The 57,671-nt window shown below is 46.0% G+C and carries 51 protein-coding genes; 38 read left to right on the top strand and 13 right to left on the bottom strand.

Going from position 1 to position 57,671, the window contains the following annotated elements; genetic code table 11:
- Positions 1–474 precede the first annotated feature (474 nt).
- Positions 475–1,446 carry a DUF2860 domain-containing protein gene (locus RH86_RS11595; RefSeq protein ID WP_009386316.1) on the top strand — a complete coding sequence of 324 codons (972 nt, stop codon included), beginning with the start codon at positions 475–477 and terminating at the stop codon, positions 1,444–1,446.
- 77 nt (positions 1,447–1,523) lie between these two features.
- Here the strand turns inward: RH86_RS11595 and RH86_RS11590 are convergent, their stop codons facing one another.
- Entirely contained in the window at positions 1,524–3,047 is a 1,524-nt protein-coding gene (locus tag RH86_RS11590; protein WP_009386315.1) for a YifB family Mg chelatase-like AAA ATPase, read from the bottom strand.
- Positions 3,048–3,548: 501 nt separating this feature from the next.
- Here RH86_RS11590 and ilvG point away from each other — a divergent pair.
- The 6 genes from ilvG (at position 3,549) to RH86_RS11560 (ending at position 11,056) form a co-directional block, all read left to right on the top strand.
- Positions 3,549–5,195: an acetolactate synthase 2 catalytic subunit gene (gene ilvG, locus RH86_RS11585; protein ID WP_009386314.1), complete on the top strand. Its 1,647-nt coding sequence runs from the start codon at positions 3,549–3,551 to the stop codon at positions 5,193–5,195.
- 1 nt (position 5,196) lies between these two features.
- The gene (gene ilvM / locus RH86_RS11580) at positions 5,197–5,481 is read left to right on the top strand and encodes an acetolactate synthase 2 small subunit (protein WP_005597332.1); all 285 of its coding nucleotides are present in this window, start codon (positions 5,197–5,199) and stop codon (positions 5,479–5,481) included.
- A gap of 13 nt (positions 5,482–5,494) precedes the next feature.
- Positions 5,495–6,439 carry a branched-chain amino acid transaminase gene (locus tag RH86_RS11575; RefSeq protein ID WP_009386313.1) on the top strand — a complete coding sequence of 315 codons (945 nt, stop codon included), beginning with the start codon at positions 5,495–5,497 and terminating at the stop codon, positions 6,437–6,439.
- Between the two features lie 15 nt (positions 6,440–6,454).
- Positions 6,455–8,296 carry a dihydroxy-acid dehydratase gene (gene ilvD, locus RH86_RS11570; protein WP_009386312.1) on the top strand — a complete coding sequence of 614 codons (1,842 nt, stop codon included), beginning with the start codon at positions 6,455–6,457 and terminating at the stop codon, positions 8,294–8,296.
- Between the two features lie 3 nt (positions 8,297–8,299).
- A complete protein-coding gene (ilvA, locus tag RH86_RS11565) occupies positions 8,300–9,862 on the top strand; it encodes a threonine ammonia-lyase, biosynthetic (RefSeq protein ID WP_009386311.1) in 1,563 nt (520 codons plus the stop codon).
- 213 nt (positions 9,863–10,075) lie between these two features.
- On the top strand, positions 10,076–11,056 hold the full coding sequence (locus tag RH86_RS11560) for an MDR family oxidoreductase (RefSeq protein ID WP_005597328.1): 981 nt from the start codon (positions 10,076–10,078) through the stop codon (positions 11,054–11,056).
- A 105-nt stretch (positions 11,057–11,161) separates the two neighbouring features.
- On the opposite strand, the gene RH86_RS11555 is transcribed toward RH86_RS11560, so the two are convergent.
- Positions 11,162–12,103: a LysR family transcriptional regulator gene (locus tag RH86_RS11555; RefSeq protein WP_009386310.1), complete on the bottom strand. Its 942-nt coding sequence runs from the start codon at positions 12,101–12,103 to the stop codon at positions 11,162–11,164.
- Positions 12,104–12,588: 485 nt separating this feature from the next.
- On the opposite strand from RH86_RS11555, the gene tusA reads away from it, so the two are divergent.
- Positions 12,589–12,837, top strand: coding sequence for a sulfurtransferase TusA (gene tusA / locus RH86_RS11550; protein ID WP_005597326.1), 249 nt, complete (start codon positions 12,589–12,591; stop codon positions 12,835–12,837).
- 59 nt (positions 12,838–12,896) lie between these two features.
- Here the strand turns inward: tusA and RH86_RS11545 are convergent, their stop codons facing one another.
- From RH86_RS11545 to RH86_RS11535, 3 genes are all read right to left on the bottom strand, one after another.
- The gene (locus RH86_RS11545; protein WP_009386309.1) at positions 12,897–13,157 is read right to left on the bottom strand and encodes a hypothetical protein; all 261 of its coding nucleotides are present in this window, start codon (positions 13,155–13,157) and stop codon (positions 12,897–12,899) included.
- Between the two features lie 214 nt (positions 13,158–13,371).
- Positions 13,372–15,045 carry an ABC transporter substrate-binding protein gene (locus RH86_RS11540; protein WP_009386308.1) on the bottom strand — a complete coding sequence of 558 codons (1,674 nt, stop codon included), beginning with the start codon at positions 15,043–15,045 and terminating at the stop codon, positions 13,372–13,374.
- A gap of 312 nt (positions 15,046–15,357) precedes the next feature.
- A complete protein-coding gene (locus RH86_RS11535) occupies positions 15,358–15,915 on the bottom strand; it encodes a TMEM165/GDT1 family protein (protein ID WP_009386307.1) in 558 nt (185 codons plus the stop codon).
- A gap of 438 nt (positions 15,916–16,353) precedes the next feature.
- Between RH86_RS11535 and glyQ the strand changes: the two genes are divergently transcribed.
- The 3 genes from glyQ to RH86_RS11520 all read left to right on the top strand — a co-directional run bounded on the left by glyQ (position 16,354) and on the right by RH86_RS11520 (position 20,816).
- On the top strand, positions 16,354–17,292 hold the full coding sequence (gene glyQ / locus RH86_RS11530) for a glycine--tRNA ligase subunit alpha (RefSeq protein WP_005597320.1): 939 nt from the start codon (positions 16,354–16,356) through the stop codon (positions 17,290–17,292).
- A 3-nt stretch (positions 17,293–17,295) separates the two neighbouring features.
- Complete coding sequence (gene glyS / locus RH86_RS11525; protein WP_005597318.1) at positions 17,296–19,362, top strand: glycine--tRNA ligase subunit beta; 2,067 nt, start codon at positions 17,296–17,298, stop codon at positions 19,360–19,362.
- A gap of 206 nt (positions 19,363–19,568) precedes the next feature.
- Entirely contained in the window at positions 19,569–20,816 is a 1,248-nt protein-coding gene (locus RH86_RS11520) for a valine--pyruvate transaminase (protein WP_009386306.1), read from the top strand.
- A 113-nt stretch (positions 20,817–20,929) separates the two neighbouring features.
- Here RH86_RS11520 and RH86_RS11515 read toward each other — a convergent pair whose 3' ends face one another.
- The 5 genes from RH86_RS11515 to dnaA form a co-directional block, all read right to left on the bottom strand.
- Positions 20,930–21,367: an Hsp20 family protein gene (locus RH86_RS11515; protein WP_009386305.1), complete on the bottom strand. Its 438-nt coding sequence runs from the start codon at positions 21,365–21,367 to the stop codon at positions 20,930–20,932.
- A gap of 671 nt (positions 21,368–22,038) precedes the next feature.
- On the bottom strand, positions 22,039–24,459 hold the full coding sequence (gyrB, locus tag RH86_RS11510) for a DNA topoisomerase (ATP-hydrolyzing) subunit B (protein ID WP_009386304.1): 2,421 nt from the start codon (positions 24,457–24,459) through the stop codon (positions 22,039–22,041).
- Positions 24,460–24,476: 17 nt separating this feature from the next.
- Positions 24,477–25,556, bottom strand: a complete 1,080-nt coding sequence (recF, locus tag RH86_RS11505; protein WP_005597303.1) for a DNA replication/repair protein RecF — start codon at positions 25,554–25,556, stop codon at positions 24,477–24,479.
- A 1-nt stretch (position 25,557) separates the two neighbouring features.
- A complete protein-coding gene (dnaN, locus tag RH86_RS11500) occupies positions 25,558–26,658 on the bottom strand; it encodes a DNA polymerase III subunit beta (protein ID WP_009386303.1) in 1,101 nt (366 codons plus the stop codon).
- 86 nt (positions 26,659–26,744) lie between these two features.
- Complete coding sequence (gene dnaA, locus RH86_RS11495) at positions 26,745–28,151, bottom strand: chromosomal replication initiator protein DnaA (RefSeq protein ID WP_005597299.1); 1,407 nt, start codon at positions 28,149–28,151, stop codon at positions 26,745–26,747.
- Positions 28,152–28,575: 424 nt separating this feature from the next.
- Here dnaA and RH86_RS11490 point away from each other — a divergent pair, with 424 nt between their 5' ends.
- From RH86_RS11490 to glmU, 23 genes are all read left to right on the top strand, one after another.
- Positions 28,576–29,334: an amino acid ABC transporter substrate-binding protein gene (locus RH86_RS11490; RefSeq protein ID WP_009386302.1), complete on the top strand. Its 759-nt coding sequence runs from the start codon at positions 28,576–28,578 to the stop codon at positions 29,332–29,334.
- An 85-nt stretch (positions 29,335–29,419) separates the two neighbouring features.
- On the top strand, positions 29,420–30,091 hold the full coding sequence (locus RH86_RS11485) for an amino acid ABC transporter permease (RefSeq protein ID WP_009386301.1): 672 nt from the start codon (positions 29,420–29,422) through the stop codon (positions 30,089–30,091).
- Positions 30,088–30,825, top strand: a complete 738-nt coding sequence (locus tag RH86_RS11480) for an amino acid ABC transporter ATP-binding protein (RefSeq protein ID WP_009386300.1) — start codon at positions 30,088–30,090, stop codon at positions 30,823–30,825. Before RH86_RS11485 ends, RH86_RS11480 begins: the two co-directional genes overlap by 4 nt.
- 227 nt (positions 30,826–31,052) lie before the next feature.
- Positions 31,053–31,187: a 50S ribosomal protein L34 gene (rpmH, locus tag RH86_RS11475; RefSeq protein ID WP_005378825.1), complete on the top strand. Its 135-nt coding sequence runs from the start codon at positions 31,053–31,055 to the stop codon at positions 31,185–31,187.
- Positions 31,188–31,233: 46 nt separating this feature from the next.
- Positions 31,234–31,557 (top strand): ribonuclease P protein component, encoded by a 324-nt coding sequence (rnpA, locus tag RH86_RS11470; protein ID WP_231893138.1) that lies wholly within the window; start codon positions 31,234–31,236, stop codon positions 31,555–31,557.
- Entirely contained in the window at positions 31,524–31,781 is a 258-nt protein-coding gene (gene yidD, locus RH86_RS20150) for a membrane protein insertion efficiency factor YidD (protein ID WP_005597289.1), read from the top strand. The genes rnpA and yidD overlap by 34 nt, the downstream gene beginning before the upstream one ends.
- Positions 31,782–31,783: 2 nt before the next feature.
- The gene (gene yidC, locus RH86_RS11465; protein WP_009386299.1) at positions 31,784–33,403 is read left to right on the top strand and encodes a membrane protein insertase YidC; all 1,620 of its coding nucleotides are present in this window, start codon (positions 31,784–31,786) and stop codon (positions 33,401–33,403) included.
- Between the two features lie 118 nt (positions 33,404–33,521).
- Positions 33,522–34,883: a tRNA uridine-5-carboxymethylaminomethyl(34) synthesis GTPase MnmE gene (mnmE, locus tag RH86_RS11460; RefSeq protein WP_005597286.1), complete on the top strand. Its 1,362-nt coding sequence runs from the start codon at positions 33,522–33,524 to the stop codon at positions 34,881–34,883.
- A gap of 85 nt (positions 34,884–34,968) precedes the next feature.
- A complete protein-coding gene (gene mioC / locus RH86_RS11455) occupies positions 34,969–35,403 on the top strand; it encodes an FMN-binding protein MioC (RefSeq protein ID WP_005597284.1) in 435 nt (144 codons plus the stop codon).
- A gap of 471 nt (positions 35,404–35,874) precedes the next feature.
- Positions 35,875–37,770 (top strand): tRNA uridine-5-carboxymethylaminomethyl(34) synthesis enzyme MnmG, encoded by a 1,896-nt coding sequence (mnmG, locus tag RH86_RS11450; protein WP_005597282.1) that lies wholly within the window; start codon positions 35,875–35,877, stop codon positions 37,768–37,770.
- Positions 37,770–38,402 carry a 16S rRNA (guanine(527)-N(7))-methyltransferase RsmG gene (gene rsmG / locus RH86_RS11445; protein ID WP_009386298.1) on the top strand — a complete coding sequence of 211 codons (633 nt, stop codon included), beginning with the start codon at positions 37,770–37,772 and terminating at the stop codon, positions 38,400–38,402. The genes mnmG and rsmG overlap by 1 nt, the downstream gene beginning before the upstream one ends.
- Before the next feature lie 14 nt (positions 38,403–38,416).
- A complete protein-coding gene (locus tag RH86_RS11440; RefSeq protein ID WP_005597269.1) occupies positions 38,417–39,190 on the top strand; it encodes a ParA family protein in 774 nt (257 codons plus the stop codon).
- A gap of 28 nt (positions 39,191–39,218) precedes the next feature.
- Entirely contained in the window at positions 39,219–40,100 is an 882-nt protein-coding gene (locus RH86_RS11435; RefSeq protein ID WP_009386297.1) for a ParB/RepB/Spo0J family partition protein, read from the top strand.
- Between the two features lie 189 nt (positions 40,101–40,289).
- Complete coding sequence (locus tag RH86_RS11430) at positions 40,290–40,679, top strand: F0F1 ATP synthase subunit I (protein ID WP_005597265.1); 390 nt, start codon at positions 40,290–40,292, stop codon at positions 40,677–40,679.
- Positions 40,680–40,687: 8 nt separating this feature from the next.
- Entirely contained in the window at positions 40,688–41,503 is an 816-nt protein-coding gene (gene atpB / locus RH86_RS11425) for a F0F1 ATP synthase subunit A (protein WP_006713799.1), read from the top strand.
- A 57-nt stretch (positions 41,504–41,560) separates the two neighbouring features.
- Complete coding sequence (atpE, locus tag RH86_RS11420; protein WP_005372317.1) at positions 41,561–41,818, top strand: F0F1 ATP synthase subunit C; 258 nt, start codon at positions 41,561–41,563, stop codon at positions 41,816–41,818.
- Positions 41,819–41,874: 56 nt separating this feature from the next.
- On the top strand, positions 41,875–42,345 hold the full coding sequence (atpF, locus tag RH86_RS11415; RefSeq protein ID WP_005597251.1) for a F0F1 ATP synthase subunit B: 471 nt from the start codon (positions 41,875–41,877) through the stop codon (positions 42,343–42,345).
- A 14-nt stretch (positions 42,346–42,359) separates the two neighbouring features.
- The gene (atpH, locus tag RH86_RS11410; protein WP_005597250.1) at positions 42,360–42,893 is read left to right on the top strand and encodes a F0F1 ATP synthase subunit delta; all 534 of its coding nucleotides are present in this window, start codon (positions 42,360–42,362) and stop codon (positions 42,891–42,893) included.
- Positions 42,894–42,906: 13 nt separating this feature from the next.
- The gene (gene atpA / locus RH86_RS11405) at positions 42,907–44,448 is read left to right on the top strand and encodes a F0F1 ATP synthase subunit alpha (protein WP_005597249.1); all 1,542 of its coding nucleotides are present in this window, start codon (positions 42,907–42,909) and stop codon (positions 44,446–44,448) included.
- A gap of 42 nt (positions 44,449–44,490) precedes the next feature.
- On the top strand, positions 44,491–45,357 hold the full coding sequence (atpG, locus tag RH86_RS11400) for a F0F1 ATP synthase subunit gamma (RefSeq protein WP_005597248.1): 867 nt from the start codon (positions 44,491–44,493) through the stop codon (positions 45,355–45,357).
- 35 nt (positions 45,358–45,392) lie between these two features.
- Positions 45,393–46,796 carry a F0F1 ATP synthase subunit beta gene (atpD, locus tag RH86_RS11395; protein ID WP_005597247.1) on the top strand — a complete coding sequence of 468 codons (1,404 nt, stop codon included), beginning with the start codon at positions 45,393–45,395 and terminating at the stop codon, positions 46,794–46,796.
- A gap of 18 nt (positions 46,797–46,814) precedes the next feature.
- On the top strand, positions 46,815–47,237 hold the full coding sequence (locus RH86_RS11390) for a F0F1 ATP synthase subunit epsilon (protein ID WP_005597246.1): 423 nt from the start codon (positions 46,815–46,817) through the stop codon (positions 47,235–47,237).
- A gap of 153 nt (positions 47,238–47,390) precedes the next feature.
- Positions 47,391–48,749: a bifunctional UDP-N-acetylglucosamine diphosphorylase/glucosamine-1-phosphate N-acetyltransferase GlmU gene (glmU, locus tag RH86_RS11385; RefSeq protein WP_009386296.1), complete on the top strand. Its 1,359-nt coding sequence runs from the start codon at positions 47,391–47,393 to the stop codon at positions 48,747–48,749.
- Positions 48,750–48,826: 77 nt separating this feature from the next.
- Here glmU and punC read toward each other — a convergent pair whose 3' ends face one another.
- On the bottom strand, positions 48,827–50,032 hold the full coding sequence (punC, locus tag RH86_RS11380) for a purine nucleoside transporter PunC (protein WP_009386295.1): 1,206 nt from the start codon (positions 50,030–50,032) through the stop codon (positions 48,827–48,829).
- A 189-nt stretch (positions 50,033–50,221) separates the two neighbouring features.
- Between punC and punR the strand changes: the two genes are divergently transcribed.
- Positions 50,222–51,127 carry a DNA-binding transcriptional activator PunR gene (punR, locus tag RH86_RS11375; RefSeq protein ID WP_009386294.1) on the top strand — a complete coding sequence of 302 codons (906 nt, stop codon included), beginning with the start codon at positions 50,222–50,224 and terminating at the stop codon, positions 51,125–51,127.
- A 46-nt stretch (positions 51,128–51,173) separates the two neighbouring features.
- Here the strand turns inward: punR and fadA are convergent, their stop codons facing one another.
- Positions 51,174–52,349, bottom strand: a complete 1,176-nt coding sequence (gene fadA / locus RH86_RS11370) for an acetyl-CoA C-acyltransferase FadA (RefSeq protein ID WP_009386293.1) — start codon at positions 52,347–52,349, stop codon at positions 51,174–51,176.
- Positions 52,350–52,361: 12 nt separating this feature from the next.
- Positions 52,362–54,533, bottom strand: coding sequence for a fatty acid oxidation complex subunit alpha FadB (gene fadB, locus RH86_RS11365; RefSeq protein WP_009386292.1), 2,172 nt, complete (start codon positions 54,531–54,533; stop codon positions 52,362–52,364).
- A 201-nt stretch (positions 54,534–54,734) separates the two neighbouring features.
- On the opposite strand from fadB, the gene RH86_RS11360 reads away from it, so the two are divergent.
- The 3 genes from RH86_RS11360 to hemG are packed head-to-tail and all read left to right on the top strand — an operon-like array spanning position 54,735 to position 57,391.
- Entirely contained in the window at positions 54,735–55,358 is a 624-nt protein-coding gene (locus RH86_RS11360; RefSeq protein ID WP_005597237.1) for a YigZ family protein, read from the top strand.
- A gap of 38 nt (positions 55,359–55,396) precedes the next feature.
- Positions 55,397–56,854 carry a TrkH family potassium uptake protein gene (locus RH86_RS11355; protein WP_009386291.1) on the top strand — a complete coding sequence of 486 codons (1,458 nt, stop codon included), beginning with the start codon at positions 55,397–55,399 and terminating at the stop codon, positions 56,852–56,854.
- A 9-nt stretch (positions 56,855–56,863) separates the two neighbouring features.
- Positions 56,864–57,391, top strand: a complete 528-nt coding sequence (hemG, locus tag RH86_RS11350; protein WP_009386290.1) for a menaquinone-dependent protoporphyrinogen IX dehydrogenase — start codon at positions 56,864–56,866, stop codon at positions 57,389–57,391.
- Positions 57,392–57,671 lie beyond the last annotated feature (280 nt).

Below are 57,671 nucleotides of genomic sequence, written 5' to 3'. Positions count from 1 at the left end.
CTACCTATCCGACTCGAAATTATTGCCAGCCCACTCGATCCATTAATACTCGATAAAAAAGCATTACGACAACCAATGAATGCCCTTAACTAAAATAAACCACGAAAACTTCTATTCGGCTACGATTACGACAACCACCTATGCTTTTGTTGCATTTCAGTGCAAAAAGGCAACAAAAACGGTCGGCAGAATAAACAATGTAAAAAAACAGAGTCATACAGGTGATCAATCAATAGCAACAGAAATAAATAGCTACTCATAATACATTTTTAGAAAATAATAGATTCGCCCAGCGAATAAAAAAGAGTAAAATCCGCGCCGAATAAAATAATCATATGCAATTGTACAAACCCACTCGCAGTTTGGAATATCGAGCAGATTGATCAGATTTGTTGCACTACACTCTTTTTTTGATCACTTTTTTATCCAAGCGAAGCCATGCTGGTTAGGTAAGTTGCGCGGAGATATAGATAAATGAAATTACAATACAGCTTACTAGCACTTGCCATCGTAAGTGGCTCAAGCTTTGCTCAACTGTCTGATACAGCAGGTTTTAGTGGTGAAGTGTCAATCAGCACTGGTTTCTACTCAACTGAGTCAAACCTGAACACTCATGACGACAACAAAAATATCGACGACCTAGGCGCGCCAAATGATGCGATTTCTGGTGCGCTAATTCTGCCACTAGGTAACGTGGCTTACACATTTGGTAACGGCTTAAATCAACAGTTCTACGCGGGTACGTCTCGTGAAGATATCGCCACTGGTACGCTAGCCTTTGAACTGGGCTACAAATACCAACTAGCGTCAGGCATGATCATTAATGCATCTATGCTACCAACCATCATGTCTGGCGAAGTTTGGGCAAACCCATACCAAACAACTGATCGTCAAACCACCGATGAAGATGGCAATGCCTACCGCCTAAAAGTGGAAAATATTGCAGGCTCTAAATTCTCAGTTGATATGGCGTACGCGACAAAAGACATCGAAAATGATGTAGCGGGTGAACTAGATCCTAGCCTTCGTCGTGATTCAAAAGGCTTTATCTTTAAAACTGATTACAAATTGGCATTGGATCAACACACCATCCTAACGCCACGCCTGTCTTACACCAATATCGATGCAGACGGCGACGCGAACTCATTCACGGGTTACGGTGTTGAGCTAAGCTACTTCAAGTTGATGGAGCGTCACCAACTAGCCCTAACTGGTGGTTTTAAAACGCGCGATTACGATGCAGTTCACCCTGGTGGCGCTGGCTTCAATAAAACTCGTCAAGATGATGAATTTAGCCTATTCGCTGCTTATGAATACGCAAACATCATGGATTGGCAAGATTGGTCTCTGATTTCACTTGTTGGTTTCACTAACAGCGATTCAAACATCGACTTCTACGACCGCACCGATTACATCATGTCAGTAGGTATGAACTACCACTTCTAATCTGACTGATTATCAATTTAAGCCCACCGAACTTGGTGGGCTTTTTTTATATCGTTATTTACCCCTCAGATGTCAGCTTATACCGCTTGTGCGTGTAAATGGCGCATCAATCGATCCATCGCGCGATAACCTAACGCTTCGGATAAGTGCGCTCGTGAAATCTGCGCCTCACCAGCTAAGTCAGCGATGGTGCGCGCCACTTTAATGATGCGATGATAGGCGCGAACCGATAAGCCTAAACGATGCAACGCTTGCTCTAAAAATTGCGCGTCACTTCTATCAAGGTGGCAGTATTGCTCGATCTCTCGACTGCCCAACAGAGCATTAGCTTTACCACTCCGAGCAAGCATCTCCTTCCGAGCTTTTTCCACGCGGGCTTTCACCACCTCAGTCGCTTCTCCTCGCTCACCCCCTTCGGCCAATGTTCCTTGTGGCAAGGCTGGGATTTCTAACGACATATCAAAACGATCCAACAACGGCCCTGACAAACGACTTAAATAGCGCAGTGCCGCTTGGGAGTTGCCATGACTTTGCTTAGCATCATAGTGACCACTTGGGCTAGGATTAAGCGCTCCGACTAACTGAAAGCGCGCAGGAAAACGAGTTTTGCCCTGCGCACGGGAAATAATAATCTCGCCAGATTCCAGCGGCTCACGTAACGCATCCAGCACTTTACGTTCAAACTCAGGCATCTCATCGAGAAATAACAGCCCATTATGCGCCAAAGAAATCTCCCCCGGCCTAGGAACCGAGCCGCCACCGACCAGTGCTGCCATTGAACTGGAGTGGTGCGGCGAGCGAAATGGCCGACATTTCCAGTTAAATTGATTGATTTCCTGCTGGGTCAGCGAAGCCACCGAGGCCGACTCTAACGCTTCATCATCCGACATTTCCGGCAGCAAATCGCGCAGGCGTGAAGCGAGCATGGTTTTACCGGTGCCCGGAGGGCCAAGAAACAACAAGTTATGATGACCCGCGGCAGCGATTTCCAGCGCACGCTTACCCTGCTGCTGACCAATGATGTCACGCAGATCTCGCGCATGAGTGGCGATATGTGGCTGCATATCGGTTTGGTGCAGATCCAATGCTTGTTGACCGCACAGGTCGGCGCACACCTCAAGCAAGCTTTGTGCAGATTTATGTTTTTCTTTACCCACCAATGCGGCTTGGTCACCATTGCAATGCGGTACCACCAAACGGCGTCCTTGTTGCTGCGCGATCAGTGCCGCGGGCAATACGCCTTTCACCGCTCGCAATTCCCCAGATAATGCCAGTTCACCAATAAACTCACTTTGAGTGAGTGGATTAAGAGGGATTTGCTGTGAAGCCGCTAAGATGCCTAACGCAATTGGCAAATCAAAACGGCCACCTTCTTTAGGTAAATCGGCGGGCGCTAAATTGACCGTAATCCGCTTGGCCGGAAACTCAAAACGCGAGTTAATGATCGCGCTGCGCACGCGATCACGAGACTCCTTCACCGTTGTCTCAGGCAAACCCACCAGCGCAAAACCCGGCATGCCATTACTAATGTGCACCTCAACCGTCACCAACGGCGCTTCCACGCCCACCGATGCACGGCTGTATACCACAGCTAAACCCATACATTCCCTTATTATGTTCACTTTTAAGGCGGCTATTTCTATAGCGCCTTTGTTATATAGCGTGGCGACTTGCTGAGATAATGTGAAAAAAGAATGAGTTTTTGCTTGTCATTTAACGGATATGTGTGATACCACTAGAGACGCAAACAATTACGTACCATATTACGCACACGCAACCATTAGATATTAATAATGACATTAAACGCCCGCTTACATGCACTGATTGCCCTGATTATCGTGGTCATTATTAGATTGCGCGGGGTCTAGTGGGCTAAAGAAAGCCAAGAATTAGATAAACCCCCGCACTGAAAAGTTCGGGGGTTTTTTTCAATCAATTAAGATAGAAATCAGGCAGGCAAGACCAGCAAATTATAATCAACTCTCCGCACATCGCTCATGAACGAGCAGGATTACTTGGCGAGAGAGTACAGGAAGAATGGGAGCGCACATGAAGTGCAAACAACACAAGGACAGCTACCAAGGTAGCGCAGGAGGTGGTCAATGACCGGTGCAGAATTAGTTGTAGCCGCACTGGCACAACAAGGAATTAAAACCGTATTTGGTTACCCTGGCGGTGCCATCATGCCAATCTACGATGCGCTCTATGATGGTGGCGTGGAGCACATCCTCTGCCGCCACGAACAAGGCGCGGCTATGGCAGCAATTGGTATGGCGCGCGCAACGCAAGATGTCGCCGTGTGCATGGCAACCTCAGGCCCTGGCGCGACCAATCTGGTCACTGGCCTTGCTGATGCTTTCATGGACTCCATTCCTCTGGTTGCAATCACTGGTCAGGTCGCTAGCTCTCATATCGGTACCGATGCCTTCCAAGAAATGGATGTGATCGGCATGTCGCTTTCTTGTACCAAACACAGCTATCTCGTCACCGACATCCAAGAGTTAGCACCAACACTTGCTGAGGCGTTTGAGGTAGCAAAAACCGGTCGTCCAGGCCCTGTCATCGTTGATATCGCCAAAGATGTCCAACTCGCACAAGCACCCACGTCTGTGCTGCCGCCTTGCACCCCACCTGATCACCCGGTTGTGAGCAAGGATGCACTGAGCAGGGCCCAGCAGATTCTTAGCGATAGCTCTCGCCCAGTCCTATACGTCGGCGGCGGAGTACAACTGAGTAATGCCACCGACACTGTTCGCGAGTTTTTGCGCCTCAACCCTATGCCATCAGTAAGTACCCTCAAAGGTTTGGGCACTATCGAGCGCCATGATTCACATTACCTTGGCATGCTCGGTATGCACGGCACCAAAGCCGCCAACCTCATCGTCCAAGAAGCGGATCTCCTGATAGCTGTCGGCGCGCGCTTTGATGACCGAGTAACAGGTAAACTCGATACCTTTGCTCCTAATGCCAAGGTGATTCATATCGATGTGGATGCGGCTGAAATCAATAAGCTTAGAACCGCCAACGCACCTCTGCGTGGGGATGTGAAAGCGGTATTGCCTCTACTAGAACTGACCCACGACATTACGCCATGGCTAAGCCATAGCGAGAGCCTGCGTACGGGCTTTACTTGGCGTTATGACCACCCTGGTGAGCTCATTTTCGCGCCAGCATTGCTCAAACAACTGTCCGACATGATGCCAGATAGTTCGATTGTCTCGACCGATGTCGGTCAACATCAGATGTGGGCAGCACAACACATCCAGCCACGTGAGCCTCAAAACTTCATCACCTCAGCCGGGCTAGGCACCATGGGTTTTGGCCTACCTGCCGCAATGGGCGCTTCGGTTGGTCGCCCTGAAGATCAATCCATCCTTATCACTGGTGATGGCTCATTCATGATGAATGTACAGGAACTTGGCACGCTCAAACGTCGCCAGATTCCAGTCAAGATCGTACTGCTCAACAACCAACGTTTAGGCATGGTGCGTCAATGGCAATCGCTGTTCTTTGATGGTCGCCATAGCGAAACCATTTTGGACGACAACCCTGACTTTGTGATGCTGGCAAAAGCATTTGATATTCCGGGCAAAACCATCACCAAGAAAGAAGAAGTTGAACCCGCTCTAAAAGAGATGCTTGCAAGTAAAACCGCTTACTTACTTCATGTATTAATTGATGAAGAAGAAAACGTATGGCCACTCGTTCCACCGGGTGCGTCGAACAGTGAAATGCTGGAGAACACTTAACATGGAAAGATACTTACTCGATATCAAAGCGGACGATAAGCCCGTACTACTTGAGCGTGTTCTTCGCGTTATTCGCCATCGCGGCTTCATCATTAAACAAGTGGCGGCAACCCAAAACCATGAAAGCCATGTCGCCAGTGTCGAGATCATTGTCGACAGTGATCGCCCGATCACCTTTATTACCAATCAAATTGAAAAACTGTGGGATGTTCGCACTGTCGATGTAACCAAAATCGCTCGTGACCAACTACCAAATAACAACTTACAACAAAAAGTTTGTGCATAAGGAAGGCAATACAATGGCGACAAATACAGCAGATTATATTTGGTTTAACGGCGAAATGGTGCCTTGGGCTGAAGCGAACGTTCACGTACTCACGCATGCAATGCATTACGGCACATCCGTATTTGAAGGGGTACGTTGTTACAACACGCCTAAAGGCCCGATTGTTTTTCGTCACCGTGAGCACGCACAACGCCTGAAAGATTCAGCAAAAATCTACCGCTTCCCAATCCCTTATACGGTCGATGAAATCATGGAAGCCACTCGTGAAACCTTGCGTCAAAACAAACTCGAAAGCGCCTACATTCGCCCACTCGGCTTTGTTGGCAACGTCGGTTTAGGTGTTTGCCCACCGGCAGATACCGCAATGGAATTAATCATCGCCGCCTTCCCATGGGGTTCATACCTTGGTGAGGAAGCGTTAGAAAAAGGGGTCGATGCGATGATTTCCAGTTGGAACCGCGCCGCACCCAATACCATCCCAACAGCCGCCAAAGCGGGTGGTAACTATCTTTCATCGCTGCTAGTTGGCGGTGAAGCACGTCGTCATGGCTATGACGAAGGGATTGCACTGAGCGTTGATGGCTACCTGTCAGAAGGTGCCGGTGAGAACATCTTTGTCATTAAAGATGGCGTCATTTTGACCCCACCAACCACCAGCGCGATCCTACCGGGTATCACCCGTGATTCGATCATGACACTGGCACGCGATATGGGTTACGAAGTTCGCGAAGCCAATATTGCTCGTGAAGCACTGTACCTTGCTGATGAAGTATTCATGACCGGAACCGCTGCAGAAGTGGTTCCAGTAAGCACTGTCGATAAAATTGAAGTTGGTTGTGGTAAACGAGGCCCAATAACCAAAGCGCTGCAAGCGGCGTATTTTGGTCTATTCAATGGCACCACTGAAGATAAGTGGGGTTGGTTAGATTACGTTTACTCACAAGAAGCCGCAAAGTAGTAGAGGAATAAGGATATGCCTAAATATAGATCTGCCACCACCACCCACGGTCGTAACATGGCAGGCGCACGCGCATTATGGCGTGCCACCGGCGTCAAAGAAGAAGATTTTGGTAAGCCGATTATCGCGGTAGTGAACTCTTTCACCCAGTTTGTTCCCGGCCACGTCCATCTTAAAGATATGGGCCAACTGGTCGCAGGGGAAATTGAAAAAGCTGGCGGCATCGCTAAAGAATTTAATACCATCGCCGTTGATGATGGTATCGCGATGGGTCATGGCGGCATGCTGTACTCGCTGCCTTCACGTGAACTGATCGCCGATTCAGTTGAATACATGGTGAATGCCCACTGCGCCGATGCGATGGTGTGTATCTCTAACTGTGACAAAATCACTCCGGGGATGATGATGGCCGCGATGCGCCTAAATATCCCCGTAATCTTTGTATCTGGCGGCCCAATGGAAGCGGGCAAAACCAAACTGTCCGATCAAATCATCAAGCTAGATCTAGTTGATGCGATGATCCAAGGTGCCGATCCAACCATTTCCGATGAACAAAGTGAGCAAGTGGAACGCTCTGCCTGCCCTACTTGTGGTTCATGTTCAGGCATGTTTACCGCCAACTCGATGAACTGTTTGACCGAAGCGCTGGGTTTATCTCAGCCAGGCAACGGCTCAATGCTGGCAACGCACGCCGATCGTGAGCAACTGTTTATCAATGCCGGTAAACGTATTGTCGAATTGACTCGTCGTTACTACGAGCAAGATGACGCCTCTGCACTGCCACGCAATATCGCGGATCGCGCTGCATTTGAGAATGCGATGGCGCTGGATATCGCGATGGGCGGCTCAAGCAACACCGTTCTGCACCTGCTCGCCTCCGCGCAAGAAGGTGAGATCGACTTTGATATGAATGACATCGACCAGATGTCTCGCCGCGTGCCGCACTTATGTAAAGTGGCACCATCAACGCCAAAGTATCACATGGAAGATGTTCACCGTGCGGGTGGCGTAATGGCGATTCTCGGCGAACTTGATCGTGCTGGATTACTCAATAACCAAACTCGTACTGTGCTTGGTCTCACCATGCAAGAGCAGCTCGCTCAATACGACATCATGCAAACCGAAGATGAAGCGGTGTTGAAGTTCTTCCGCGCAGGCCCTGCGGGCATTCGTACCACCAAGGCGTTCTCGCAAGATTGTCGTTGGGATCGTCTTGATGATGACCGCGTAGAGGGTTGTATTCGCACCAAAGAAAACGCCTTTAGCCAAGAAGGCGGCCTAGCGGTGCTTTCGGGCAATATCGCGCTAGATGGTTGTATCGTTAAAACAGCCGGAGTTGATGAAGGTAGCCTTGTATTCCAAGGCCCTGCGGTGGTATTTGAAAGCCAAGATACCGCGGTTGACGGCATTTTAGGTGGCAAAGTCAAAGCAGGCGATGTGGTCGTGATCCGCTATGAAGGCCCGAAAGGTGGCCCAGGTATGCAAGAAATGCTGTACCCAACCACTTACCTAAAATCAATGGGGCTAGGCAAATCTTGTGCGCTATTAACTGATGGCCGCTTCTCTGGCGGTACCTCAGGTTTATCAATCGGTCACGTTTCACCAGAAGCGGCGAGTGGTGGCACCATTGGTTTGGTGAACGATGGCGATATTATTGCCATTGATATTCCAAGCCGCTCAATCTCACTGCAAGTAAGTGAGTCAGAATTGGCCGAGCGCCGCGCTAAGCAAGATGCTTTCGGCTGGAAACCAGTCGATCGCCAACGTACCGTGTCATTAGCGCTAAAAGCTTATGCCAGTCTAGCCACCAGCGCTGATAAAGGTGCGGTACGTGATAAAAGCAAACTCGAGGGCTAATCAATGGTCATGAAAGGATTGGTAGAGACTCTATCGCCCGACCAAGCCCTACCATCTGGCGCAGATTATCTGCGTCAGGTGCTGCGCGCGCCGGTATATGAAGTGGCGACCGTCACACCTCTACAAGCGATGCCTCGCTTGTCTGCACGATTAAATAATCAAGTGCAGCTCAAACGCGAAGATCGCCAACCTGTCCATTCTTTTAAACTGCGCGGTGCCTACAATATGGTCGCGAGCTTAACTGAAGAACAAAAAATTGCTGGCGTAATTGCAGCGTCAGCGGGTAATCACGCCCAAGGAATGGCGTTATCTGGTACGAAACTTGGCATTAAAACCACCATCGTGATGCCAAAAACCACGCCAGATATCAAAGTAGACGCAGTACGCAGTTTTGGCGGCAAAGTGGTTCTACACGGCAACAACTTCGATGAAGCCAAAGCCGAAGCGGAGCGCTTATCAGCCAAGCATGGCTACACCTTCGTGCCCCCATTTGATCATCCTCTGGTGATTGCAGGCCAAGGCACAATTGGTATGGAAATGCTGCAACAAAATGGGCACTTGGATTACATCTTCGTACCGGTCGGTGGTGGTGGTTTAGCCGCAGGGGTTGCCGTATTAGTCAAACAACTGATGCCTGAAATTAAAGTCATCGCCGTTGAACCGGAAGATTCGGCCTGCTTAAAGGCCGCACTGGATGCGGGTGAGCCGGTGGTTCTTGATCAAGTCAGCATGTTTGCCGATGGCGTAGCGGTAAAACGCATTGGTGACGAAACTTTCCGTTTATGCCAAAAATACATCGATGGTCACGTTACGGTATCAAGCGACGAAATTTGCTCGGCAGTGAAAGATATCTTTGAAGATACTCGCGCCATTGCGGAGCCCTCTGGTGCTCTCGCACTCGCGGGCTTGAAGAAATATGTCGATAAACAGCAACTGACGGGGAAGCGTTTAGGCACGATTTTGTCGGGCGCCAACACTAACTTCCACGGTTTACGCTACGTATCAGAACGTTGTGAGTTGGGAGAGAAGCGTGAAGGTTTATTAGCCGTCACGATTCCTGAACGCCAAGGCGCTTTCTTTGAATTTTGTAATTTGATTGGTGGCCGTGCCGTGACGGAGTTTAACTACCGTTATAACGACGATTCCTTAGCCAACATTTTTGTTGGTGTTCGCCTCAATGACGGCCAAAGTGAGTTAGACAACATCATCCAAGATCTGCGTGCCGGTGGCTATCCGGTTGTCGATCTCTCCGATGATGAAATGGCCAAACTGCACGTACGTTACATGATTGGAGGCAAACCATCGAAACAACTAAAAGAGCGGTTATACAGCTTTGAGTTTCCAGAATATCCCGGCGCACTGCTGAAATTTCTTAGCACTCTGGGTACCCATTGGAATATCAGCCTGTTCAACTACCGCAACCATGGCGCGGATTATGGACGAGTATTGTGTGGTTTTGAATTAGATGAGCAAGATTTAGCACGCTTCTCACTGCATTTAAGGGAATTAGGCTATCAATGCAAAGACGAAACTAACAACCCGTCTTATCAATTCTTCTTGTCGTAATACGTCAATCGTCAGCCGCTTTCTGCGGTCTGATAGAAACCACTCAACAAAGTCAGCCCTCTCGGCTGACTTTGTTCTATTCTAATGGAGTAAACGCACCCTATTTATGCGCAAAGCGCATAGACTCAATGCTAAAGTTTCATTTTCGTCATACCACATTCCAGACTACACTATCGTTAGTTAATTTATTGCTGTCCCTAAGTGGAGAAACCTATGTTTAACGCTCTGATTTTAAACCAAGAAGAAAAACGTACCATTGCTGCTATCGAGCAGATCGATGAATCACAACTGCCTGAAGGCGATGTATTGATCGAGGTGGATTACTCCTCTTTAAACTTTAAAGACGGCCTAGCAATCACCGGTAAAGGTAAGATCATTCGTAACTTCCCAATGGTACCGGGTATTGACCTTGCGGGTACGGTGATTAGCTCAGAAGACAACCGTTACCAAGCGGGTGACCATGTTGTACTGACTGGTTGGGGCGTAGGTGAAAATCATTGGGGCGGAATGGCGCAACGTGCTCGCCTAAAAGCAGATTGGTTAGTACCACTACCACAAGGCTTAGACAGCAAAAAAGCGATGATGGTGGGTACAGCTGGCTTTACCGCAATGCTTTGTGTACAAGCACTGCTGGATGCCGGTGTAAAACCTGAAGCGGGTGAAGTTCTCGTTACAGGCGCAAGTGGTGGCGTGGGCTCTGTCGCAGTAACACTGCTTGCTCAGCTAGGCTACAAAGTGGCAGCCGTGACGGGTCGTGTTGAACAAAATGGTCCACTACTAGAAAAACTAGGTGCTAGTCGTATTATCGATCGCAGCGAATTTGCTGAGCCAGCTCGCCCACTAGAAAAGCAAATCTGGGCAGGTGCGGTAGACACCGTTGGTAGCAGCGTACTGGCAAAAGTACTGGCACAAATGGATTACAACAGCGCAGTAGCCGCTTGTGGCCTTGCGGGCGGCTTTGACCTTCCGACGACGGTTATGCCGTTTATCTTACGTAACGTACGCCTACAAGGGGTAGATTCAGTTTCATGCCCATTTGAAAAACGTATCGCAGCATGGGAAAAACTGGTTGAGCTACTACCAGACAGCTACTTTGAACAAGCATGTACTGAAGTAGAATTGGCTGAAGCACCAAAATACGCTGAAGACATCACCAATGGTCAAGTGACTGGTCGTGTTGTGATCAAGCTCTAAGCGCTTCTGAGTCATCCCTTAGAGTGAGGAACGATCGAGTAAGGAGTCTCTATACGCTAGAGATTCCTAACATGCCGTTCCTCTATTCCGGAATGACATTTCTAATCAATCTAAACCCATATCTTCAATACGTTTGGCAATCAGACGACTGCACTCTTCTTTAACAATCGCTCGTAACCACTCTTGGGCTGGTGAATGCTCACAGCGCGGATGCCAAATCAATGAATAGTCAAAGGGCGTGAATTGAAACGGCAACGGTTTCACCACCAAGTCATAACGCTCAGCAACCAAATAAGCCAAATCAGCGGGAACCGTAATGATCAACGGCATGGTATCCACAATCGCCAATGCTGCTTCCAAATGATAAGCCCGCAACACCATACGACGCTGTGGGTGACCAACCAAGGCTTGTTCTATTAGTGCTTTCACCCCATCACTCACTGCAATCATCGCGTGAGGATAGCTAAGATAATCGTCTAGACTCATCTCTTGCTCCGCCAGCGGATGCTGTTTAGAGAGCAAGCAAAATACGCCAACGCGGCCAATGACTTCACTACATAAAGGGTCAACGGTCCCAATCGGACGACAAATCGCTAAATCTGCCCCTTCGTAGGTCAACTGATCGGCCAATCGGTCATGCTGTAATGGCAAGAAATTAAGCGATACCAGCGGCGCTTCTTGATAGATGCGGGGGAGCGCAAACGGCAAAATCGTTTGTAATGCATAATCGGTCGTCGCGATGGTAAAGGTTTGCTCGCAACGCTGTGGATCAAACTCACGAGGTGACAGCAGTTGACGTAACGACTCCAGCGGGTCCCCTAAACGCGCATTAATCTCTAACGCTTTTTCGGTTGGGATCAGTTGCTGTCCTTGACGAGTAAACAGTGGATCATTGAGTAAGGTGCGTAAGCGACCTAGCACTCGGCTCATCGCCGACTGACTGAGGTTGAGTCGCGTCGCCGCTTTGCTGACACTGCTTTCTTCAATTAACACTCGCAGTGCGACCAATAAATTCAAATCACGACGATAGATATCTTCTAGTTCCACTTCACTCATCCAAGCTCGATTGATGCTCTAAGTGTACTATTAACAAGTGGAATTTATCGAGTCATCATCGCGATAACTGTCGGTCGCTCTCGATAAATGACTGGAAAAAAAATCCCGCCTTTCGGCGGGGAAGCCCAAGAAAACTGGGGATAGTGTCGGAATGTAGTCGTGTGGAAACAATACCGTGTGCTGATATACGATGTGATAAAGCAACCCTTGCCTCTGGACTCTTTAAGCCAAATCCCTACAATTATGGCTTAAATGGCAAGCTACATCAGACGTCGCCTTATACAGATAGAGCCTTAAATCGATGGGTTTATCGCGGCAGACGACAACTCAAGCACGTTTAAAACTCCTTGGTCACAATTAATTGTTACCAACTTGTTAATTAAATTAAAACAAAATGATCACTTTGCCAAGTGATTATTGAATATTTTTTCTCCACGCGTATTATCAGCGCCTCGTAAAGCAAACAAGTGACGACCATGACATTCAATCCAGAACAGGCTACGCATACTCTAGAAGCAGAAGGACTACGCTGCCCAGAGCCAGTGATGATGGTCAGGAAGACAATCCGTAACATGCAAGAAGGGGATGTACTGCTCGTCAAAGCAGATGACCCATCAACCACTCGTGACATTCCGAGTTTTTGCCGCTTTATGGATCATCAATTAGTTGCTGCGCAAACCGAACAACTGCCTTACCTGTATCTCATTAAGAAGGGGTTGAGCTAAACTTCGCTCAGTTCAGTAGAGAGATAAAATGAAAAACGGCTGCCTAGGCAGCCGTTTGATTATTCGTCGTATTCTATGGTTCTAATTTCCGCCTGCAGCTTGTGAATCTGCTTTTGCATCGCTCGCATCTCTTCATGCATCGGAATTATATGGGCGACACGAATCCACGATTCAACCGTTAATCCCGCCAAAATGATCGCACCTGCAACCATCGGCAACCACATGTCGGTCAGCATCATGCCAAGCAATGTCAGCACCAAACCAAAAGTAAATAGATAGCTTTGACTCTTTGGGGACATCCCCATATAACGTGTCAGCATACTGTCGCCCTCCACCACTATTGTTATGGTTAAAGTAGCATGACAATGATGACACTTATATGTCATCGGTCACGCATTTCACCGATTTTACCTTCAAACGATCACCGATCTCTAACAACATATTGAACGCACAGCTCAATGTAACAAGATAGAAAAAGGCCCTAACCAAAGGTTAGAGCCTGAATCGCATGAGGTCACTTTAATCCGCAGATTATTAGCTACGTGGTTTTAGATCCAACACGTGCAGTAGACGCTCTGGTGTTCCTTCCCAAATCATAGGACGACCTTTAGGGTTGTCTTTTGTCCACCAGCCAGTAAAGCGCTTAGTGTTGTATTGGTAGAAGTTAGGACCAGATAATACCGGAACCGTCACTTGATTTTCAGCAATCAACGCTTGGATATTATTCGCAATTTGGCGCTGCTCTTGGCTATCCGCTGTTTTGTAGAAGCTGTCTAGCAACTTATCCAAATCAGCGTTTTTCCAGTGGTGCATCGCAAAGCGAGGCATACCTTCAGAAGCTTGCAGACGCGAGTGGTAACCGCTGTCCCAATAAGTATGCGGCGTTGGACCATGGAAGTAGTTGGTGTAAGCAATATCGTAATCTCCACCAATCATCGTCTGATTATAGATCGAGAAATCAGGTGTACGAGGCTTCACCTTTATACCAACGTCCGTCAGCTGTTCTGCCGCGAGCATTACGGTATTGTTAAAGTCCGTCCAACCTTGCGGCGATTGAATATTCAACTCAAACTTTTCACCTGATGGCGATTCAACAAAGCCATCACCATCAATGTCTTTGTAGCCTGCTTTCGCGAGAGCCGCTTTGGCTTTTTCTGCTGAGTAGGTCATGAACGGCTTATACTTATTATGAATTTTTTCATCCGACCATGTTTCAAACGCATAGCCTAAACCTGAGGCAAAATCATTTAGTACCCCATTACCATAGTTAGCAATATCAATCAGTGTTTGACGATCCAGAGCCATTGAGAAAGCACGGCGGAACTCAACATCGCTCAAAACTTCATGTTTAACCTTATCTTTCGATTCGTAGTTAAACACAAAGGCTTGTGTCCCTGCAGGCGGATACCAGTAGCCATGATCAGGCGATGTCGCAACATAAGTTTGATCGATATCCGGTACGAATGAACCCGCCCAGTCGATGTTGGAATTCATTAATTCACCCAACACCTGATCATTGTGGCTCATTTGCGGTATGCGTAAACAGTCAACCTCTAGGTTAGCATTGTCCCAGTAGTTCGGGTTACGACACTGCAAGAATAGGGTTGTGGTAAATTGTGGCAGCTCAGTAAACGGGCCAGTACCAACAGGGTTCGAGTTAGTGAATACAGCTGGATCTTCAACACTCTTCCATTGATGTTCAGGTACAATCGGTACTTGAACAATCTCATAGCTGATGTTGGTGTTCACTTCATTAAGGTGAAAACGAACTTGGTAAGGTCCCAGCTTTTCTACCGACTTAATTTTGGTGTTAATACCACGATCGTCGATACTTGGGTGTGCTTGCACTAAATTAAACGTGAAAACCACATCGTCAGCATTAAACGTTTCGCCATCAGACCATTTCACCCCTTCGCGTAAATCAAAAGTGATGCTGAGAAGATCATCACTCATCTGATAACCCGTCGCGAGACGGTACTCTGGGATATTACCTTTTAACTCATTAAACACCACCAGCGGCTCATAAATGAAATCACGCGCGGTGTGCAAGCGAGAAACGGCATATGGGTTAAAATTACGAATCAAAGAAGTATAGTGGTGAGGAATAATCGTCACTTTAGACAGACTATCCAGATCAGCAGCAACCACAGATTGCGCAGATAACGTTAATGCAGTACCGATCACTGCAGAGAGTAAGGTCTTTTTCATAGTGATACCTAATGAATGGATACGCACACAAAATAACCACTTTCCCAACAGGCAGCAATCCAACCAAAATCACCAAACAAAACAAAAGGTTGCACGTATGTTACATTCAACCTTCTGTTTGACTCTTGAGCGACATCTTTTTTTCTTGCTTCGCGATAAATTAGCGATTCAATTCAAATTTTATGTTTTAAAATGGTAGAAAATTACAACACTTCGCTTAAAAAGCACGCTTTTATTAATCTAAACAAAATGCGAGCTGATTAAAACTTCACCCATTCATCACTGCTAATTATGCTCATTATTTAAGACATTTTAGTTATAAAACGCCGCACCAATCGCCAAGCAAAGAAACAGCACCGCGCTAATGCGACGAATCAACGCCAATGGCAATTTATCGGCCGACACTTTACCCATCAATACCACAGGCACATTCGCCAACATCATCCCAAGCGTTGTGCCAATAATTACCATCAATAAAGCATTGGTGTATTGAGCACCCAGTATTGAGGTCGCAATCTGGGTTTTATCACCGATCTCAGCAATAAAAAAAGCGATAAAGCTGGTAATAAAAGCACTACGGCCACTGTAAGCCTCCTCTTCATCAAGCTTATCTGGAATTAAAACCCAACCCGCCATCAACAAGAAACTCGCAGCGATCACCCAACGCAAAAGTTCAGGGGACAAATAATCCGCCACCAGCCCTCCAAGCCAAGCGGCCAAAGCGTGATTGATCAGCGTGGCGAATAAGATCGCCAAAATAATAGGAATGGGTTTACGATACCGACTGGCAAGAACCAAGGACAATAATTGGGTTTTGTCACCGATTTCCGCGATCGCAACCGTGGTTAAAGATAGAACGAATACACTCACAACATGCTCATTGCAGGGCGGGGATTATTATAATAAGTACCAAAGACAAACCTCACTCCCCACCCTGGTTCATGATGATTTGTCTAAGGTCTTGCTAAACTTGCCGAGCTTGGCAAGCCTTGGACGCCATGGTGATTTTGCACCAATTATGTTGACGAACAAACTTAACCCATCAGACGATGAATTAAGCAAGCTACTCCCCAAAGACGGCGCAATTCTAATCAGCGCCCCCGCCAACTGCAACCCTCGAGCTGTAACGAAAAATGCCCCTTCAAATTCGATTTAAGCCGTTTAGAGATAAATATGCGGAGAAATAGGCAAACTTAACCTTTCTGGCTATGAAATAAGCAACATTGCCTCTACTCCCATCTACAATATCTGGGTATACTTGATTGTTATTTTTTTTAAATCATTCAGAAGAATCGCGCGAACCTGACTATGCAAAAATACGATATCAAAACCTTCCAGGGAATGATCCTCGCGCTGCAGGATTATTGGGCTCAAAATGGTTGTACGATTGTTCAACCGCTAGATATGGAAGTAGGTGCTGGCACCTCTCACCCAATGACATGTCTACGTGCACTTGGCCCAGAGCCAATGGCAACAGCGTATGTTCAACCTTCACGTCGTCCGACCGATGGTCGCTACGGTGAAAACCCGAACCGTCTGCAGCACTACTATCAATTCCAAGTAGCTCTAAAACCATCTCCAGATAACATTCAGGAGTTGTACCTAGGCTCGCTTGAAGTTCTTGGTGTCGATCCGCTTGTTCACGATATTCGCTTTGTTGAAGACAACTGGGAAAACCCAACATTGGGTGCTTGGGGTCTTGGCTGGGAAGTTTGGCTAAACGGTATGGAAGTAACGCAGTTTACTTACTTCCAACAAGTTGGCGGCCTTGAGTGTAAGCCAGTGACTGGTGAGATCACTTACGGTATTGAACGTCTAGCAATGTACATCCAAGAAGTTGACTCAGTGTACGACTTGGTATGGAACGTCGCACCAGACGGTTCAAACGTCACTTACGGTGATATCTTCCACCAAAATGAAGTTGAGCAATCAACTTACAACTTTGAACACGCAGACGTTGAATTCCTATTCGGCTTCTTTGAGCAGTGTGAGAAAGAGTGTAAAAAGCTACTTGAACTTGAGAAGCCATTACCTCTGCCAGCTTACGAGCGCATCCTAAAAGCAGGCCATGCTTTTAACCTGTTAGACGCACGTAAAGCTATCTCAGTTACTGAGCGTCAACGTTACATCCTTCGTATCCGCGATCTGACTAAGTCTGTCGCAGAAGCGTACTACGCATCGCGTGAAGCACTGGGTTTCCCAATGTGCCGCTCTGCAGAACAAAAAGCGAATAACGAGGAGAAGTAACCCATGGCGCACAATTTTCTAATTGAACTAGGTACCGAAGAGCTGCCACCGAAAGCACTTCGCTCACTAGCAGAAGCGTTTGCCGCAAACTTTGCTGCAGAACTAAACAACGCTGAAATCGCATTTGACGATCTTAAGTGGTACGCGACCCCTCGTCGCCTTGCGCTTAAAGTGGCAAACCTAGCAGCAAGCCAAGCAGACAAAATCGTTGAAAAACGTGGTCCTGCCGTTGCTGCTGCGTTTGATGCAGAAGGCAACGCAACCAAAGCAGCTCAAGGTTGGGCACGTGGTTGTGGCATCACTGTTGACCAAGCAGAGCGCATGGTGACAGACAAAGGTGAATGGCTACTGTTCAAACAAGAAGTGAAAGGTCAGCCAGTTAAAGAGCTTGTGGTCGATTTTGCTGCGAAAGCACTCGCAAACCTACCAATCCCTAAAGCAATGCGTTGGGGTAACTCTGACATTCAATTTATTCGCCCAGTAAAAACGCTAACGATTCTACTTGGTGATGAGCTAATCGAAGGTGAAATCCTTGGCGTGGCTTCTGCACGTACTCTACGTGGTCACCGCTTCATGGGTGAGCGCGAGTTCACGATTGATTCTGCCGATCAATACCCTGCGATTCTTGAAGAGCGCGGCAAGGTAATGGCCGATTATGATGCGCGTAAAGCCATCATTCTGGCTGATGCTCAAAAAGCAGCAGCAGCGGTAGGTGGTGTTGCGGATCTAGAAGATGACTTGGTTGAAGAAGTGACTTCATTGGTTGAATGGCCAGTTGTGCTAACCGCCAAATTTGAAGAAGAGTTCCTAAAAGTCCCTTCTGAAGCCTTGGTTTACACCATGAAAGGTGACCAAAAGTACTTCCCTGTTTACGATGACAACAAGAAGCTACTACCAAACTTCATCTTTGTATCAAACATTGAGTCGAAAGAACCTCGCTACGTTATCGAAGGTAACGAGAAAGTGGTTCGTCCACGTCTAGCGGACGCAGAATTCTTCTTCAATACTGACCGTAAGAGCCCGCTGATTGATCGCCTGCCGCAACTTGAAACGGCGATCTTCCAGAAGCAACTTGGTACGATCAAAGACAAGACAGACCGCATCACTGAACTTGCTGGCTACATTGCTGAGCAAATCGGTGCTGACGTCGAGAAATCTCAGCGTGCTGGCCTGCTAGCGAAATGTGACCTAATGACCTCGATGGTATTCGAATTTACCGATACCCAAGGCGTTATGGGCATGCACTACGCAACGCATGATGGTGAAGATGAGCAAGTTGCTCTAGCACTTTACGAGCAATACATGCCTCGTTTCGCTGGTGATGACCTACCAAGCACAGGTATCTCTTCAGCTGTCGCGATGGCAGACAAGCTAGACACTATCGTAGGTATCTTCGGTATTGGCCAAGCACCAAAAGGTTCAGATCCATTCGCACTACGTCGTGCATCTCTTGGTGTACTACGTATCATCGTTGAAAACGGCTACAACCTAGATCTTGTTGATTTGATCGCGAAAGCGAAATCGCTACTTGGCGACAAGCTAACTAACGCGAACGTTGAAGCTGACGTACTTGAATTCATGCTAGGTCGTTTCCGCGCATGGTACCAAGACGCAGGCTTTAGCATCGATATCATTCAAGCGGTATTGGCACGTCGTCCAACGAAACCAGCTGATTTCGACCAACGTGTTAAAGCGGTATCTCACTTCCGTGAGCTAGACGCAGCAGAAGCACTGGCAGCCGCGAACAAGCGTGTGGGTAACATCCTAGCGAAATTCGATGGCGAACTTGCCTCTGAAATCAATCTAGCACTTCTGCAAGAAGATGCAGAGAAAGCGTTAGCTGAAAGCGTTGAAGTGATGACAGAAGCGCTAGAGCCTGCGTTCGCAACGGGTAACTACCAAGAAGCACTAAGCAAACTGGCAGACCTACGTGAGCCAGTAGATGCATTCTTCGACAACGTAATGGTTATGGCTGATGATGAAGCACTGAAGACAAACCGTCTGACGCTACTGAACAACCTACGTAACCTATTCCTACAGATTGCCGATATTTCTCTACTGCAAAAGTAGTCGGCTAGATAAAACGTTCAATCTGTGCGGATAAACGCTAGTGTAAAAAAGCCCAGCTCATCGAGTTGGGCTTTTTTTATTGAATTGCGATTTTGTGCTTTGCGTCTCTTATCCATTACGGTATGTTCAAGGATTACTCGATTCGTCAGCAATGTACTGGCGCCACGCACATGAAAGCAAACACAATGTATTAGGTTTAACAGCACATGCAGTTCTCTAAATTTGGTGAAAAATTCAATCAATACTCTGGGATAACCCAGTTAATGGACGATTTAAATGATGGCCTACGCACGCCAGGTGCCATCATGCTTGGAGGAGGCAATCCTGCCGCCATTCCTACCATGCTCGATTACTTTCACCAAGCCAGTGACGAGATGCTCGCCAATGGAGAGCTCATAGCTGCGCTTGCCAACTATGATGGACCACAAGGTAAAGATGCTTTTGTAAAAGCATTAGCACAACTGTTCCGCGAAACCTATGGTTGGGATATCAGTGAGAAGAACATCAGCCTAACCAATGGCAGCCAAAGTGGCTTCTTCTACTTATTTAACTTATTGGCAGGTAAACAAGCTGATGGGTCACATAAGAAAGTCTTACTACCACTGGCACCTGAATACATCGGCTATGGTGATGCAGGCATCGATGAAGATATCTTTATCTCCTACCAACCGGACATTGAGCTACTGGATAATGGTTTATTCAAATACCACGTCGATTTTGAACAACTGACGGTGGATGATTCCATTGCTGCGATCTGCGCATCACGCCCAACCAATCCGACTGGTAATGTGCTGACTGACGAAGAAATCCATAAACTGGATAAACTGGCTCGCCAACACAACATCCCACTGATCATTGATAATGCTTACGGCTTGCCGTTCCCAAATATCATCTTTGCTGACGTTCAGCCTTTTTGGAATGACAACACCATCTTGTGTATGAGCCTATCGAAACTCGGCTTACCTGGTGTGCGCTGTGGCATTGTGATTGCCAATGAAGCAATCACTACGGCGATGACGAATATGAATGGCATCATTAGTTTAGCGCCAAGCAGTGTCGGACCAGCCTATGCTAACCATATGATCGAAAAAGGCGATTTACTCAAGCTCAGCACCGAGGTGATTAAACCGTTTTATCAACAAAAGGCTCTGCGTGCTGTTGAGCTATTGCAACAAGCGATCACCGATGAGCGCTTTCGTATCCATAAGCCAGAAGGCGCAATATTCCTTTGGTTATGGTTTGACGAACTGCCTATCACCACCATGGAATTATATGCGCGCTTAAAAGCACGTGGAGTATTGATTGTACCGGGTGAATACTTCTTTATTGGTCAGGAAGAAGGTTGGGATCATGCGCATCAATGCTTGCGTATGAACTATGTTCAAGATGATGAGATGATGCAAAAAGGCATTACTATTATTGCAGAGGAAGTGGCAAAAGCTTACGCCGGTTAAGCAAGTCTATCCAACTCTGCCTATAAATAAAAAGAGCGCCCTTTCCTTGATGGAACGGCGCTCTTTCTCATTCTATAACGTTCGCGGTGAGTTGCGATCGATAGTCACAATAATTAGTTGTTATCAATCAACTGGCTGCCACCAATGGCAATCTTACGTGGTTTCATTGCTTCTGGAACTTCACGAACCAAATCAATATGCAATAAACCATTTTCCATTGAAGCGCCGGCCACCTTAACATAATCCGCTAATTGGAATTTTCGTTCAAAATCACGCTCTGCGATACCTTGATAAACGTAGTTTTTGCCTTCTTCAGCTTTACGTTCACCCTTCACGATCAGCATATTTTCATTCTGAGTCAGATCAAGCTGCTGTTCAGCAAAACCAGCAACCGCCATAGTGATACGGAAGTTATGCTCATCTTTTTGCTCAATGTTATACGGAGGGTAACCGCCAGATGTGTTTTTCGCTGTTTGGTTTTCCATCAAGTTAAACAGACGGTCAAAACCAATTGCATTACGGTATAGTGGTGAGAAATCTACATTACGCATAATCCTATCCTCTTTTTAAGCAATAGTCTCAGCCCGGATGGGGGTCATCCATATGGCGCATTTATGCAAGACAGCGCCGAGCTAAGGGATTCAATCATTCATTCCTCTGACCTACTCTTTAGGTGTGTGGACATGATGTCGAATCGAGAGTTAAGTTGTGGGCTAACACTGAGTATCCTCTCCTGAGCGATCTCGTTTAGCGATTTCAGAGGTGCCAATCTTCTCTTGTTGAGCAAGCCAGCTTTCCCTCTTCATTAATAGATATATGACCTGAACCAGCCACTTTCAAGCGATCTGCTGGAAATTTTTTATTTCTATTCCAAGATCCCCGACTCGCTCGTTCCTCGCTCTCGAGAATGACGCGCTAATATACGGAGAATGAAAAACGCCACTCAGCCACTTTTTGTGTAAACGTCGTGTTCTCAAAACCAAGCGTTACAGCAGCCATATATCGGTTCTCGACGCCTTTATCTCGGTTCTCTCACCCAATAAAAAAGCACCACCCGAAGGCAGTGCTTTCATTTTTATCTTCTCTACGAAAAGAGCTAAACCATTAATTGCTTCGAGGCTAAGTTAGTTCGCATTAGTTCAAGCGAGGCGCACGCAGCATACAAGTGTATGTGAGTCCGCCGAACGCAGAAATCATGCGTAATAACGACGCATCGCAGTGATTAAACGTCTAGGTTCGCTACTTTCAGCGCATTCTCTTCGATGAAGTTACGACGCGGCTCTACTTGGTCACCCATCAGAGTCGTAAACAATTGGTCTGCGCCTACCGCATCTTCAATCGTTACTTGCATCATGCGACGCGTTTCTGGGTCCATGGTGGTTTCCCAAAGTTGATCTGGGTTCATCTCACCTAGACCTTTGTAGCGCTGTAGGCTTAGACCACGACGCGACTCTTTGATTAACCACTCAAGTGCTGCAGCAAAGCTTGCTACTGGCTGAGTACGTTCACCACGTTTAATGTACGCGCCATCTTCAATTAAGCCATCTAACGCTTCAGAAAGAGAGGCTAGTTTGCCGTATTCTTTTGAATTCAGTAGATCTGCGCTCAACGGATAGTAATGCGTCACACCGTGAGTACGAACAACGATCTTAGGTAAGAAGATACCCAGTTCTTCGTTTGCTTCCACTTCAAAGCTGTATTGGCTTGCGCCCACTTCTTTGGCATTTAGCTGATCAACAAGGTTTTGAGTCCACGCTTGAACTGCCGCGGTCTCTTTACATTGTTCAACCGTAATACGCGGGATGTAAAGCAGCTCATGAATCATCGCACGAGGGTAACGACGGCTCATACGATCAACTAATTTAATCGTTGCGTTGTACTGTTGTACTAGTTTCTCTAACGCTTCACCACCTAATGCTGGCGCTTCTGCGTTAACGTGTAGAGAAGCATTATCCAATGCCAAAGCAACTTGGTATTGGTTCATTGCATCTTCATCTTTGATGTACTGCTCTTGCTTACCTTTCTTCACTTTGTAAAGTGGTGGCTGAGCGATGTAGATGTAACCACGCTCAATCAGCTCTGGCATTTGACGGTAGAAGAAGGTCAACAATAGCGTACGGATGTGCGAACCATCGACGTCAGCATCCGTCATGATAATGATGTTGTGGTAACGCAGTTTATCTGGGTTGTACTCGTCACGACCGATACCACAGCCTAGTGCTGTGATAAGCGTTGCCACTTCTTGAGAAGAGAGCATTTTATCGAAACGTGCTTTCTCTACGTTTAGGATTTTACCTTTTAGTGGCAGAATCGCTTGGTTCTTACGGTTACGCCCCTGCTTGGCTGAGCCGCCAGCAGAGTCCCCTTCCACAATGTAGAGTTCAGAAAGCGCAGGGTCTTTCTCTTGGCAGTCTGCCAGTTTACCTGGGAGGCCGGCTAAATCTAATGCGCCTTTACGACGAGTCATTTCACGCGCACGACGCGCAGCTTCACGAGCACGCGCTGCATCGATGATTTTTGAACAAACCATCTTCGCTTCGGTTGGGTTCTCAATTAGGAACTCAGCTAATTTCTCACCCATTGCCGATTCAACGGCTGATTTCACTTCAGATGAAACCAGTTTGTCTTTAGTTTGGCTTGAGAATTTTGGATCTGGCACTTTCACCGAAACAACAGCCGTTAGACCTTCACGTGCATCATCACCTGAAGTGGCCGTCTTCGCTTTCTTAGAGAAGCCTTCTTTATCCATGAATGAGTTTAACGTACGTGTTAGTGCCGCACGGAAACCAGCAAGGTGAGTACCACCATCGCGTTGAGGGATGTTGTTAGTGAAACAGTAGATGTTCTCTTGGAAACCATCGTTCCACTGCATCGCCACTTCAACCGTGATGCCATCTTCACGTTCAAAATCGAAATGGAAAATTTTCTCAATGATAGGCGTTTTGTTGGTGTTTAAATGCTCAACGAAAGCTTGGATACCACCTTCAAACTCAAAGTGGTCGCTCTTATCTTCTTCACGCTCATCGATCAATTTAATTGATACGCCAGAGTTCAAGAAAGAGAGTTCGCGTAGACGCTTAGCAAGAATATCGTAATGGAATTCAAGAACGTTCGTAAACGTTTGATCACTTGGCCAAAAACGAATTTTTGTACCCGTTTTTTCAGTATCAGCAATCACCGTAAGAGGTGCTTGCGGCTCACCATGGCAGTAAGTCTGTGTATGTACATGACCACCACGCCAAATCGTTAGCTCTACTTTTTCTGATAGTGCGTTTACTACTGAAACACCTACGCCGTGTAGACCACCCGATACTTTGTACGAGTTATCATCAAACTTACCACCAGCATGAAGAACCGTCATGATAACTTCAGCTGCTGAAACGTTCTCTTCTGGGTGTAATTCGGTTGGAATGCCACGACCATCATCACTGACTGAAACTGAGTTGTCCTCATGGATTGTCACAACGATGTCTTTACAGTGACCAGCCAACGCTTCATCAATTGAGTTATCTACCACCTCAAAAACCATGTGGTGAAGACCGGTGCCATCATCCGTGTCGCCGATGTACATACCTGGACGCTTACGTACCGCATCCAGACCCTTCAGTACTTTAATACTCGATGAATCGTAATTTTCAGACATGAATTATCTTCCGCTATTTATCGTTGCTCTATTGTGCCATGTTCCACATGGAACATCTTGCCATTCTCACCGCGCATGTCGGCAATATGGCTTTCGGTTATAGAACTTACAAAAACTTGAGCCCCCGTCTCTTTTAAGCAGTCTGCGAGACGCTTACGACGTTGACTATCTAATTCCGATGCAAAGTCATCAATAAGGTAAATGCATTGCTTTCCGGTCATTTCCGTTAAGTGTTGTCCTTGCGCGACGCGCAATGCACACACCATCAACTTAAGTTGACCACGTGATAGCACATCTTCAACTGGTGTTGCGTTTACCTTGATGCGTAAATCCGCTTTGTTTGGCCCACTAAAGGTGTAACCTAACGATTGGTCACGCTCGAAGTTTTTCTCGAGGATTTCCTGATAAGGTGTGTCCTTATCCCAGCCTCTATAATACTTCAATTGAATATCAAATTCTGGCAAAAATAGCTTACATAGTTGCTCAGCTTTGGCGCTCATCTGCTCGATATACAGAGCGCGCCATTGGCTTATATTCTCAGCCAAACGCGCCATTTCTTGATCCCAATAACTGAGCTCTCGATAACTGCGCGCCGTTTTCAATAACGCATTACGTTGCTTGTTTAATCGCTTAAAGCGACCCCAAGCATCAAAAAATGCATTTTCGGTGTGAAACACACCCCAATCAATAAATGCACGACGATGTTTTGGCCCATCCGTCAACAAATCAAACCCTTCAGGGTGAATAAGTTGCAGTGGTAACACCTGCGCCAATTGAGCCAATTTTTGCCCAGATTGACCGCCTATTTTAACCTCTGTCGTGCCATCACGCTGCTTATTAATGCCAATTGGTAGCTCAAATTGATCCGAGTTCAAAAAACGGCCATGTACAAACAGCTCGTCACACTCATTTTGGATCACGCGTCCAGTTAGCGAACTCTTAAAAGAGCGACCATGTCCGAGCAAATAGATCGCTTCTAAGACACTGGTTTTGCCGCTGCCGTTTGGGCCAATAAGAAAGTTAAAGCCTGCTGATAGGTCAATATCACAGGCTTTAATGTTTCGAAATTGCTGAATAATTAGACGAGAAAGCGGCATGCTAGAGTCGAATTGGCATCACCACGTAGAGTGCGCTGTCATCATCAGCGTTTTCAATCAACGCACTGGCGTTGGCATCTGACATTGATAAGCGTACTTTTTCGCAACGAAGCGTATTAAGCACATCCAGAACATAACTCACGTTAAAACCGATTTCGATCGCGTCACCTTCAAAGGTCACGTCTAACATTTCCTCGGCTTCTTCTTGCTCTGGGTTATTAGCGGTAATGCGCATTTCATTATCAGCAAGATTAACGCGCACACCACGGAATTTTTCATTTGATAGAATCGCTGCACGTGAAAAGGCTTGGCGCAACTCATCACAACCCGCTTCTAGGGTTTTGGTCGTAGTTTGCGGCATTACGCGGCGATAATCAGGGAAACGGCCATCCACCAGCTTAGAAGTGAAGACAAAGTTGTTCACTTCAGCACGGACGTTTGAACTACCAATTTGCAAAACAACCGGCTGCTCAGGTGCATCCAGTAGTTTCACCAATTCTTGTACGCCTTTACGCGGAACGATGATCTGCTTAGTTGCAAAATCAGCGCCTAGAGAAACTAAAGAAACCGCCATACGGTGACCATCGGTCGCCACGCTACGCAATGTGGTGCCGTCGATTTCAAATAGCATGCCGTTAAGGTAGTAACGTACATCCTGGTTCGCCATAGAAAATTGTGTCTTCTCAATCAAACCGCGCAGTTCTGCTTGGGTCAGTGATATTTCAACTTCACTTTGCCAATCTTCAATATTAGGGAAATCATTAGCTGGCAATGTCGCCAATGAGAAACGGCTACGGCCAGAGCGCACTTGAACGCGGTCGCCTTCGAGAATAAAGGTAATAACAGAGTCATCAGGCAGGCCACGACAAATATCAAGGAACTTACGTGATGGAACCGTAATGCTACCAGCTTCAAAATCCCCTTCGAGCGTGACGCGGCTGATCAACTCTACTTCTAAATCGGTGGCCGTCATGGATAAGGTATTTTCTTCAACCTTAAGCAAGAGGTTACCTAAGATAGGCAGTGTTGGACGCCCACCTAAAGCACCCGACACTTGTTGCAGGGGTTTAAGTAGATGACTACGTTCGATGGAAAATTTCATAATGCGCTCTTGTTTGAATTCGTTATGGCTTTACGTTTGGCTACGATTCTTTAGCCAATATTAGCAACTGTCTAGAATACCGCGAATTACGATGAAAGGGTACGAATCAAGTTAGAGTAATCTTCTTTGATATCGTGGCTTTCTTCACGCAGTTGAGCAATCTTACGACAGGCATGCAATACCGTCGTATGGTCACGGCCACCAAATGCATCACCGATTTCAGGCAAGCTGTGGTTGGTCAATTCTTTCGATAGTGCCATTGCTAACTGGCGAGGACGCGCAACGGAACGAGAACGGCGTTTTGACAATAAGTCAGCCACTTTAATCTTGTAGTATTCCGCGACGGTTTTTTGAATATTGTCGATGGTCACCAGCTTCTCTTGTAGAGCCAGCAAGTCACGCAATGCTTCACGCACAAAATCAATCGTAATTGGACGACCGGTAAAGTTGGCATTGGCAATCACGCGGTTCAATGCGCCTTCCAGCTCACGAACGTTCGAACGTAGACGCTTCGCAATAAAGAACGCCACTTCATCCGCAAGGTGAATTTGGTGATCTTCCGCTTTCTTCATCAAGATCGCCACGCGCGTTTCAAGCTCAGGTGGCTCGATCGCAACGGTCAGACCCCAACCAAAGCGAGATTTTAAACGATCTTCTACGCCGTTGATCTCTTTTGGATAACGGTCAGAAGTAAGAATGATCTGTTGATTGCCTTCCAATAACGCATTGAAGGTATGGAAGAATTCTTCTTGAGAACGCTCTTTATTAGCAAAGAATTGAATATCATCGATAAGTAACGCGTCAACACTGCGGTAGTAACGTTTGAATTCTTCAATCGCGTTGTTTTGCAGTGCTTTTACCATATCTTGCACGAAGCGCTCTGAGTGCATGTAGATAACTTTCGCGTTCGGCTTGTTATCAATAATGGCATTACCAACCGCATGCAATAGGTGGGTTTTACCCAAACCTGTACCACCGTACAAAAACAGTGGGTTATACGCTGTGCCCGGGTTATCAGAAACCTGACGAGCCGCAGCTAAACCAAGCTGGTTAGATTTACCTTCAACAAAGTTATTAAACTTGTGCTTTGGATTGACGTTTGAGCGGTGGTTAATATCCGCCAACGCTTTATCGTCATCCCAGGTTTTATGTACTGGCTTGCGCGCTTGCAACTGTGCTGGCGCTGATGATTCAGCGGCCACATCAGCTGGTGTGCGTTTAGTCGGCGCCGGTTTTGGCGCAGCAACTGGGCGACTACCTACTTCAAAACGTAAATTAGGGATATCGTTACCGCAGTACTCTTGCAGTAGACGATTAATACTATTGAGATACTTATCACGTACCCAATCCAACACAAAGCGGTTAGGTGCAAATAAGGTAAGTGTATTATCACTGAGCTCCGCTTGTAGCGGACGTACCCACATACTGAATTCTGTAGCTGGTAGCTCTTCTTGAAGCTGTTGCAAACATTGCAACCAAAGCGAAGATGACACAGTGCCCCCACTCGAAGTAAATAGATCGGAAAAGATTAGCGATTTTACCTGTTGATAACCAAGATCACCAGCGATTGATCGGTGATCCAGTGAATAAGATCCAAGTTATTCACAATTATTTTGTGATTATTCGCTGGATCATCACACCTCACCCCAGCCTTACCCACAATTTGATCCACATTTGCCTATTTTTACTCAGATCATCACTTTGGTGATAACTCTGTGAATGAATGTTTTTTTGATCACGTTATCCACAACGTCATCTTTCGTCATTGGACAACGTCTTACCTGTCATCAATGCAATGTGAATAAACCACTATCAATAAACTTATTACTAACCTGTCTAGGTTATCGCTCTTGGTTATTTATCGAATCAAGTCACCAGACAGTAGTATTTACTCCCATAATTAGATGGAGTCTCAATATGAAAAACTGGATTAAAGCAGCCGTTGCTGCAATCGCACTATCCGCTGCCACCGTACAAGCCGCAGATGCCGCTATCACTGAGGTAAAAGTGGGGATGTCAGGTCGCTACTTCCCATTTACTTTTGTGGAAAAAGATAAATTACAGGGGTTTGAAGTCGATTTATGGGATGAGATAGGTCAACGTAACGGCTACCAAGTGGAATACGTGACCGCGAGCTTTTCTGGTTTATTCGGCTTACTGGAAACAGGTCGTATCGACACCATCTCCAATCAAATCAGCATCACCGAAGCGCGCCAAGCCAAATTCCTGTTTGCGGATCCTTATGTGGTTGATGGCGCACAAATTACCGTTCGTAAGGGAAATGACAGCATCCAATCCGTGACCGATCTGGCCGGAAAAACCGTGGCGGTCAATTTAGGATCAAACTTTGAGCAACTATTGCGCAGCTACGATAAAGACAACCAAATTACGATCAAAACTTACGATACCGGTATTGAGCATGATGTCGCGTTAGGTCGCGCCGATGCATTTGTGATGGATCGCCTTTCTGCACTAGAGTTAATTAAAAAGACTGGGCTTCCGTTACAGCTGGCGGGTGAACCGTTTGAAACCATCGAAAACGCCTGGCCATTTTTAAACAACGCTCGTGGCCAGCAACTGCAAAGCGAAGTCAACCAAGCACTCGCCGCTATGCGCGCCGATGGCACATTAGCCACGATTTCTGAGAAATGGTTTGGAGCGGACATTACGCACTAAAGCGTTGTATTACTCGCCACACCAATGGCTCGTCAAACAAAGGTGGATTTATTCCACCTTTTCTTTCTCTTTTAGGTAAACATTTATGGGATTCGATTTTCACTACATGCTGGAACTGATGCCGATCTTGCTTAAGTATCTCGGCACCACAATGGAAATGGCCACGTTAGGGTTGGTTTTCGCACTCACTTTAGCGGTCATTTTGGCCAATATTCGCGTGTTTCGCATCCCGGTGCTTGATCAACTCAGTCAGCTCTACATTAGCTTTTTCCGCGGTACACCGCTGTTAGTACAACTATTTTTACTCTATTACGGTTTACCACAAATCTTTCCGATCATGGTCGGTGTCGATGCGTTTAGTGCTGCCGTAATCGGCCTTACTTTGCATTTCGCCGCCTACATGGCTGAAACGATTCGCGCCGCCATTATCGGTATCGATCGTAGCCAAATGGAAGCCAGTTTGTCTGTGGGAATGACCACTAATCAAGCGATGCGCCGCATTATTTTGCCGCAAGCAACCAGAGTTGCTCTCCCTTCATTGATGAACTATTTCATCGATATGATCAAATCAACGTCGTTAGCTTTTACCTTAGGCGTAGCCGAAATTATGGCTAAAGCGCAGATGGAAGCCTCTTCGAGTTTCCGCTTTTTTGAAGCATTTTTAGCCGTTGCATTAATTTATTGGGGCGTAGTACTGATTTTGACCCGAGTGCAAACATGGGCAGAAGTAAAATTAAATAGGGCCTATTTACGATGATCCGACTAAATAACATTCACAAACACTTTGGCGATACCGAGATATTAAAAGGCATTGACCTTGATATTAATCAGGGAGAGATCATCGTTATTATCGGTTCAAGTGGCACCGGTAAATCGACACTATTACGCTGCGTAAACTTTTTAGAGCAAGCCGATCAAGGCTCGATTCAAATTGATGATGTCATCGTCGATACCGCGAAACACAGCAAAGCAGAAGTACTCGCGCTACGAAGGAAAACCGCTTTTGTGTTTCAAAATTACGCTCTGTTTGCTCATATGACAGCACGACAGAACATTGCTGAAGGCCTGATTACTGTGCGCGGTTGGACAAAAAAGGCTGCATTAGAAAAAGCACAGCAAATACTTGATAATATTGGACTTAGCGACAAAGGTGACAGCTATCCCGCCGCCCTTTCTGGTGGTCAACAGCAACGTGTAGGCATTGGCCGAGCGATGGCTCTTCAGCCCGAACTGCTGTTATTTGATGAACCGACTTCGGCACTCGATCCAGAATGGGTAGGTGAAGTATTACAGTTGATGAAACAGCTCGCGACCCAGCATCAAACCATGCTGGTGGTCACTCATGAAATGCAATTTGCCAAAGAAGTTGCCGATCGTGTGATCTTCATGGCAGATGGGCATATTGTTGAACAAGGATCGCCACAAGAGTTGTTCGATAATCCCCAAGATCCAAGATTGCAAAAATTTCTCAATCAGGTGTCGGCAAAATAAAGATCAAGATAAGGATCGTTTGATCCTTGAGATTTTGCTCACACTACGTATAATCGCCCGACGCGGAATTTCACACACATGAGTCGTTGACACAATTTGTGAGTGTGATTACAATTCCGCCTCTTTGTTGAGAGGCGTCGGTTGTCCTCTATATATATAAAGAAGACTACATGCCCACGCCGGGTTAACTAAAGAACCTAAAACTACTGATCAGTAAGGTAATTATCATGAAACGCACTTTTCAACCTACAGTTCTAAAGCGCAAGCGTACTCACGGCTTCCGTGCACGCATGGCTACTAAGAACGGCCGTAAGGTTATCAATGCACGTCGTGCAAAAGGCCGTGCGCGCCTGTCAAAATAATAATTAATTTATTTTGAATACGTACGCGTTCAATCGGGAGTTACGCTTGTTAACTCCCGAGCATTATCAAAACGTCTTCCAGCAAGCTCATCGAGCAGGCTCACCTCATTTCACCATCATTGCACGCAATAATAACCTATCTCATCCTCGACTAGGTTTGGCTGTTCCTAAGAAGCAAATCAAAACTGCTGTTGGTCGCAACCGCTTTAAACGTCTATCTCGTGAAAGTTTCCGTAATCATCAACATCAACTTCCAAACAAAGATTTTGTTGTAATTGCCAAGAAATCTGCGCAAGATTTAAGCAATGACGAAATGTTTAACCTATTTGAAAAGCTATGGCAGCGTCTGTCTCGCCCATCACGTGGCTAGCCATCGGCGTCGTCCGACTCTATCAAGGCCTCATTAGTCCTCTAATCGGACCACGCTGTCGTTTCCATCCAACTTGTTCAAGTTACGCTGTAGAAGCGCTGAAAGCTCACGGTTTTGTAAAAGGATGTTGGTTATCCAGCAAACGTCTATTAAAATGCCACCCTCTAAGTGAAGGGGGCTTTGACCCCGTTCCACCAATTCAAAAACAAGACAGAGATAAATAACGATGGATTCTCAACGTAATATCCTGTTAATCGCTCTAGCTTTGGTGTCCTTTCTACTTTACCAGCAATGGAATGTAGCTAAGAATCCAGCGCCGCAAGCGATTGAACAGGCTCAATCAAGCAGCTCCCTACCTGCACCATCTTTTGCCGATGAGCTTGACCCAGCGCCATCTCAACAGGCAGCTGCAAAAATCATTACTGTAACAACGGATGTATTAACTCTGTCTATTGATGCGGTTGGTGGTGATGTTGTTCAAGCTGATCTAAACCAATACTCAGCAGAATTGGATTCTCCAGAACGTTTTGAACTACTGAAAAACGAACCTGGCCATCAATTTATTGCTCAAAGTGGTCTTGTTGGCCCACAAGGCATCGATTTAAGCAGCACGAACCGTCCTGCTTACACTGTCAGCGCAGATAGCTTTGAGCTAACTGATGGTGTTGATGAACTTCGCATCCCTATGACTTTCTCTGCCAATGGCCTTGATTACGTCAAAACCTATGTATTAGAACGTGGCAGCTATGCCGTTAACGTTGAGTACGATGTGGTCAACAACTCAGGCAACAATGCGACTTTCGGTATGTACGCCCACCTACGTCAAAACGTAATGGATGATGGCGGCAGCATCACTATGCCAACTTACCGTGGCGGTGCTTACTCGACTCAAGACGTTAACTACAAGAAATACAGCTTCGATGATATGCAAGATCGCAACCTGTCTCTTAACCTGACTGACGGTCAAGGTTGGGCAGCAATGATCCAGCACTACTTCGCAACAGCATGGATTCCTCGTGACGAACCAGGCACAAACTTGTACACCCGTGTGATTGGCAACCTTGCTGATATCGGTGTGCGCATGCCAAACAAAACCATCGCAACAGGTGACACAGCAAACTTCACCGCAACACTATGGGTAGGTCCTAAACTGCAAAATCAAATGGCAGAAGTCGCACCGCACCTAGACCTAGTAGTCGATTACGGTTGGTTATGGTTCATCGCGAAGCCACTACACTCACTATTGTCGTTTATTCACGGTTTCGTGGGTAACTGGGGTGTGGCAATCATCTGTTTGACCTTTATCGTTCGTGGTGCCATGTACCCACTAACGAAAGCGCAATACACTTCTATGGCGAAAATGCGCATGCTACAACCTAAGTTGGCAGCAATGCGTGAGCGTATCGGCGATGACCGTCAACGCATGAGCCAAGAAATGATGGAATTGTATAAGAAAGAAAAAGTGAACCCGTTAGGCGGCTGTTTACCTCTGATTCTACAAATGCCTATCTTCATTGCGCTTTACTGGGCACTAATGGAATCGGTTGAGCTTCGTCACTCACCATTCTTCGGTTGGATTCACGATCTATCAGCGCAAGACCCATACTACATCTTGCCATTGTTGATGGGTGCGTCGATGTTCATGATTCAAAAAATGAGCCCAACAACCGTTACCGATCCAATGCAGCAGAAGATCATGACCTTTATGCCGGTTATGTTTACCTTCTTCTTCCTGTTCTTCCCATCAGGCCTAGTACTGTACTGGTTGGTATCGAACATCGTAACGCTTATCCAGCAATCGCTAATCTACAAAGCGCTGGAAAAGAAAGGCTTACACACTAAGTAAGCAATAAATCAAAGACAAAGGCGGCCAAAAGGTCGCCTTTTTTATTTGAGCTGATTACAATTCAGCTAATTATGTTTTTATCGCGCCGATACGGCACATTCAATCACAGGCACTCTTTATGACTACAGATACCATTGTCGCTCAAGCTACCGCACCGGGTCGTGGCGGTGTCGGTATTATTCGCGTCTCAGGCCCTTTAGCTGAGAAAGTGGCACTTGAAGTGGCAGGCAAGGCGCTACGCCCTCGTTACGCGGAATACCTGCCATTTTGCGACGAAGCAGGGAAACAACTCGATCAAGGCATTGCACTCTTCTTCCCTAACCCTCACTCCTTTACTGGTGAAGATGTTTTAGAGCTGCAAGGCCACGGTGGTCCCGTAGTCATGGATATGCTGATTAAACGTATTCTTAAAATTGACGGCATCCGTACCGCACGTCCTGGCGAATTCTCAGAGCGCGCTTTCCTGAACGATAAGTTGGATTTGGCGCAAGCAGAAGCGATTGCAGACCTGATTGATGCCAGCTCAGAAGAAGCGGCGAAATCCGCGCTGCAATCACTGCAAGGCGCTTTCTCACAACGTATTAATACCTTGGTCGATTCTCTTATCTATCTACGTATCTATGTTGAAGCGGCGATTGATTTTCCAGAAGAAGAAATTGATTTCTTGGCCGATGGTAAAGTCTCTGCGGATTTACAAGCCATCATTGATAATCTGGCTGCGGTGCGCAAAGAAGCCAACCAAGGTTCGATTATGCGCGAAGGGATGAAAGTGGTGATCGCTGGACGCCCGAATGCTGGCAAATCCAGTCTATTGAATGCATTGTCAGGCAAAGAGTCAGCCATTGTGACCGATATTGCCGGTACAACACGTGATGTTTTACGTGAACATATCCATATTGATGGCATGCCACTGCACATTATTGATACCGCAGGCCTACGTGAAGCATCCGACGAAGTTGAAAAAATTGGTATCGAACGCGCTTGGGATGAAATAAAACAAGCCGATCGCGTATTATTTATGGTTGATGGCACCACCACTGATGCCACCGATCCAAAAGAAATTTGGCCTGATTTTGTTGATCGTTTACCTGATAACATCGGTATGACGGTTATTCGCAACAAAGCGGATCAAACTGGTGAAGATCTTGGTATTTGCCATGTTAATTCTCCAACATTAATCCGTTTATCGGCTAAGACTGGCCAAGGGGTCGATGCACTGCGTAATCACCTAAAAGAGTGTATGGGCTTTGCTGGCGGCCACGAAGGCGGCTTTATGGCACGTCGTCGCCATTTAGAGGCACTAGAGAAAGCAGCAGATCATCTCGACATTGGTCAACAGCAGCTTGAAGGCTATATGGCTGGAGAAATTTTGGCTGAGGAGCTACGTATTGCTCAGCAACACCTAAATGAAATCACCGGTGAGTTTAGCTCAGACGACTTACTTGGACGCATCTTCTCTTCATTCTGTATCGGTAAATAATGCAAAAACGCGCCCTTGAGGCGCGTTTTTTAATTCAATCTCGCTAACGTTTTTCCTAACGAAGCATTGGTAATAAGGAAATCAAATGATTCATATCATTACTGGCAGCACCTTAGGGGGTGCAGAGTATGTCGGTGATCATCTTAGTGATCTGCTGATAGAAAAGGGCTTTGAAACAACGATCCATAATCAACCTAATTTGGATGAGATCAAGAACGATGGCGCTTGGTTGATCATCACTTCAACCCATGGTGCAGGGGATTACCCAGACAACATTCGCCCTTTTATTCAAGCGCTACAGACAACACCACCGAAAATGTCAGAGGTGAAATTTGCAGTATTAGCGATTGGAGATTCAAGCTATGACACCTTCTGTGCGGCAGGTAAACACGCTCATGATTTGCTGCTAGATATCGGCGCAAATGCCATTTCTGATTGTTTTACCATCGATATATTGGCTCATTCAGTCCCAGAAGACGCCGCTGAAGCTTGGTTAAGTGACAATATTAACCAGTTATAGGCCCAATTTTGCTTAACAAGGTCAGCTCTCGCTGGCCTTTTTTTACGTCTATGGATAGAAACAGACAGCTTGGTTCGATTCAAGTGAACAAAAAACAACCGAACGGACTGTGCATAACTAGTACGTTATCCGGTGATTAACCTATAGTTATCCCAATAACAACTTTGTTCGTCACGACCCCCTGTGTATAACCACCCTTTTTGATCCCAGCTAATCCTCATCATGATCAAAGTAAGATCACATGATATGATCCATAAAAGATCCATGATCTTGTTGATCATTTTTCACTTATCCACAGAGATCGTCGATCCTAATAATAGATCTAATAAAAGATCATATATATAGATCTTATATATATTAACTTCGCCCACTAAACTTAAAAAACACAAAAGCCTTTTTCTCTCTACACGAAAGCAGGTAGAATATCGCTCTTTTATCTGTCCGAATTATCTGAATACCAGAGGTCAGTTCATGCTTTATCACGAAAACTTTGACGTCATTGTTGTTGGTGGCGGTCACGCAGGAACGGAAGCCGCACTCGCATCAGCGCGTACAGGGCAAAAAACCCTCTTACTCACCCATAACATTGACACTTTAGGGCAAATGTCTTGTAACCCTGCCATTGGTGGTATTGGTAAAGGTCATCTTGTCAAAGAAGTCGATGCTATGGGCGGATTAATGGCTCAAGCCATTGATCATGCTGGTATTCAATTTCGCACTCTCAATGCATCAAAAGGTCCTGCGGTACGCGCTACTCGCGCTCAAGCGGATCGAGCGTTGTACAAAGCGTACGTTCGCGATGCTTTAGAAAATGCGCCAAACCTCACCTTGTTCCAACAATCAGTCGATGATCTTATTGTTGAAAACGATCAAGTGATGGGTGTTGTAACCCAAATGGGCCTTAAATTCCGCGCTAAAGCCGTTGTATTGACCGTTGGTACCTTCCTTGGTGGTAAGATCCATATCGGTATGGAAAACAGCGCAGGTGGCCGCGCAGGCGATCCTCCTTCGATCGCTCTTGCCGATCGTCTACGTGAAATGCCATTCCGTGTCGATCGTCTAAAAACGGGTACTCCACCACGTATCGATGCTCGTAGTGTCGATTTCTCAGTGTTGGAAGCGCAACACGGTGATAACCCAACGCCTGTATTTTCGTTTATGGGTTCACGTACTCATCATCCACGACAGATTCCATGTTTTATCACTCATACCAATGAGCGTACGCATGATGTCATTCGTAACAACCTTGACCGCAGCCCGATGTATGCTGGTGTGATTGAGGGTATTGGCCCACGTTACTGTCCGTCGATTGAAGACAAAGTGATGCGTTTTGCGGATAAGAACAGTCACCAAATTTTCATTGAACCTGAAGGTTTAACCACACACGAACTCTATCCAAATGGTATTTCCACCAGCTTACCGTTTGATGTTCAAGTACAAATTGTTCGTTCGATGAAAGGCTTTGAAAACGCCCATATCGTGCGTCCAGGTTACGCAATTGAGTATGATTTCTTTGATCCTCGCGACCTGAAACATACCTACGAAACCAAATTTATTAGTGGTTTATTCTTTGCTGGTCAAATCAACGGTACCACTGGCTACGAAGAAGCGGCGGCACAAGGTTTGATGGCCGGTTTGAATGCGAGTCTCTTCAGTCAAGACAAAGAAGGTTGGAGCCCACGCCGTGATGAAGCTTACGTTGGCGTATTGATTGACGATTTGTCGACCATGGGTACCAAAGAACCATACCGCATGTTTACCTCACGTGCTGAATACCGTTTGTTGCTGCGTGAAGATAACGCCGACCTACGTTTGACGGAAAAAGCCCGTGAACTTGGCTTGATTGATGATGCTCGTTGGGCGCGCTTCAACGAGAAAGTGGAGAACATGACGACAGAGCGCCAACGTTTGAAAGAAACGTGGATGAATCCAAATTCTGTCGGTATTGATGCGCTAAACAGTGTGCTGAAAACGCCAATGGCGCGTGAAGCCAGCGGTGAAGATCTTTTGCGTCGTCCTGAAATGACGTATGCACAATTGACTCAGCTTGATGCATTTTCTCCAGCACTGGAAGATCAGCAAGCGGCTGAGCAAGTTGAAATTCAAGTCAAATACGACGGTTACATTAAGCGTCAACAAGAAGAAGTGGAGAAATCACTTCGTCATGAGAACACGAAACTGCCCGTTGATCTTGAATACAGCGATGTGAAAGGTTTATCGAATGAAGTGGTGCTTAAGCTAAACGATGCTAAACCAGAAAGTATTGGTATTGCATCGCGTATCTCCGGTATCACGCCAGCTGCGATCTCTATTTTGCTCGTGCATCTTAAAAAACACGGTTTATTGAAAAAAGGCGAGGAAGCTTAATGTCGCTATTACGCCAAAAGCTTGATCAATTAATTGATCAAACAGATTTATCCGTGACGGATCATCAACGTGACCAGTTAATTGGTTACGTTGAAATGCTCAATAAGTGGAATAAAGCGTACAACCTGACTTCAGTACGCAATCCAGAAGAAATGTTGGTGAAACATATTCTAGATAGCATCATTGTCAGCACTCATTTAGAAGGTGAGCGCTTTATCGATGTCGGTACTGGCCCTGGTTTACCTGGTATCCCATTGTCGATCATGTGCCCAGAGAAAGAGTTCCATTTATTGGATAGCTTAGGTAAGCGTATTCGCTTTATTAAGCAGGTTGTGCATGAGTTAAAAATCGAAAACGTGACGCCGATTCAAAGTCGAGTGGAAGAGTATCTACCTGAAGAGAAGTTTGATGGTGTACTAAGCCGTGCCTTTGCTTCAATGTTAGATATGGTTGAGTGGTGTCATCATTTGCCGAAAGAAACCACTGGTCGCTTTTTAGCATTGAAAGGCCAATTATCACAAGATGAGATTTCAGAGCTCCCAGAGTGGTGTTATGTGACCGATGTCAAAGCTTTGCAAGTTCCTCAATTGGAAGGTGAGCGTCATCTAGTAATCTTATCGCGCAAGGAATAATAGCGAGGTAGATCGTGGGAAAAATTGTAGCCATTGCCAACCAAAAAGGCGGTGTTGGAAAAACAACGACTTGTATAAACTTAGCCGCGTCTATGGCCGCGACTAAGCGCAAGGTATTGGTTATCGATCTTGACCCTCAAGGCAACGCGACTATGGCCAGTGGTGTCGATAAGTATCAAGTTGACGCCACTGCTTATGAGTTGCTTGTTGAAGATGTGCCGTTTGAAGAAGTCGTGGTGACGAAAACGTCTGGCCACTACGACCTTATCGCTGCAAATGGCGATGTGACGGCCGCTGAAATTCGACTGATGGAAGTGTTTGCTCGCGAAGTTCGCCTAAAGCAAGCGCTTGCGTCGGTTCGCGATAACTATGATTTCATCTTTATCGATTGTCCTCCTTCTCTAAACCTTCTTACAATCAACGCGATGGCGGCTGCAGATTCTGTGCTAGTGCCAATGCAGTGTGAGTACTTCGCACTAGAGGGTTTAACCGCGTTAATGGATACCATTAGCAAACTCGCAGCTGTTGTAAATGAGAATCTCAAAATCGAAGGGTTACTACGAACGATGTATGACCCTCGTAACAGACTGTCTAATGAAGTATCTGATCAATTGAAAAAACACTTTGGTGACAAAGTGTACCGCACTGTTATTCCTCGCAATGTTCGTCTCGCAGAAGCCCCAAGTCATGGTAAGCCTGCGATGTATTACGACAAATATTCTGCTGGAGCCAAAGCTTATTTAGCGTTGGCTGGCGAAATGTTGCGTCGCGAAGAAGTACCTGCATAAATCATCATAATTTAAGGAACGTAAACCCATGTCTAAACGTGGTTTAGGTAAAGGGCTTGATGCTCTTCTTTCGACCAGTTCATTGGCGCGCGAAAGACAGCAAACAGCCATCAATAGCCAAGCTTTGTCTAGCAATGGTGAGTTAACGGAACTTAGCGTAACCAGCTTACGCCCAGGCGTGTATCAGCCACGTAAAGATATACAGCCAGAAGCGTTAGAAGAGTTGGCTGCCTCTATTGAGTCACAAGGCATTATCCAGCCAATAGTGGTTCGTATGGTGGAAGGTGGCCGCTATGAGATCATTGCCGGAGAAAGACGTTGGCGTGCGGCGAAAAAAGCCGGCCTTAGCCAAGTACCGTGTTTGATCAAACGTGTCGAGGATCGTGCTGCGATCGCGATGGCATTGATCGAAAATATTCAGCGTGAAGATCTGAATGTCATCGAAGAAGCGCAAGCATTAGAGCGCTTACAAAATGAATTTTCACTGACACATCAACAAGTCGCTGATGTGATTGGTAAATCTCGAGCTGCTGTGAGTAACATATTACGTCTAAATCAGCTCGAAAATGATGTAAAGAGTTTAGTTTCTGGTAATCAGCTTGATATGGGGCATGCTAGAGCGTTGTTGGCTTTAGAAGGCACTCAGCAAATTGAAATTGCTCAGCATGTTGCGCACAAAAATTTGACCGTTCGCCAAACCGAGCAGTTAGTGAAAAAGTGTCTACAGCCTCAGGTTGAAGTAAAAAGCGTGTCACACGACGAAGAAACCCAACATATGTCACAAAAATTGAGTGAAATGCTGGGTGCAAAAGTGTCGATTGTCCGTTCTAATAACGGTAAAGCAAAAGTCACCATTAGTGTGGAAGAGCCCGAAAAGCTGGCACAATTGATTGCCAAGTTAGAGAGCTAGATGAGATAATTGATCTCAATCAATTTATGCAAAAAACGAATTTTTGTGTAAAAGTTGTCGGTTTGTAAACAAAATTGTAACTTTTTGCTGTGTTTTCATTGCATTCAGTTCGACTCACCGTATAATTTTTGCAAATTTCCTCAGCGTCTAAGGATGTCTCGCTGTGGATTTTACTAGAGGTACGAATACATGGTAGCTGCGTTGGCTAGACCAGGACGAGAGCTTGCTAAGCAATTGTTAATGATCCAGCTTGGCGCGGTTACATTAGTGGCGGCGGGAATGGCTGCGACTGTGAATGTTGAATGGGGTCTTTCTGCACTTATTGGCGGCGGCATTTTTGTCATTGCTAATGCGGTGTTTGCTTTATGTGCTTTTGCATTTAGCGGCGCGCGGGCAGCAAAGAAAGTTGCGGCATCTTTTTTTACAGGTGAAGCGCTAAAAATCCTTATCACAGTAGCTCTCTTCTCTCTTGTCTACATGTATATACAGGTGGAACTTGTTCCCCTAAAACTAACCTATTTACTGGCACTAGGTATTAATATCTGTGCGCCAGTGCTATTCATTAACAACAATAAATAGGATGAGTTATGGCTGCGCCAGGTGAAGCGCTACTAACACAATCCGGATATATTGCCCACCACCTCTCTAACCTCTCTTTAGCTAAGTTAGGTTTAGTAGCGGAAGAAGCAAGCTTCTGGAATGTGCATATCGATAGCCTGTTATTTTCTTGGTTTACTGGTTTAATTTTCTTAGGAATTTTTTACAAGGTCGCGAAGAAAGCAACAGTCGGTGTACCAGGTAAGCTTCAGTGTGCTGTAGAAATGATCGTTGAATTTGTCGCGGAAAACGTCAAAGACACGTTCCATGGACGCAACCCTCTGATAGCGCCTTTAGCACTAACTATCTTTTGTTGGGTATTTTTAATGAACGTGATGGACTTAGTTCCTATCGATTTCTTACCTTACCCAGCAGAGCATTGGCTCGGAATCCCTTACTTGAAAGTGGTACCGTCAGCTGATGTGAACATCACCATGGCTATGGCACTAGGCGTATTCGCTCTGATGATTTACTACAGCATCAAAGTGAAAGGTCTGGGCGGCTTTGCAAAGGAATTGGCTTTACATCCATTCAATCACCCAATCATGATCCCGTTTAACCTTCTGATTGAAGTGGTATCGCTACTGGCGAAACCTCTGTCACTTGGTATGCGTCTATTCGGTAACATGTTTGCTGGTGAGGTTGTATTCATCCTTTGTGCGGCAATGCTACCATGGTACTTACAATGGATGGGCTCACTACCATGGGCAATTTTCCATATTTTGGTAATTACGATTCAAGCATTCGTGTTCATGATGTTAACTATTGTTTATCTATCAATGGCACACGAAGATAGTGATCATTAATTTTTTTAAGCTTTTTATTTGGGCACATAAGCCAACAACTATAAATTGGAGATAGTAATGGAAACTTTACTGAGCTTTTCTGCAATCGCCGTAGGTATTATCGTCGGTCTTGCTTCTCTTGGTACTGCGATTGGTTTCGCACTTCTTGGTGGTAAATTCCTTGAAGGTGCAGCACGTCAACCAGAAATGGCTCCTATGCTACAAGTTAAGATGTTCATCATCGCTGGTCTACTTGATGCGGTTCCAATGATCGGTATCGTAATCGCGCTACTGTTCACTTTCGCAAACCCATTTGTGGGTCAACTAGCAGGCTAATTAACAACTCTGTTAATTGTATTTTTGTAGTTGATTCTTAAAAGGGAGTAGCTGTTGTGAATATAAACGCAACTCTGCTAGGTCAAGCAATCTCGTTCGCACTGTTTGTGTGGTTCTGCATGAAATATGTATGGCCGCCACTAATGAGTGCGATTGAAGAACGTCAGAAAAAAATCGCTGACGGTCTACAAGCGGCAGAACGAGCTTCTAAAGACTTGGACCTAGCACAAGCCAACGCTTCTGATCAATTGAAAGAAGCGAAGCGCACAGCAACTGAGATCATTGAGCAAGCGAACAAGCGTAAAGCTCAAATTCTAGATGAAGCTCGTGAAGAAGCTCAGGCAGAACGCCAGAACATTCTTAATCAAGCTGAAGCGGAACTTGAAGCTGAACGCAACCGTGCGCGCGATGACCTGCGTAAACAAGTTGCGACTCTGGCTGTCGCTGGTGCTGAGAAAATCCTTGAGCGTTCTATCGATATCGATGCGCAAAAAGATATTCTCGACAACATTACTGCAAAACTTTAAGTCTGGGGGCGCATATGTCTGATTTGACTACTATCGCACGCCCCTATGCTAAAGCAGCTTTCGACTTTGCAGTGGAAAAAGATCAACTAGACCAATGGGGTCAGATGTTGTCTTTTGCTGCTGAAGTTGCCAAGAACCAACAAGTAAAAGAGCTGTTAACCAGCTCTATGTCTGCCGATAAATTGGCAGAAATATTTGTTGCTGTTTGCGGTGAACAAGTTGATGCACACGGTCAAAACCTATTGCAGGTAATGGCTGAGAATGGTCGTTTAACGGCCCTTCCTGATGTAAGTGAGCAATTCTTCGCATTGAAGAAAGAGCACGAGAAAGAAATCGATGTTGATGTTATTTCAGCATTTGAACTTTCAAGTGAACAGCTAGCAAACATCAGCAGCAAACTTGAAGTGCGTTTAGCGCGCAAAGTGAAGCTGACTTGCAGTGTAGATCAGGCCCTACTTGGTGGGGTAATAATTCGAGCCGGAGACCTAGTCATCGATGACTCAGCGCGTGGTCGTTTGAACCGCCTGAGCGATGCATTGCAGTCTTAATGGGGATTGGAGCATGCAACTTAATTCCACTGAAATTAGCGATCTAATCAAACAACGCATCGAATCTTTCGAAGTTGTTAGTGAAGCTCGCAACGAAGGTACTATCGTATCGGTAAGCGATGGTATCATCCGCATTCACGGCCTAGCGGACGTGATGCAAGGTGAAATGATTGAATTACCGGGTGGCCGTTATGCACTAGCACTTAACCTTGAGCGTGACTCGGTTGGTGCGGTTGTAATGGGCCCATTTGCTGACCTTAAGGAAGGCATGAAAGTTACAGGTACTGGCCGCATTCTTGAAGTGCCAGTTGGTCCAGAATTGCTAGGTCGCGTAGTGAACACACTAGGTGAACCTATCGATGGTAAAGGTCCAATCGAAGCGAAACTAACTTCACCTGTAGAAGTGATTGCACCAGGCGTAATCGACCGTAAATCGGTAGATCAACCTGTGCAAACTGGTTACAAGTCAGTTGACTCAATGATCCCAATCGGTCGTGGTCAGCGTGAACTTGTTATCGGTGACCGTCAAACTGGTAAAACAGCGATGGCGATCGATGCAATCATCAACCAGAAAAACTCTGGTATTTTCTCAATCTACGTAGCTATCGGTCAGAAAGCATCGACCATCGCTAACGTGGTTCGCAAACTAGAAGAGCACGGCGCACTAGCAAACACTATCGTGGTTGTGGCATCGGCTTCTGAATCTGCTGCGCTACAATACCTAGCGCCATACGCAGGTTGTGCGATGGGTGAATACTTCCGTGATCGCGGCGAAGACGCACTGATTGTTTACGATGATCTATCTAAACAGGCTGTTGCTTACCGTCAGATCTCTCTACTACTAAAACGACCACCTGGCCGTGAGGCATTCCCTGGTGACGTTTTCTACCTTCACTCGCGTCTACTAGAGCGTGCAGCTCGTGTAAACGAAGAGTATGTAGAGCGTTTCACTAATGGTGAAGTGAAAGGTAAGACCGGTTCTTTGACTGCGCTTCCTATCATCGAAACTCAAGCTGGTGACGTTTCAGCATTCGTACCGACTAACGTAATCTCGATTACCGATGGTCAGATCTTCCTACAAACTGAGCTATTCAACGCGGGCGTACGCCCAGCAGTTGACCCAGGTATCTCAGTATCTCGTGTAGGTGGTTCAGCGCAAACGAAAATCATCAAGAAGCTATCTGGCGGTATCCGTACAGCACTAGCTCAGTACCGTGAACTCGCGGCATTCGCACAGTTCTCGTCTGATCTTGATGACGCAACGAAGAAGCAGCTAGACCATGGTCAAAAAGTTACAGAGCTAATGAAGCAGAAACAATATGCTCCTATGTCTGTATTTGACCAAGCGCTAGTTATCTTTGCGGCAGAGCGTGGCTACTTGGCAGATGTTGAAATCAACAAACTGCTCGATTTTGAAGCTGCTCTACTATCGTATGCTCGCAGTCAATACGCTGAATTTGCAGCTGAGATCGACAAGACGGGTGCTTACAACGATGAAGTTGAAGCTCAGTTGAAAACACTGACTGACGACTTCAAAGCAACCCAAACTTGGTAATAGGTCGGTGGCAGTAATGCCACCAACTAATGGAGAGTAACGATGGCCGGCGCAAAAGAGATACGTAATAAAATCGGTAGTGTTAAAAGCACGCAGAAAATTACGAAAGCTATGGAAATGGTAGCCGCTTCAAAAATGCGTCGTTCTCAAGACGCAATGGAAGCATCTCGTCCATATGCTGAAACAATGCGTAAAGTGATCGGTCATGTGGCTAATGCAAATCTAGAGTACCGTCATCCGTACCTAGAAGAGCGTGAAGCCAAGCGTGTTGGTTACATCATCGTTTCGACAGACCGTGGTCTGTGTGGTGGTTTGAACATTAACGTGTTCAAAAAAGCCCTAACAGACATGCAAACTTGGAAAGAGCAAGGTGCTGAAGTAGAGCTGGCTGTTGTCGGTTCGAAAGCAACGGCTTTCTTCAAGAGTAGCGGCGCGAAAGTGGCTGCTCAGGTTTCTGGTTTGGGTGATAGCCCAAGTCTTGAAGACCTTATCGGTTCTGTTAGCGTTATGCTGAAGAAATACGATGAAGGTGAACTGGATCGCCTGTATGTGGTTTACAACAAGTTTGTGAACACCATGATTCAGCAACCAACGATCGATCAATTGCTACCTTTGCCTAAATCGGACAGCGAAGAGATGCAGCGTGAGCACTCATGGGACTACATCTATGAGCCTGAACCAAAGCCTCTATTAGACACACTTCTAGTGCGTTACGTAGAGTCTCAGGTTTATCAGGGTGTCGTCGAGAACCTTGCTTGTGAGCAAGCGGCTCGAATGATTGCGATGAAAGCTGCAACGGATAACGCGAGTGACCTGATTGAAGACTTAGAACTTGTGTACAACAAAGCCCGTCAGGCTGCGATTACACAAGAACTGTCTGAAATCGTATCAGGCGCAGCAGCGGTTTAAGCTTAGGTTAAACGAAATAGTTTAGAGGATTAACGATGGCTACAGGTAAGATCGTACAGATCATCGGTGCGGTAGTCGACGTAGAGTTCCCACAGAGCGATGTACCTAGTGTATATGACGCTCTAAACGTTACGGACTCAAAAGAGCGTTTAGTTCTTGAAGTTCAGCAACAGCTAGGCGGTGGCATAGTTCGTTGTATCGTTATGGGTAGCTCAGATGGTTTACGTCGCGGAGTTGAAGTTGTAAACACTGGCGCTCCAATTTCAGTACCAGTAGGTACTAAAACCCTAGGTCGTATCATGAACGTTCTAGGTGACGCGATTGATGAGCGTGGTGAGATCGGTGCGGAAGAGCTTTACTCTATCCACCGTGAAGCACCAAGCTACGAAGAGCAATCAAACGAAACAGCACTTCTAGAAACCGGTGTTAAAGTAATCGACTTGATTTGTCCATTCGCTAAGGGTGGTAAAATCGGTCTATTCGGTGGTGCAGGTGTAGGTAAGACCGTTAACATGATGGAACTTATCAACAACATCGCATTACAACACTCAGGTCTATCTGTGTTTGCGGGTGTTGGTGAACGTACTCGTGAAGGTAACGATTTCTACTACGAGATGCAGGAAGCGGGTGTTGTAAACATCGAAAAACCTGAAGAATCAAAAGTAGCGATGGTTTACGGTCAGATGAACGAGCCACCTGGCAACCGTCTACGTGTTGCACTGACGGGTCTAACGATGGCAGAACGTTTCCGTGACGAAGGTCGTGACGTACTACTGTTTATCGATAACATCTACCGTTACACACTTGCAGGTACAGAAGTATCAGCACTGCTAGGTCGTATGCCATCAGCAGTAGGTTACCAGCCTACACTTGCTGAAGAAATGGGTGTACTACAGGAGCGTATCACGTCAACTCGTCAAGGTTCTATCACGTCTGTACAGGCGGTATACGTACCTGCGGATGACTTGACTGACCCTTCTCCAGCAACAACGTTCGCGCACTTGGATGCAACGGTTGTACTTAACCGTAACATCGCAGCGATGGGTCTATACCCTGCGATCGACCCACTAGATTCTACATCTCGTATGCTAGATCCATTGGTTGTTGGTCAAGATCACTACGACACTGCTCGTGGCGTTCAGCAGACACTTCAGCGCTATAAAGAGCTGAAAGACATCATTGCTATCCTAGGTATGGACGAGCTATCTGAAGCAGATAAGCAAGTTGTATCTCGTGCACGTAAGATTGAGCGTTTCCTAACTCAGCCTTACCACGTAGCAGAAGTATTTACAGGTGACCCAGGCGTATACGTATCTCTTAAAGAGACTCTACGTGGCTTTAAAGGTCTACTAGCTGGTGAATACGATGACATTCCAGAGCAAGCGTTCATGTACTGCGGTACGATTGACGATGCAATTGAGAATGCTAAGAAGCTATAAGGCTAACTAGGAGGCGATATGGCAGCAATCCCTTTTCATCTAGACGTTGTTAGTGCAGAGAAAAAACTTTTCTCTGGCCTAATTGAAACGTTTCAGGTGACCGGTAGCGAAGGTGAACTTGGTATTTTCCATGGTCACACTCCGCTGTTGACCGCTATCAAGCCTGGTATGGTGCGTATAGTTTTACAAAACGGCCATGAAGAAATTATTTATGTTTCTGGTGGTATGATAGAAGTACAACCAAGTACAGCGACTGTACTGGCTGATACGGCTATCCGTGGTGAAGAGCTAGACGCAGCGAAGGCAGAAGAAGCCAAACGTCGCGCTGAAGAGAATATTCAGAATCAGCATGGCGATATGGACTTCGCACAAGCGGCCAGTGAACTGGCTAAAGCCATTGCTCAGCTACGAGTTATCGAGTTGACGAAAAAACGCCGTTAATTTGCATTAAAGGTGTTTTATAAATGATAAAGGCGGTCATTAGACCGCCTTTTTGTTTATCTGTTGGCAAATTTTTAAATGTGGCATTAACTATTACCAGTGACATGTTTACAATAAGCTCCTAATTATAAATCGACGTCTACGGGTTAAATAATGAAATTCAGTGCTGTAATTCTTGCCGCGGGTAAAGGTACCCGTATGTATTCCAATATGCCAAAGGTTCTGCATACATTGGCAGGCAAACCGATGGCAAAGCATGTGATTGATACCTGTTCAGGACTGGGTGCGCAAAACATTCATCTAGTTTATGGTCACGGCGGCGATCAAATGCAAGCGACCTTGACGGATGAGTCGGTTAATTGGGTATTGCAAGCTGAGCAACTGGGTACTGGCCACGCTGTGGATCAGGCCTCTTCTGAATTTGCCGACGACGAAAAAATTCTGGTGCTTTACGGTGATGTACCACTGATCTCTTCAGAAACGGTTGAGAACTTATTGGATGCGCAACCAACGGGCGGTATTGCACTGCTTACGGTGGTATTAGACAACCCAATGGGCTATGGCCGTATTGTGCGTAAAAATGGCCCTGTAGTGGCGATCGTGGAGCAAAAAGACGCGACCGATGAGCAGAAATTAATTAAAGAGATTAACACGGGTGTGATGGTTGCAACCGGTGGTGATCTAAAACGTTGGTTGGCGGGCTTAAACAACAATAATGCTCAAGGTGAATACTACCTAACCGACGTGATTGCGGCAGCGCATGAGGAAGGTCGTGCAGTTGAAGCAGTTCATCCGGTCAACCCGATTGAAGTAGAAGGCGTTAACGATCGTGCTCAGCTTGCTCGTTTAGAGCGTGCCTTCCAATCGATGCAGGCGCAGAAACTACTTGAGCAAGGCGTGATGTTACGTGATCCTGCTCGCTTTGATTTACGTGGCCAACTGCAATGCGGTATGGATGTTGAAATTGATGTTAACGTAATCATTGAAGGTTCCGTCTCCATTGGTGATAACGTAGTAATTGGTGCCGGTTGTGTACTGAAAGATTGTGAAATCGATGACAATACTATTATTCGCCCATACAGCGTGATTGAAGGCGCGACGATTGGTGAAGAGTGTACCGTCGGTCCATTTACTCGTCTTCGCCCTGGTGCTGAGTTGCGTAAAGATGCACATGTGGGTAACTTTGTTGAAGTTAAGAATACTCGCTTAGGTGAAGGTTCAAAAGCGAACCATCTTACTTACCTTGGTGATGCTGAAATCGGTCAACGAGTGAATGTTGGGGCCGGTGTGATTACCTGTAATTATGATGGTGTGAACAAGTTTAAGACCATTATTGGCGACGATGTATTCGTTGGTTCTGATAGTCAGCTTATTGCGCCTGTTACGGTTGCAAATGGCGCAACTATTGGTGCTGGTACCACATTAACCAAAGATGTCGCTGACGGTGAGTTAGTGATCACTCGCGCGAAAGAGCGTAAGATCACTGGCTGGCAACGCCCAGTAAAAAAATAAGCGCATGTTTAGCGCTTGAAGATTGGATCTAAAAAAAGCCGCTCAATGAGCGGCTTTTTTATTGTTCGATAGTGAGATTATTTTTCATCACTCACAACACGAGAATTGTCTGGTGTGGTGAAATGCTCACCCAATTCACGGTTAGAAACTACATATCCAATCCACATGCCACCCATACAAATCACGATTGCAATACCCGTCACCACGAGCGCTTGGCTTGCCATTGATGCAACAAGCGCACTTGCTAGACTGCTTACACAGATCTGTAAGCTATTCTGCAAACCCGCTGCGGTTGCTGGGCTCTGTTTTGCACTGCCTAGAGCGCGGCTTACTACGATTGGGTACATGGCACCGTTTGCCACCGCGATTAAACAGAACGGCGCTAGGATTGGCCAGATAGAGCTTAGCTGCCACTGTGAAGCAACAAAAATCATAATGGCTGAAGCACTGAACAGCGCAATCAATTGACGAAGAATCTTTTCATCACCGTATTTCGCAACGGCACGCTTACCGAAGTAACCACCGACCATAAACGCGATGGTTTGTGGAATGAAGCTTAGACCAATATCTTTTGCTTCGTAGCCCAGCTTCGCCATGATTTCTGGCATACCGGTTAGGTAAGCAAAGAAAGCAGCAGAAGCAGTAGCAAACATCATTACGTTACCAAGATAGGTCTTTGAGCTCAGTAGCGCTTTAATGTCACCTTTAATCGAGGTTTGTTTCGCTTCAACGTGTTCTTTTGGCTGCATCAGTGTTGCCGCTGCCAGTAATACACCGATCAAGGTTAGGCAGACAAAGATCGAGTGCCAACCAAAGTTGTCAGCCAGCAGTACCCCTAGCTGAGGTGCTAAAGCTGGTGAAAGTGCGACCAAAGGCATAATGGTAGCAAAGACTTGTTGGCTAGTGCTCGCTTCATAGCGTTTGATGACCATTGCTTGCCAAATAACCGCAGGGGCACACACACCAATCGCTTGAACAAAGCGTAGGCTCAGTAACTGCCATACTTGCTCACTAAACGCTAAACCGAGTGATGCGAGAGTAAAGACAATCATACCGGCGAATAGTGTATTACGGTGGCCATATTTATCGGACGCTAAGCCCCACAGTAACTGACCACTTGCCATACCAACCAAGAAAATGGTTAACGATAGTGCAATTTGCTCTGGACCGGTCGCAAAGTCGACTTCCATCGCTTTGAATGCTGGAAGATACATATCGGTCGCAACAAAGCCCAACATGGATAGTGCAGCAAGGTAAAAAAGTTGTAGTTTGGATACTGTCATAATTATATTCAAAAAAATTGATTGATTAACGACCTTGCTAGTGTCGTTTTAATAAGGGTTGTTATTCTATTTTTGATTGTATTGAATTAGAAACGTTAAAAATTGCGGTTATCAATCAAAAAATTTGAAAGCTAACTAGGCTCGGGCTAGGCTAGGTGATGGATTATTTCGATTTGTTGGTATAGAAGTATGTTTTCAAAGTCGTCATTAGAAATGCTCGACACCGTCGCGCGTTTAGGCAGTTTTACCGCCGCAGCTGAAGCGCTCCATAAAGTGCCTTCGGCGATCAGCTATGGTGTGCGTCAGATTGAGCGAGATCTCGGTGTGGTGCTGTTTCGCCGCTTACCACGTAAAGTGGAATTAACCACTGCTGGGGAATTGTTTATTGTCGAAGCTCGCAGCATGTTGAGACAGATGGAGGAACTGACAGCGCAAACTCGTCGCGCAGCTCATGGTTGGCAAAAAACACTGCGTCTTACACTCGATAATGTCGTTAAGCTGGATAAGATGAAGCCTTTGATTGAAGACTTTTATCAGACCTTTCAACATGCTGAACTGCAGATCAATATGGAAGTGTATAACGGCTCTTGGGAAGCGATCTCCCAAGGTCGTGCCGATATTGTCATTGGCGCTACTTCAGCCGTCCCTGTTGGTGGTGATTTTGAAGTTCGAGATATGGGCCGACTTGAGTGGGCCTTTGTGATGTCGCCTTTGCATCCTTGTGCTATCGCGGAGAATTTAGAGGAAAGCTTCGTCAGTCAATTTCCCTCAATTTGTTTAGATGATACATCTAATGTTTTACCGAAACGCCACAATGTCCATTACGCTCAGCAGCGTCGCTTACTATTACCGAATTGGCATAGTGCGATAGAGTGTTTAAGAAATGGAGTCGGTGTTGGCTTTATGCCACGCCACATCGCTCAGCCTTTGATTAAAGAAGGGATGCTGGTGGAACGAGAATTGGCTGAACAGAACCCATTGAGCCAATGCTGTATGGTGTGGCGTAAGGATGATAATCACCGCATGATTGCGTGGATGGTGGATTATTTAGGTTCAAGTGAGCAACTTTATCGTGATTGGTTGCAGTCAACATAGAACAATAGCCGAGTGAGCTATTGTTCTATTGCTGGTGTTGTTGCTGTTACGGGCGCTCAAAAATAGTAGCAATACCTTGGCCTAAGCCAATGCACATAGTAGCAAGCCCATATTTCGCTTCCTTCGCTTCCATCAAATTGATCAAAGTGGTTGAGATCCTTGTGCCGGAACAGCCAAGTGGGTGACCCAATGCGATCGCGCCGCCATTCAAGTTGATCTTCTGATCCATAACATCGAGCAAGCCAAGATCTTTGGCAACAGGTAGTGCTTGTGCAGCAAAGGCTTCGTTAAGTTCAACCACATCGATATCTTCAATGGTTAACCCAGCTCGCTTAAGGGCTTTTTGGGTTGCAGGTACTGGCCCATAGCCCATGATGGAAGGATCACAGCCCGCGATAGCCATCGATTTCACTCGAGCGCGAATGGGTAAATCGAGCTCTTTGGCTTTTTCTTCACTCATGATCAGCATAGCCGAAGCTCCATCTGATAGGGCTGAGGAGGTGCCAGCGGTGACGGTACCATTGACAGGATCAAACACCGGGCGAAGCTTTGCTAATCCTTCTACTGAGGTTTCTGGGCGGATCACCTCATCAAATTCTAAGCTAAATAAGCTACCATCTTCAGCATGACCTTCAGTGGCTAGAATTTCATTATTAAAACGGCCTTCAATCGTTGCTGCATAAGCTCGAGCGTGTGAGCGGGCGGCAAATTCATCTTGTTGCTCGCGGCTTATTCCATGTAGCTTGCCCAGCATCTCTGCTGTTAAGCCCATCATACCAGCCGCTTTTGCCACTGTTTTTGTCATGCCAGGATGAAAATCGACCCCATGATTCATTGGGACATGGCCCATGTGTTCAACACCTCCGACTAAACATATGTCGGCATCACCTGTCATAATGGCGCGGCTAGCGTCGTGTAATGCTTGCATCGATGAACCACATAAACGATTGACGGTGACCGCGCCAATTTCTATCGGTAAGCCGGCCAATAGAGCGGCGTTACGTGCAATATTGAAACCTTGCTCTAGTGTTTGCTGTACACACCCCCAGTAAATATCTTCGATTTGATGTGGGTTTACGGCCGGATTACGTTTAAGTAATCCTTTCATCAAGTGCGCAGACAGATCTTCTGCACGAACATGGCGATAAGCGCCGCCTTTTGAACGACCCATTGGTGTGCGTAAGCAGTCAACAACGACGACGTTTCTTGTCTGTATAGTCATTTCGAATCCTCCCTAAATCGAACCTTGTTGTTGGCTGTCATAAAAACGCTCACCTTTAGCTGCCATATCGACGAGCAGCTGTGGCACCTGATACATAGCACCAAGGTGTTGATGTTGTTTCGCTTGCTCTATGAAAGTCTCGATACCCAGTGTGTCTAAGTAACGGAATACACCGCCCCTAAATGGTGGGAAACCTAAGCCATACACTAGTGCCATATCGGCTTCTTGAGGTGAGGCGATGATGCCTTGTTCAAGGCACAGCACGACCTCGTTGATCATCGGAATCATCATGCGTTGAATAATGATGTCTTGCTCAAAATTTTGTTGGCTTGCACACACGTCGGCCAATATTGGAATAATCTCCTCAGAGAAGGCTTTGTTAGGTCTTCCTCTTCTATCAACACTGTATTGATAGAATCCATGGCCATTTTTTTGCCCGTAACGATTGGCTGCAAATAATGCATCAATCGCGTCATTATCTTGTTTCGCCATACGTTCAGGGAAACCCTGCGCCATTACCGCTTGGGCATGGTGGGCGGTATCGATCCCAACGACATCCAGTAGATAAGCAGGGCCCATCGGCCAACCGAATTGACGCTCCATGATTTTATCAATGTGGGTAAAGTCCGCTCCGTCACGTAGCAATAAGCTAAAGCCAGCGAAGTAAGGGAAGAGGACTCGATTGACGAAGAAGCCAGGGCAATCATTAACGACAATCGGAGATTTACCCATTTTTGCCGCGTAAGCCACGACACGGTTGATGGTTTCTTCTGAGGTGTGTTCACCGCGGATGATTTCCACCAAAGGCATACGATGAACAGGGTTGAAAAAGTGCATGCCACAGAATTTATCTGGGCGTTGTAGCGATTGTGCTAATAGATTGATGGGAATGGTCGACGTATTTGAGGTGATGACACTATCGTCACTGACATACTGTTCAACTTCACTCAATACCGCGGCTTTGATTTTTGGATTCTCAACGACCGCTTCCACAACGATATCTGCGTCATCAATACCAGCATAATAGAGAGAGGGGGTGATTGAGGCGAGAATACCTGCCATCTTGAAGCCATCAATACGACCGCGAGATAAACGTTTATTCAGCAGCTTAGAAGCTTCGCTCATGCCGAGATTAAGTGAAGATTGGGCTATGTCTTTCATTAAGACGGGAACCCCTTTTAAGGCAGATTGATAAGCAATACCTCCACCCATAATACCAGCACCCAGCACGGCAGCGCGTTGTGTTTCTTTGTTAGCAACTTTGGCGGACTGTTTTGCCAAGCTCTTAATATATTGATCATTGAGAAATAGGCCAACTAGGGCTTTGGCTTCTTTTGACTTTGCGAGTTTAACGAAGTGCTTACGCTCTATATCGAGCGCGTCATTGCGTTCAGCGCGAGCTCCTTCTTCTATCGCGGTCACGGCAGTCATGGGAGCTGGGTAGTGAGGCCCCGCTTTTTGTGCGACAAGACCTTTTGCAGTGGTAAAGCTCATCATGGCTTCTAGCTTACTCAAAGTCAGCGCAGATGTTTTTTGTCGACGTCGTGCTTGCCAATCAATCTTTTCATTGATTGCTTGTTTGAGCGTAGTGAGTGCTGACTCGTGCAGTTGTTCGCTATCAACAATCGCATCCAAAAGGCCTACTTTAAGAGCTTCATCGGCGCGGCAAGCTTTACCTTGGGTGATTATTTCCATAGCGCTGTCAGCGCCGATTACTCTAGGTAAGCGAACACAACCGCCAAATCCCGGCATGATGCCTAGCTTTGTTTCAGGCAACCCAATGCTGGTGGTGTTGTCTCCAATGCGGATATCGGTAGCGAGTACGCACTCACATCCCCCACCAAGCACATGACCTTTCAAAGCCGCCAGTGTGGGAAAAGGGAGATCTTCTAACTTGCTGAATATTTGATTTGCAAATTGTAACCACTGATCGAGTTCATCTTCTGGTTTCGCGAACAAACTTAAAAATTCAGTGATATCGGCACCGACGATAAAGGATGCTTTGTTAGACGTGAGCAGCAATCCATCGATTCCCGCGGTTTGTTTAATGACATCCAGTGCGGCATCGAGTGATTCTAAAGTGGCAAGATCGAGTTTGTTCACCGAGTTGCTTGAGTTGAAGCAGATCTCGACGATACCAGATTGCACTTCCTTTACATGTAGAGTATTGGCTTGGTAAATCATGTCTATCTCCGTGACATACAATCTACGATTGGATTTATAGTTATTCTGGTAAGACCAGTTGTTTTAGTGTGGACTGGAGATAACGTTAATTCAACACAAAGATTAAACAAAATATTAACATTGTGATTTGTGTATTCCTTCTCTTCTATTGTTAAAGGCACGTGATAGACTTGCCGCTATTGATTTACACTCCGGCAAATTATGAACACTCAGCCTTACTTAATACCAGCGCAGGCCGTTGTCTTTGAAGAAGAGATCAAAAAGAGCCATTTCATTACCTATTTAGCCCACACTCCAAGTATAGAAACAGCCAAAGCCTTCGTTGAACAAATCAAAACGAAACATGCGGATGCACGTCATAATTGCTGGGGGTTTGTCGCTGGTCGTCCTGACGATTCGATGAGGTGGGGATTTAGTGATGATGGCGAACCTTCTGGGACAGCGGGTAAACCTATTTTGGCGCAATTATCAGGTTCGGGCGTAGGAGAAATCTCTGCGGTAGTGACTCGATATTATGGTGGGATTCGCCTTGGTACTGGTGGGCTTGTTAAGGCATATGGTGGTGGCGTTCAACAAGCATTAAAGCTGCTTCAAACTATCGAGAAAAAAATCACCACATTAATCACGCTCCAGTTAGACTATGGTTTTATGCCTGTCGCACAATCATTGTTTAGTCAGTTCGGTGTGCAAGAAGTTGAGGCACAATATAGTGATGAAGTTACGCTTACCCTTGAAGTTGAAGTGCGCCAGTTAGAGGCGTTTAGCCAGGCGATAATCAATAAAAGTGGCGCTAAAGCCGTAATAACCCCAATTAACGGGAAATAACAGGAACTCAGAAGCCTAGCTTCACACGTCAATAATCAATGCAATTTCGATCTATTATCCGAATCGTAGGGCTATTGCTTGCCCTTTTTAGTGTCTCAATGTTGGCTCCCGCCTTGGTTGCTCTTATTTACCGAGATGGCGCAGGGGTTCCCTTTGTCACTACTTTCTTTGTGCTGCTATTTTTTGGCTTTGTTTCTTGGTTTCCTAACCGAAGGCATAAGCATGAATTAAAGGCGCGAGATGGCTTTCTGATTGTGGTGCTATTTTGGACCGTAATCGGTAGTGCCGGCTCATTACCTTTTTTATTATCCGATAACCCTAACGTATCAGTGACAGACGCCTTTTTTGAATCATTTTCGGCACTGACAACAACCGGGGCGACCGTTATCGTCGGTCTTGATCATTTACCTAAAGCGATTTTGTTCTACCGCCAGTTCTTACAGTGGTTTGGTGGTATGGGGATCATCGTACTTGCTGTGGCTATTCTGCCTGTGCTGGGCATTGGGGGAATGCAGCTTTATCGCGCTGAAATTCCAGGCCCAGTTAAAGACAGTAAAATGACGCCACGTATTGCCGAAACAGCAAAAGCATTGTGGTACATCTACTTAAGCCTGACTATCGCCTGTGCTTTGGCGTTTTGGCTTGCCGGGATGACGCCATTCGATGCGATTGGGCATAGTTTCTCAACCATTGCGATTGGTGGTTTCTCTACCCACGATGCAAGCATGGGCTATTTCGATAGTTACGCCATTAATATTATTACCGTCGTGTTCTTATTAATATCGGCTTGTAACTACTCTCTACACTTTGCTGCGTTTGCTTCTGGTGGTGTGCACCCTAAATACTATTGGAAAGACCCTGAATTTCGCGCTTTTGTCTTTATTCAGATACTACTGTTCTTAGTTTGTTTTCTGATGTTGCTTAATCATTTGGCGGTAGATTCAATTTACGAAGTGTTTGACCAAGCGCTATTCCAAACGGTTTCTATTTCGACTACCGCAGGTTTTACCACGACCGGATTTGCTGACTGGCCGTTGTTTTTGCCAGTACTACTGCTTTTTTCTTCCTTTATAGGGGGTTGTGCGGGGTCGACGGGCGGCGGCATGAAAGTGATCCGCATTCTATTGCTGACCTTACAAGGTGCGCGTGAACTAAAACGTTTGGTTCACCCTAGAGCGGTTTACACCATTAAAGTGGGCGGCAGTGCATTGCCACAACGTGTCGTCGATGCGGTATGGGGATTTTTCTCGGCTTATGCACTCGTATTTGTCGTTTGTATGCTGGCGTTGATCGCTACCGGTATGGATGAGCTTAGCGCTTTTTCTGCTGTTGCAGCGACGCTGAATAACCTCGGCCCAGGTTTAGGAGAAGTCTCCCTACACTTTGGTGATGTAAATGATAAGGCGAAATGGGTTTTAGTGGTGTCTATGTTGTTTGGTCGACTAGAGATCTTTACTCTATTAATACTACTAACACCGACATTTTGGCGTAGTTAAGGATATCTCTTGAAAAAAGCACTCTTTCTTTATTCTTCCCGTGAAGGACAGACGATTAAAATTCTCCACTATATAGAGGAGCAATTGGCGGGGTATCAGTGTGAACTCGTCGACCTACACCAAGTTGATACCGTGGACTTCTCTCTTTATGACCGAGTGTTGATTGGTGCCTCGATTCGTTATGGACACTTCAATAAAAAGCTCTATCAATTTATCGAGCGTCATCAGAAACAACTGGATAGTCATAAGGTCGCCTTTTTTTGTGTCAACTTGACTGCGCGTAAAGAAGACCAAGGTAAAGACACGCCAGAAGGTAGTGTCTATATTAAGAAGTTCCTGCGACTCTCTGTTTGGCAACCGAGCCTTATTGGTGTGTTTGCTGGCGCCCTCTATTATCCTCGTTACAATCTGTTTGACCGTACAATGATTAAATTGATCATGAAAATGACCGGTGGAGAGACGGATACCAATAAGGAAGTTGAATACACCAACTGGAATAAAGTGGCCGTTTTTGCGGAAAAATTCAAAAATATCTAAAGAAACCCTCGGTTTTAGCCTTTTTAGTTCGATTTTTAGCCGAACAGTTCAAAAAGGCTAAAAAACTTAATTTAGGGGGTTGCCAAGCTGATCACAATCCCTATAATGCGCACTCACTGACACGGCAAGGCTTCGAAAGAAACGAAAGCCGAGTTAGCAAGGTTATTTAGCCAAGCAAGTTGCTTGAACGAAGTTTGAAAAAAGTGGTTGACACTAAACTTCAAATCGCTAAAATGGCCGTCCGCTTGATAGAACACATTCAAGCGATGCTCTTTAAAAA

The organism is Vibrio sp. N418 (assembly GCF_000222565.1).
GTDB classification, from domain to species: Bacteria; Pseudomonadota; Gammaproteobacteria; order Enterobacterales; family Vibrionaceae; genus Vibrio; species Vibrio scophthalmi.
The sequence above is the reverse complement of the archived record's forward strand: the minus strand, read 5'-3'. Positions and strand labels throughout refer to the sequence as shown.

Coding starts and splice junctions, on each gene's coding strand:
- RH86_RS11595 (WP_009386316.1), top strand. CDS start 475: ATGAAATTACAATACAGCTTACTAGCACTTGCCATCGTAAGTGGCTCA.
- RH86_RS11590 (WP_009386315.1), bottom strand. CDS start 3,047: ATGGGTTTAGCTGTGGTATACAGCCGTGCATCGGTGGGCGTGGAAGCG.
- ilvG (WP_009386314.1), top strand. CDS start 3,549: ATGACCGGTGCAGAATTAGTTGTAGCCGCACTGGCACAACAAGGAATT.
- ilvM (WP_005597332.1), top strand. CDS start 5,197: ATGGAAAGATACTTACTCGATATCAAAGCGGACGATAAGCCCGTACTA.
- RH86_RS11575 (WP_009386313.1), top strand. CDS start 5,495: ATGGCGACAAATACAGCAGATTATATTTGGTTTAACGGCGAAATGGTG.
- ilvD (WP_009386312.1), top strand. CDS start 6,455: ATGCCTAAATATAGATCTGCCACCACCACCCACGGTCGTAACATGGCA.
- ilvA (WP_009386311.1), top strand. CDS start 8,300: ATGGTCATGAAAGGATTGGTAGAGACTCTATCGCCCGACCAAGCCCTA.
- RH86_RS11560 (WP_005597328.1), top strand. CDS start 10,076: ATGTTTAACGCTCTGATTTTAAACCAAGAAGAAAAACGTACCATTGCT.
- tusA (WP_005597326.1), top strand. CDS start 12,589: ATGACATTCAATCCAGAACAGGCTACGCATACTCTAGAAGCAGAAGGA.
- RH86_RS11545 (WP_009386309.1), bottom strand. CDS start 13,157: ATGCTGACACGTTATATGGGGATGTCCCCAAAGAGTCAAAGCTATCTA.
- RH86_RS11540 (WP_009386308.1), bottom strand. CDS start 15,045: ATGAAAAAGACCTTACTCTCTGCAGTGATCGGTACTGCATTAACGTTA.
- glyQ (WP_005597320.1), top strand. CDS start 16,354: ATGCAAAAATACGATATCAAAACCTTCCAGGGAATGATCCTCGCGCTG.
- glyS (WP_005597318.1), top strand. CDS start 17,296: ATGGCGCACAATTTTCTAATTGAACTAGGTACCGAAGAGCTGCCACCG.
- RH86_RS11520 (WP_009386306.1), top strand. CDS start 19,569: ATGCAGTTCTCTAAATTTGGTGAAAAATTCAATCAATACTCTGGGATA.
- RH86_RS11515 (WP_009386305.1), bottom strand. CDS start 21,367: ATGCGTAATGTAGATTTCTCACCACTATACCGTAATGCAATTGGTTTT.
- gyrB (WP_009386304.1), bottom strand. CDS start 24,459: ATGTCTGAAAATTACGATTCATCGAGTATTAAAGTACTGAAGGGTCTG.
- recF (WP_005597303.1), bottom strand. CDS start 25,556: ATGCCGCTTTCTCGTCTAATTATTCAGCAATTTCGAAACATTAAAGCC.
- dnaN (WP_009386303.1), bottom strand. CDS start 26,658: ATGAAATTTTCCATCGAACGTAGTCATCTACTTAAACCCCTGCAACAA.
- RH86_RS11490 (WP_009386302.1), top strand. CDS start 28,576: ATGAAAAACTGGATTAAAGCAGCCGTTGCTGCAATCGCACTATCCGCT.
- RH86_RS11485 (WP_009386301.1), top strand. CDS start 29,420: ATGGGATTCGATTTTCACTACATGCTGGAACTGATGCCGATCTTGCTT.
- RH86_RS11480 (WP_009386300.1), top strand. CDS start 30,088: ATGATCCGACTAAATAACATTCACAAACACTTTGGCGATACCGAGATA.
- rpmH (WP_005378825.1), top strand. CDS start 31,053: ATGAAACGCACTTTTCAACCTACAGTTCTAAAGCGCAAGCGTACTCAC.
- yidD (WP_005597289.1), top strand. CDS start 31,524: ATGGCAGCGTCTGTCTCGCCCATCACGTGGCTAGCCATCGGCGTCGTC.
- yidC (WP_009386299.1), top strand. CDS start 31,784: ATGGATTCTCAACGTAATATCCTGTTAATCGCTCTAGCTTTGGTGTCC.
- mnmE (WP_005597286.1), top strand. CDS start 33,522: ATGACTACAGATACCATTGTCGCTCAAGCTACCGCACCGGGTCGTGGC.
- mioC (WP_005597284.1), top strand. CDS start 34,969: ATGATTCATATCATTACTGGCAGCACCTTAGGGGGTGCAGAGTATGTC.
- mnmG (WP_005597282.1), top strand. CDS start 35,875: ATGCTTTATCACGAAAACTTTGACGTCATTGTTGTTGGTGGCGGTCAC.
- rsmG (WP_009386298.1), top strand. CDS start 37,770: ATGTCGCTATTACGCCAAAAGCTTGATCAATTAATTGATCAAACAGAT.
- RH86_RS11435 (WP_009386297.1), top strand. CDS start 39,219: ATGTCTAAACGTGGTTTAGGTAAAGGGCTTGATGCTCTTCTTTCGACC.
- RH86_RS11430 (WP_005597265.1), top strand. CDS start 40,290: ATGGTAGCTGCGTTGGCTAGACCAGGACGAGAGCTTGCTAAGCAATTG.
- atpB (WP_006713799.1), top strand. CDS start 40,688: ATGGCTGCGCCAGGTGAAGCGCTACTAACACAATCCGGATATATTGCC.
- atpE (WP_005372317.1), top strand. CDS start 41,561: ATGGAAACTTTACTGAGCTTTTCTGCAATCGCCGTAGGTATTATCGTC.
- atpH (WP_005597250.1), top strand. CDS start 42,360: ATGTCTGATTTGACTACTATCGCACGCCCCTATGCTAAAGCAGCTTTC.
- atpA (WP_005597249.1), top strand. CDS start 42,907: ATGCAACTTAATTCCACTGAAATTAGCGATCTAATCAAACAACGCATC.
- atpG (WP_005597248.1), top strand. CDS start 44,491: ATGGCCGGCGCAAAAGAGATACGTAATAAAATCGGTAGTGTTAAAAGC.
- atpD (WP_005597247.1), top strand. CDS start 45,393: ATGGCTACAGGTAAGATCGTACAGATCATCGGTGCGGTAGTCGACGTA.
- RH86_RS11390 (WP_005597246.1), top strand. CDS start 46,815: ATGGCAGCAATCCCTTTTCATCTAGACGTTGTTAGTGCAGAGAAAAAA.
- glmU (WP_009386296.1), top strand. CDS start 47,391: ATGAAATTCAGTGCTGTAATTCTTGCCGCGGGTAAAGGTACCCGTATG.
- punC (WP_009386295.1), bottom strand. CDS start 50,032: ATGACAGTATCCAAACTACAACTTTTTTACCTTGCTGCACTATCCATG.
- punR (WP_009386294.1), top strand. CDS start 50,222: ATGTTTTCAAAGTCGTCATTAGAAATGCTCGACACCGTCGCGCGTTTA.
- fadA (WP_009386293.1), bottom strand. CDS start 52,349: ATGACTATACAGACAAGAAACGTCGTCGTTGTTGACTGCTTACGCACA.
- fadB (WP_009386292.1), bottom strand. CDS start 54,533: ATGATTTACCAAGCCAATACTCTACATGTAAAGGAAGTGCAATCTGGT.
- RH86_RS11360 (WP_005597237.1), top strand. CDS start 54,735: ATGAACACTCAGCCTTACTTAATACCAGCGCAGGCCGTTGTCTTTGAA.
- RH86_RS11355 (WP_009386291.1), top strand. CDS start 55,397: ATGCAATTTCGATCTATTATCCGAATCGTAGGGCTATTGCTTGCCCTT.